77 protein-coding genes and 1 pseudogene (2 of these 78 only partly in view) are annotated in these 55,278 nt (G+C 40.4%); 67 read left to right on the plus strand and 11 right to left on the minus strand.

Annotation, left to right across the window (positions count from 1 at the left end; translation table 11 throughout):
• From C509_RS0104810 to C509_RS0104820, 3 genes are all read right to left on the minus strand, one after another.
• Positions 1-181, minus strand: the beginning of a protein-coding gene (locus C509_RS0104810) for a hypothetical protein (RefSeq protein ID WP_018705780.1). Its footprint begins 182 nt before the window's first position; the window shows 181 of its 363 coding nt (coding positions 1-181); it begins with the start codon at positions 179-181; its stop codon lies off the left edge, out of view.
• A gap of 133 nt (positions 182-314) precedes the next feature.
• Positions 315-899, minus strand: a complete 585-nt coding sequence (locus tag C509_RS0104815) for an ImmA/IrrE family metallo-endopeptidase (protein WP_018705781.1) — start codon at positions 897-899, stop codon at positions 315-317.
• A 162-nt stretch (positions 900-1,061) separates the two neighbouring features.
• On the minus strand, positions 1,062-1,493 hold the full coding sequence (locus C509_RS0104820; protein ID WP_018705782.1) for a helix-turn-helix domain-containing protein: 432 nt from the start codon (positions 1,491-1,493) through the stop codon (positions 1,062-1,064).
• A 166-nt stretch (positions 1,494-1,659) separates the two neighbouring features.
• Here C509_RS0104820 and C509_RS0104825 point away from each other — a divergent pair, with 166 nt between their 5' ends.
• The 14 genes from C509_RS0104825 to C509_RS23375 all read left to right on the plus strand — a co-directional run bounded on the left by C509_RS0104825 (position 1,660) and on the right by C509_RS23375 (position 8,084).
• Positions 1,660-1,887 (plus strand): helix-turn-helix transcriptional regulator, encoded by a 228-nt coding sequence (locus C509_RS0104825; RefSeq protein ID WP_018705783.1) that lies wholly within the window; start codon positions 1,660-1,662, stop codon positions 1,885-1,887.
• An 11-nt stretch (positions 1,888-1,898) separates the two neighbouring features.
• Entirely contained in the window at positions 1,899-2,051 is a 153-nt protein-coding gene (locus C509_RS25980) for a hypothetical protein (RefSeq protein ID WP_018705784.1), read from the plus strand.
• An 11-nt stretch (positions 2,052-2,062) separates the two neighbouring features.
• The gene (locus C509_RS0104835; RefSeq protein WP_033369740.1) at positions 2,063-2,764 is read left to right on the plus strand and encodes an ORF6N domain-containing protein; all 702 of its coding nucleotides are present in this window, start codon (positions 2,063-2,065) and stop codon (positions 2,762-2,764) included.
• The gene (locus C509_RS27170; RefSeq protein ID WP_018705786.1) at positions 2,765-2,896 is read left to right on the plus strand and encodes a hypothetical protein; all 132 of its coding nucleotides are present in this window, start codon (positions 2,765-2,767) and stop codon (positions 2,894-2,896) included.
• A gap of 92 nt (positions 2,897-2,988) precedes the next feature.
• Positions 2,989-3,261 carry a helix-turn-helix domain-containing protein gene (locus C509_RS0104845; protein ID WP_026319684.1) on the plus strand — a complete coding sequence of 91 codons (273 nt, stop codon included), beginning with the start codon at positions 2,989-2,991 and terminating at the stop codon, positions 3,259-3,261.
• Positions 3,252-3,524 carry a hypothetical protein gene (locus C509_RS0104850; protein ID WP_018705788.1) on the plus strand — a complete coding sequence of 91 codons (273 nt, stop codon included), beginning with the start codon at positions 3,252-3,254 and terminating at the stop codon, positions 3,522-3,524. Before C509_RS0104845 ends, C509_RS0104850 begins: the two co-directional genes overlap by 10 nt.
• Before the next feature lie 95 nt (positions 3,525-3,619).
• The gene (locus C509_RS23370) at positions 3,620-3,826 is read left to right on the plus strand and encodes a YqaI family protein (RefSeq protein ID WP_018705789.1); all 207 of its coding nucleotides are present in this window, start codon (positions 3,620-3,622) and stop codon (positions 3,824-3,826) included.
• Between the two features lie 98 nt (positions 3,827-3,924).
• A complete protein-coding gene (locus C509_RS0104860) occupies positions 3,925-4,857 on the plus strand; it encodes a YqaJ viral recombinase family nuclease (RefSeq protein ID WP_018705790.1) in 933 nt (310 codons plus the stop codon).
• Between the two features lie 11 nt (positions 4,858-4,868).
• Entirely contained in the window at positions 4,869-5,678 is an 810-nt protein-coding gene (recT, locus tag C509_RS0104865; protein ID WP_018705791.1) for a recombination protein RecT, read from the plus strand.
• 34 nt (positions 5,679-5,712) lie between these two features.
• A complete protein-coding gene (locus C509_RS0104870) occupies positions 5,713-6,591 on the plus strand; it encodes a DeoR/GlpR family DNA-binding transcription regulator (RefSeq protein ID WP_018705792.1) in 879 nt (292 codons plus the stop codon).
• Complete coding sequence (locus C509_RS0104875; protein WP_033369741.1) at positions 6,488-7,291, plus strand: ATP-binding protein; 804 nt, start codon at positions 6,488-6,490, stop codon at positions 7,289-7,291. The genes C509_RS0104870 and C509_RS0104875 overlap by 104 nt, the downstream gene beginning before the upstream one ends.
• A 3-nt stretch (positions 7,292-7,294) precedes the next feature.
• Entirely contained in the window at positions 7,295-7,471 is a 177-nt protein-coding gene (locus C509_RS25985) for a hypothetical protein (RefSeq protein ID WP_018705794.1), read from the plus strand.
• A complete protein-coding gene (locus C509_RS0104885; RefSeq protein WP_018705795.1) occupies positions 7,472-7,663 on the plus strand; it encodes a hypothetical protein in 192 nt (63 codons plus the stop codon).
• A gap of 10 nt (positions 7,664-7,673) precedes the next feature.
• Positions 7,674-8,084, plus strand: a complete 411-nt coding sequence (locus C509_RS23375; protein ID WP_018705796.1) for a DUF1064 domain-containing protein — start codon at positions 7,674-7,676, stop codon at positions 8,082-8,084.
• Between the two features lie 65 nt (positions 8,085-8,149).
• Here the strand turns inward: C509_RS23375 and C509_RS26400 are convergent, their stop codons facing one another.
• Together C509_RS26400 and C509_RS0104900 are read right to left on the minus strand one after the other, a co-directional pair.
• Entirely contained in the window at positions 8,150-8,296 is a 147-nt protein-coding gene (locus tag C509_RS26400; protein ID WP_018705797.1) for a hypothetical protein, read from the minus strand.
• Positions 8,297-8,395: 99 nt separating this feature from the next.
• Positions 8,396-9,073 (minus strand): SOS response-associated peptidase, encoded by a 678-nt coding sequence (locus C509_RS0104900; protein ID WP_018705798.1) that lies wholly within the window; start codon positions 9,071-9,073, stop codon positions 8,396-8,398.
• A gap of 76 nt (positions 9,074-9,149) precedes the next feature.
• Between C509_RS0104900 and C509_RS0104905 the strand changes: the two genes are divergently transcribed.
• The 39 genes from C509_RS0104905 to C509_RS0105115 all read left to right on the plus strand — a co-directional run bounded on the left by C509_RS0104905 (position 9,150) and on the right by C509_RS0105115 (position 40,879).
• Positions 9,150-9,329 (plus strand): DUF6877 family protein, encoded by a 180-nt coding sequence (locus C509_RS0104905; protein ID WP_018705799.1) that lies wholly within the window; start codon positions 9,150-9,152, stop codon positions 9,327-9,329.
• Positions 9,326-9,871 (plus strand): hypothetical protein, encoded by a 546-nt coding sequence (locus C509_RS0104910; RefSeq protein ID WP_154654335.1) that lies wholly within the window; start codon positions 9,326-9,328, stop codon positions 9,869-9,871. The genes C509_RS0104905 and C509_RS0104910 overlap by 4 nt, the downstream gene beginning before the upstream one ends.
• Before the next feature lie 67 nt (positions 9,872-9,938).
• The gene (locus C509_RS0104915; protein WP_018705801.1) at positions 9,939-10,136 is read left to right on the plus strand and encodes an XtrA/YqaO family protein; all 198 of its coding nucleotides are present in this window, start codon (positions 9,939-9,941) and stop codon (positions 10,134-10,136) included.
• Entirely contained in the window at positions 10,133-10,516 is a 384-nt protein-coding gene (locus tag C509_RS0104920; protein ID WP_018705802.1) for a hypothetical protein, read from the plus strand. The genes C509_RS0104915 and C509_RS0104920 overlap by 4 nt, the downstream gene beginning before the upstream one ends.
• 571 nt (positions 10,517-11,087) lie before the next feature.
• Entirely contained in the window at positions 11,088-11,378 is a 291-nt protein-coding gene (locus C509_RS0104930) for a hypothetical protein (RefSeq protein ID WP_018705804.1), read from the plus strand.
• Between the two features lie 297 nt (positions 11,379-11,675).
• Positions 11,676-12,167 (plus strand): sigma factor-like helix-turn-helix DNA-binding protein, encoded by a 492-nt coding sequence (locus C509_RS0104935; protein ID WP_018705805.1) that lies wholly within the window; start codon positions 11,676-11,678, stop codon positions 12,165-12,167.
• A 154-nt stretch (positions 12,168-12,321) separates the two neighbouring features.
• Positions 12,322-13,026 (plus strand): hypothetical protein, encoded by a 705-nt coding sequence (locus C509_RS0104940; protein WP_018705806.1) that lies wholly within the window; start codon positions 12,322-12,324, stop codon positions 13,024-13,026.
• A gap of 96 nt (positions 13,027-13,122) precedes the next feature.
• Positions 13,123-13,425, plus strand: coding sequence for a hypothetical protein (locus C509_RS0104945; RefSeq protein ID WP_018705807.1), 303 nt, complete (start codon positions 13,123-13,125; stop codon positions 13,423-13,425).
• Between the two features lie 155 nt (positions 13,426-13,580).
• Positions 13,581-13,850: a hypothetical protein gene (locus tag C509_RS0104950; protein ID WP_018705808.1), complete on the plus strand. Its 270-nt coding sequence runs from the start codon at positions 13,581-13,583 to the stop codon at positions 13,848-13,850.
• Positions 13,851-14,205: 355 nt separating this feature from the next.
• The gene (locus C509_RS0104960; protein WP_018705810.1) at positions 14,206-15,486 is read left to right on the plus strand and encodes a site-specific DNA-methyltransferase; all 1,281 of its coding nucleotides are present in this window, start codon (positions 14,206-14,208) and stop codon (positions 15,484-15,486) included.
• Between the two features lie 139 nt (positions 15,487-15,625).
• Positions 15,626-15,850 carry a hypothetical protein gene (locus C509_RS0104965; protein WP_018705811.1) on the plus strand — a complete coding sequence of 75 codons (225 nt, stop codon included), beginning with the start codon at positions 15,626-15,628 and terminating at the stop codon, positions 15,848-15,850.
• A gap of 48 nt (positions 15,851-15,898) precedes the next feature.
• Positions 15,899-16,801, plus strand: coding sequence for a phage terminase small subunit (gene terS / locus C509_RS0104970; RefSeq protein WP_018705812.1), 903 nt, complete (start codon positions 15,899-15,901; stop codon positions 16,799-16,801).
• The gene (locus C509_RS0104975) at positions 16,791-18,218 is read left to right on the plus strand and encodes an AAA family ATPase (protein ID WP_018705813.1); all 1,428 of its coding nucleotides are present in this window, start codon (positions 16,791-16,793) and stop codon (positions 18,216-18,218) included. Before terS ends, C509_RS0104975 begins: the two co-directional genes overlap by 11 nt.
• Positions 18,211-19,719: a phage portal protein gene (locus C509_RS0104980; protein WP_018705814.1), complete on the plus strand. Its 1,509-nt coding sequence runs from the start codon at positions 18,211-18,213 to the stop codon at positions 19,717-19,719. Before C509_RS0104975 ends, C509_RS0104980 begins: the two co-directional genes overlap by 8 nt.
• 4 nt (positions 19,720-19,723) lie before the next feature.
• On the plus strand, positions 19,724-21,232 hold the full coding sequence (locus C509_RS25020) for a hypothetical protein (RefSeq protein WP_018705815.1): 1,509 nt from the start codon (positions 19,724-19,726) through the stop codon (positions 21,230-21,232).
• A 3-nt stretch (positions 21,233-21,235) separates the two neighbouring features.
• Positions 21,236-21,451 carry a hypothetical protein gene (locus C509_RS0104990; RefSeq protein ID WP_018705816.1) on the plus strand — a complete coding sequence of 72 codons (216 nt, stop codon included), beginning with the start codon at positions 21,236-21,238 and terminating at the stop codon, positions 21,449-21,451.
• Between the two features lie 40 nt (positions 21,452-21,491).
• Positions 21,492-22,679 (plus strand): hypothetical protein, encoded by a 1,188-nt coding sequence (locus tag C509_RS0104995; protein ID WP_018705817.1) that lies wholly within the window; start codon positions 21,492-21,494, stop codon positions 22,677-22,679.
• 13 nt (positions 22,680-22,692) lie between these two features.
• Positions 22,693-23,088 carry a DUF2190 family protein gene (locus C509_RS0105000; protein ID WP_018705818.1) on the plus strand — a complete coding sequence of 132 codons (396 nt, stop codon included), beginning with the start codon at positions 22,693-22,695 and terminating at the stop codon, positions 23,086-23,088.
• A gap of 14 nt (positions 23,089-23,102) precedes the next feature.
• Entirely contained in the window at positions 23,103-24,158 is a 1,056-nt protein-coding gene (locus C509_RS0105005) for a phage major capsid protein (RefSeq protein WP_018705819.1), read from the plus strand.
• A 14-nt stretch (positions 24,159-24,172) separates the two neighbouring features.
• A complete protein-coding gene (locus tag C509_RS23385; protein WP_018705820.1) occupies positions 24,173-24,532 on the plus strand; it encodes a hypothetical protein in 360 nt (119 codons plus the stop codon).
• Between the two features lies 1 nt (position 24,533).
• Complete coding sequence (locus tag C509_RS0105015; RefSeq protein ID WP_018705821.1) at positions 24,534-24,914, plus strand: hypothetical protein; 381 nt, start codon at positions 24,534-24,536, stop codon at positions 24,912-24,914.
• Positions 24,915-25,334 (plus strand): hypothetical protein, encoded by a 420-nt coding sequence (locus C509_RS0105020; RefSeq protein WP_018705822.1) that lies wholly within the window; start codon positions 24,915-24,917, stop codon positions 25,332-25,334.
• A complete protein-coding gene (locus C509_RS23390) occupies positions 25,334-26,170 on the plus strand; it encodes a hypothetical protein (protein WP_018705823.1) in 837 nt (278 codons plus the stop codon). Before C509_RS0105020 ends, C509_RS23390 begins: the two co-directional genes overlap by 1 nt.
• Positions 26,163-26,363, plus strand: a complete 201-nt coding sequence (locus tag C509_RS0105030; protein ID WP_018705824.1) for a YqzN/YkzM domain-containing protein — start codon at positions 26,163-26,165, stop codon at positions 26,361-26,363. The genes C509_RS23390 and C509_RS0105030 overlap by 8 nt, the downstream gene beginning before the upstream one ends.
• Before the next feature lie 3 nt (positions 26,364-26,366).
• Complete coding sequence (locus C509_RS0105035; RefSeq protein ID WP_018705825.1) at positions 26,367-27,758, plus strand: phage tail sheath subtilisin-like domain-containing protein; 1,392 nt, start codon at positions 26,367-26,369, stop codon at positions 27,756-27,758.
• A 14-nt stretch (positions 27,759-27,772) separates the two neighbouring features.
• On the plus strand, positions 27,773-28,210 hold the full coding sequence (locus C509_RS0105040) for a phage tail tube protein (RefSeq protein WP_018705826.1): 438 nt from the start codon (positions 27,773-27,775) through the stop codon (positions 28,208-28,210).
• 14 nt (positions 28,211-28,224) lie between these two features.
• On the plus strand, positions 28,225-28,716 hold the full coding sequence (locus tag C509_RS0105045) for a phage tail assembly chaperone (protein ID WP_018705827.1): 492 nt from the start codon (positions 28,225-28,227) through the stop codon (positions 28,714-28,716).
• 164 nt (positions 28,717-28,880) lie between these two features.
• Entirely contained in the window at positions 28,881-32,492 is a 3,612-nt protein-coding gene (locus tag C509_RS25025; RefSeq protein WP_018705829.1) for a tape measure protein, read from the plus strand.
• Positions 32,493-32,506: 14 nt separating this feature from the next.
• Positions 32,507-33,130 (plus strand): LysM peptidoglycan-binding domain-containing protein, encoded by a 624-nt coding sequence (locus C509_RS0105060; protein ID WP_018705830.1) that lies wholly within the window; start codon positions 32,507-32,509, stop codon positions 33,128-33,130.
• Between the two features lie 3 nt (positions 33,131-33,133).
• The gene (locus C509_RS0105065; RefSeq protein WP_018705831.1) at positions 33,134-34,144 is read left to right on the plus strand and encodes an XkdQ/YqbQ family protein; all 1,011 of its coding nucleotides are present in this window, start codon (positions 33,134-33,136) and stop codon (positions 34,142-34,144) included.
• 8 nt (positions 34,145-34,152) lie between these two features.
• The gene (locus C509_RS0105070) at positions 34,153-34,410 is read left to right on the plus strand and encodes a hypothetical protein (RefSeq protein WP_018705832.1); all 258 of its coding nucleotides are present in this window, start codon (positions 34,153-34,155) and stop codon (positions 34,408-34,410) included.
• Between the two features lies 1 nt (position 34,411).
• On the plus strand, positions 34,412-34,891 hold the full coding sequence (locus tag C509_RS25030) for a DUF2634 domain-containing protein (RefSeq protein WP_018705833.1): 480 nt from the start codon (positions 34,412-34,414) through the stop codon (positions 34,889-34,891).
• The gene (locus tag C509_RS0105080; RefSeq protein ID WP_018705834.1) at positions 34,863-35,972 is read left to right on the plus strand and encodes a baseplate J/gp47 family protein; all 1,110 of its coding nucleotides are present in this window, start codon (positions 34,863-34,865) and stop codon (positions 35,970-35,972) included. The genes C509_RS25030 and C509_RS0105080 overlap by 29 nt, the downstream gene beginning before the upstream one ends.
• Positions 35,969-36,568 carry a putative phage tail protein gene (locus C509_RS25035; RefSeq protein ID WP_018705835.1) on the plus strand — a complete coding sequence of 200 codons (600 nt, stop codon included), beginning with the start codon at positions 35,969-35,971 and terminating at the stop codon, positions 36,566-36,568. The genes C509_RS0105080 and C509_RS25035 overlap by 4 nt, the downstream gene beginning before the upstream one ends.
• 252 nt (positions 36,569-36,820) lie before the next feature.
• Positions 36,821-38,854 carry a tail fiber protein gene (locus C509_RS26705; protein WP_211214248.1) on the plus strand — a complete coding sequence of 678 codons (2,034 nt, stop codon included), beginning with the start codon at positions 36,821-36,823 and terminating at the stop codon, positions 38,852-38,854.
• Positions 38,855-38,869: 15 nt separating this feature from the next.
• Positions 38,870-39,361 (plus strand): hypothetical protein, encoded by a 492-nt coding sequence (locus C509_RS0105100; protein ID WP_018705838.1) that lies wholly within the window; start codon positions 38,870-38,872, stop codon positions 39,359-39,361.
• Positions 39,361-39,498 (plus strand): XkdX family protein, encoded by a 138-nt coding sequence (locus C509_RS25390; RefSeq protein WP_018705839.1) that lies wholly within the window; start codon positions 39,361-39,363, stop codon positions 39,496-39,498. The genes C509_RS0105100 and C509_RS25390 overlap by 1 nt, the downstream gene beginning before the upstream one ends.
• Positions 39,499-39,530: 32 nt before the next feature.
• Positions 39,531-39,923, plus strand: a complete 393-nt coding sequence (locus C509_RS0105110; protein WP_018705840.1) for a phage holin family protein — start codon at positions 39,531-39,533, stop codon at positions 39,921-39,923.
• A gap of 38 nt (positions 39,924-39,961) precedes the next feature.
• The gene (locus C509_RS0105115; protein WP_018705841.1) at positions 39,962-40,879 is read left to right on the plus strand and encodes an N-acetylmuramoyl-L-alanine amidase; all 918 of its coding nucleotides are present in this window, start codon (positions 39,962-39,964) and stop codon (positions 40,877-40,879) included.
• A 41-nt stretch (positions 40,880-40,920) separates the two neighbouring features.
• Here the strand turns inward: C509_RS0105115 and C509_RS0105120 are convergent, their stop codons facing one another.
• Positions 40,921-41,346: a DUF1801 domain-containing protein gene (locus tag C509_RS0105120; RefSeq protein ID WP_018705842.1), complete on the minus strand. Its 426-nt coding sequence runs from the start codon at positions 41,344-41,346 to the stop codon at positions 40,921-40,923.
• Between the two features lie 427 nt (positions 41,347-41,773).
• Entirely contained in the window at positions 41,774-42,058 is a 285-nt protein-coding gene (locus tag C509_RS0105125) for a hypothetical protein (protein WP_169509177.1), read from the minus strand.
• 995 nt (positions 42,059-43,053) lie between these two features.
• On the opposite strand from C509_RS0105125, the gene C509_RS0105135 reads away from it, so the two are divergent.
• Positions 43,054-43,506, plus strand: coding sequence for a JAB domain-containing protein (locus C509_RS0105135; RefSeq protein ID WP_018705845.1), 453 nt, complete (start codon positions 43,054-43,056; stop codon positions 43,504-43,506).
• 400 nt (positions 43,507-43,906) lie between these two features.
• On the opposite strand, the gene C509_RS0105140 is transcribed toward C509_RS0105135, so the two are convergent.
• Positions 43,907-44,485 (minus strand): hypothetical protein, encoded by a 579-nt coding sequence (locus C509_RS0105140; RefSeq protein WP_018705846.1) that lies wholly within the window; start codon positions 44,483-44,485, stop codon positions 43,907-43,909.
• Positions 44,486-44,498: 13 nt separating this feature from the next.
• Positions 44,499-45,254, minus strand: coding sequence for a hypothetical protein (locus tag C509_RS0105145; RefSeq protein ID WP_018705847.1), 756 nt, complete (start codon positions 45,252-45,254; stop codon positions 44,499-44,501).
• A 657-nt stretch (positions 45,255-45,911) separates the two neighbouring features.
• Between C509_RS0105145 and C509_RS0105150 the strand changes: the two genes are divergently transcribed.
• The 4 genes and pseudogenes from C509_RS0105150 to C509_RS25990 all read left to right on the plus strand — a co-directional run bounded on the left by C509_RS0105150 (position 45,912) and on the right by C509_RS25990 (position 48,426).
• Positions 45,912-46,160: a YolD-like family protein gene (locus tag C509_RS0105150; protein ID WP_026319691.1), complete on the plus strand. Its 249-nt coding sequence runs from the start codon at positions 45,912-45,914 to the stop codon at positions 46,158-46,160.
• Between the two features lie 173 nt (positions 46,161-46,333).
• Positions 46,334-47,833 (plus strand): recombinase family protein, encoded by a 1,500-nt coding sequence (locus tag C509_RS0105155; RefSeq protein ID WP_018705848.1) that lies wholly within the window; start codon positions 46,334-46,336, stop codon positions 47,831-47,833.
• A gap of 25 nt (positions 47,834-47,858) precedes the next feature.
• A pseudogene (locus C509_RS23415) lies at positions 47,859-48,248 on the plus strand (sigma-70 family RNA polymerase sigma factor); the annotation flags it as partial.
• Positions 48,249-48,279: 31 nt separating this feature from the next.
• On the plus strand, positions 48,280-48,426 hold the full coding sequence (locus tag C509_RS25990) for a hypothetical protein (protein WP_169509178.1): 147 nt from the start codon (positions 48,280-48,282) through the stop codon (positions 48,424-48,426).
• A gap of 44 nt (positions 48,427-48,470) precedes the next feature.
• Here C509_RS25990 and pssA read toward each other — a convergent pair whose 3' ends face one another.
• Positions 48,471-49,010 (minus strand): CDP-diacylglycerol--serine O-phosphatidyltransferase, encoded by a 540-nt coding sequence (pssA, locus tag C509_RS0105170; protein WP_018705851.1) that lies wholly within the window; start codon positions 49,008-49,010, stop codon positions 48,471-48,473.
• A 110-nt stretch (positions 49,011-49,120) separates the two neighbouring features.
• On the opposite strand from pssA, the gene C509_RS0105175 reads away from it, so the two are divergent.
• Positions 49,121-49,915 carry a phosphatidylserine decarboxylase gene (locus C509_RS0105175; RefSeq protein ID WP_018705852.1) on the plus strand — a complete coding sequence of 265 codons (795 nt, stop codon included), beginning with the start codon at positions 49,121-49,123 and terminating at the stop codon, positions 49,913-49,915.
• A 37-nt stretch (positions 49,916-49,952) separates the two neighbouring features.
• Here the strand turns inward: C509_RS0105175 and sda are convergent, their stop codons facing one another.
• Positions 49,953-50,093 (minus strand): sporulation histidine kinase inhibitor Sda, encoded by a 141-nt coding sequence (gene sda / locus C509_RS0105180; protein WP_018705853.1) that lies wholly within the window; start codon positions 50,091-50,093, stop codon positions 49,953-49,955.
• Positions 50,094-50,432: 339 nt separating this feature from the next.
• Here sda and C509_RS0105185 point away from each other — a divergent pair, with 339 nt between their 5' ends.
• The 8 genes in view from C509_RS0105185 to C509_RS0105220 are tightly spaced (at most 24 nt apart) and all read left to right on the plus strand, a layout consistent with a single transcriptional unit that may run on beyond the window.
• Positions 50,433-50,948, plus strand: a complete 516-nt coding sequence (locus C509_RS0105185; RefSeq protein ID WP_018705854.1) for a YqeG family HAD IIIA-type phosphatase — start codon at positions 50,433-50,435, stop codon at positions 50,946-50,948.
• Complete coding sequence (gene yqeH / locus C509_RS0105190) at positions 50,936-52,051, plus strand: ribosome biogenesis GTPase YqeH (RefSeq protein WP_154654337.1); 1,116 nt, start codon at positions 50,936-50,938, stop codon at positions 52,049-52,051. Before C509_RS0105185 ends, yqeH begins: the two co-directional genes overlap by 13 nt.
• Before the next feature lie 24 nt (positions 52,052-52,075).
• On the plus strand, positions 52,076-52,918 hold the full coding sequence (aroE, locus tag C509_RS0105195; RefSeq protein ID WP_018705856.1) for a shikimate dehydrogenase: 843 nt from the start codon (positions 52,076-52,078) through the stop codon (positions 52,916-52,918).
• Positions 52,912-53,211 carry a ribosome assembly RNA-binding protein YhbY gene (yhbY, locus tag C509_RS0105200; protein ID WP_018705857.1) on the plus strand — a complete coding sequence of 100 codons (300 nt, stop codon included), beginning with the start codon at positions 52,912-52,914 and terminating at the stop codon, positions 53,209-53,211. The genes aroE and yhbY overlap by 7 nt, the downstream gene beginning before the upstream one ends.
• Before the next feature lie 7 nt (positions 53,212-53,218).
• Positions 53,219-53,791, plus strand: a complete 573-nt coding sequence (locus C509_RS0105205) for a nicotinate-nucleotide adenylyltransferase (protein WP_018705858.1) — start codon at positions 53,219-53,221, stop codon at positions 53,789-53,791.
• The gene (gene yqeK, locus C509_RS0105210) at positions 53,781-54,338 is read left to right on the plus strand and encodes a bis(5'-nucleosyl)-tetraphosphatase (symmetrical) YqeK (RefSeq protein WP_018705859.1); all 558 of its coding nucleotides are present in this window, start codon (positions 53,781-53,783) and stop codon (positions 54,336-54,338) included. The genes C509_RS0105205 and yqeK overlap by 11 nt, the downstream gene beginning before the upstream one ends.
• A 14-nt stretch (positions 54,339-54,352) precedes the next feature.
• Positions 54,353-54,709 (plus strand): ribosome silencing factor, encoded by a 357-nt coding sequence (gene rsfS / locus C509_RS0105215; protein ID WP_018705860.1) that lies wholly within the window; start codon positions 54,353-54,355, stop codon positions 54,707-54,709.
• A protein-coding gene (locus tag C509_RS0105220; protein ID WP_018705861.1) for a class I SAM-dependent DNA methyltransferase crosses the window boundary here: on the plus strand, positions 54,706-55,278 show its 5' portion. The gene runs 174 nt beyond the window's last position; only the first 573 of its 747 coding nucleotides appear in the window; its start codon is at positions 54,706-54,708; its stop codon lies off the right edge, out of view. The genes rsfS and C509_RS0105220 overlap by 4 nt, the downstream gene beginning before the upstream one ends.

Below are 55,278 nucleotides of genomic sequence, written 5' to 3' on the forward strand. Positions count from 1 at the left end.
GTTTTCTAACCCTAAGCATAAATATCATGCCTAAAAGTATTCCTCCAAACACCCACCATGAACTGGAGGCAAGACCTAAAAATACAGACAGCAATAGAATTTCACCAAACAACCAGTTGGATGCAGTTTCATTAAATTCTGCCTGAGTGTAGCCTCTCCTAACGTTCTTCATAGATATCATATATTCCCTCCCTCTTTATCCTCTTTCGTGGCATAGTTCCAACGTTAATATTAACAAAAATTTTAAGCTTTTATAGATATACCAATTCCAAACGGGGACCTAAGATTCAAGCTATCTCAAAAGAAAATCGATTTTAATCTATCCACTCAAAAGTCCCTAATTTTCCATTTGCGTATAGCAAAGCATCCATTTTTTTATTGTAGGTCAGGTTCATTCTATATTGTACAAATTCCTCAGTCACAACAAAAAAATCGGCAATGTCAGAAATGAGTACAGCCTCTTCAATGGCTACATTAAAAACTGTTTTTAAAAAATGTTCTGGCATAAGAAGATATGCCGCCATACGCTTGGCTTGATTTTCAGTTTTGGCAATCTGATAAGGGTCCTCGGATAGTTGTGATTGGCAATGACTATAAAGGTGACAAAACTCTTCAGCAAGGATCAGTTTCTTTTCAATAGGTCTTAGGCCTGGTTTAAGGTATATAGTTCCTCGGCGCCCTTTATTTTTGGGAATGGACAATGCCTTTAAATGACTAATAGATTCATATGCTACAGATTCATCCATAAAGGGCAGTTCCAGCGGTTTTATTTGGATACCATACCGCCAACATATATCATACATGTCAATTTCATCGGGATATGTATAGTTAAAATGGGAGAGAACCCTATAGGCTCGTTCTTCCCAGTAATCGAAATTATATTTTTTATCCAGCTGCATGTTATCACTTCCAGTAAACAAACCACGTATATATCAAATGTAATGGTTAAATATTCCTGTTGCTTTTATAAAAATAAACACGACCTATTTGATCGTGAGTGCGCTTTCTTTAATGTCTAAATTAGTAAAGCAAATGTAAAACAATAATTTATTTTGTTTTTATCAGTCCTCTAATTCTCCAAATCCATCGGCTTCTTCTTGATCATCTTCAAGGAGTATCTTTTTCATTTTATAGAGTTTGATTAGTTCTTTTATCTTTTGTTCTGGATTTGAGGCTAAGTCATGGAAGAGAACCGGGTTCTTCTTAAGTTCTTCAAAAAGTTTTAACTCTTCTGGAGAAAGGGTAATTTTTTGACCAGCAACAGTGACTTCATTATTTATTTCGTTATTAACAGTTCTTCCAAGAAGATAATCAGTAGTTACATCAAATAGTTCTGCGAGTTTTTTCACTGAAGCAAGATCAGGCTCTCTTTTACTCGTTTCGCTCTCGTAATAACCATACGCTTGCCGTGTGATTCCCAACAAATTTGCGACATCCTGTTGTGTTAGTTTTTTATTTAACCTTAATTTTTTAAGTCGTTTTTGAAAACTCATTTTTTTCTCCTCGCAAATCATCAATTAAGTAATAGTATACAGCAACAAATAGTTGCGTAAATAAATAGAAACAAAAAATTGCGTTAAAGTGTTGACAGAAACAAATTGTTGCGTATAATGTTAATTAATAAAGCAACAAAACGTTTCGTTTGGAGGTGAACATTAGATGAGAGATTGGCTTGCAACAGCAAGAAAAACAAAAAATTTTACTCATCAAGAAGTTGCAGACAAAGCCGGTATTAAACGACAATACTATGGCATGATAGAAAGCGGAGATCGTACACCAAGCGTTACCATTGCAAAGAATATTTCCTCAGTTCTTGATGTTGATTGGACTCTTTTTTTTGAAAATCAAAGCAACAAAATGTTGCTAAATGAAAAAGAAGTCAGTTAGGAGGTGACACCTTGAACTCCAATCAAAAACAAATGGTCACTGACCAATTAATCAAAGTTCTAGCAAACAACAACGTCACATTTTCCGAAGTACCTGAAGTGATAAAAAAACTGGAAGTTGAGCTTGACCTTCTATGCAAGCAGCAAGTTATTCAAAATCCATAAAGGAGGTAACTATGAATCATTTACAGCCAATCACTCAAAACGGACAACGTGTATTAACAACCGCGCAACTCGCTGAATCTTTTGGAGCGGATACTAAGATCATCAATAGAAATTTTCAGCGTAACTCTGAAAGGTACACCCAAGGGAAGCATTATTTTTCCTTAACCGGAGAAGAGTTAAGGGAATTTAAAGGGTCACGTCAATTTGACGACAGCCTGAAATTTACATCCGTTTTATATCTTTGGACTGAAAAAGGAGCTTGGCTACATGCAAAATCCCTGAATACCGATCGAGCTTGGGATGCCTATGAAATGTTAGTCGATGAATACTACCGTATTAAAGAAAAAATCGTGCCATTGTCAAAGGACCAAGCATTAGTAACAGTTCTCAGAACGACGGCAGACCTTGTGGAGAGCCGTGATTCGATTATTAAAGAACAACATGAACTTCGAAAGCTAGTTTCACAAGTTGATCAAAAAGTAGATGAGCAAATCACCTTAGACCATGGTGAACAGCGACGACTACAAAAGGCAGTTGCAGCTAAAGTATACGAACTTTGCAACGATCCAGAAGAAAGGCCGAAATTGTTCCGTGAAATTTACCGGGAAATCAAAGATAGGTTTGCAGTAGCTTCCTACAAAGATGTGAAACGCAGAGAACTACAGTCGGCCATTCGCTACGTTGAAAACTGGATTCCAAGGAGAGTGAGCTGATTGAAAAGAAAAATCACAATTATTGAAGGTGAGCACTCACAGAAGGTTAAGAAGGCCGCTCAAAAGCGACTGATAGAGATTGCCAGGAAGTATGTCAAGAAGGGGAAAAATCCCCTGAAAACTACATCTTAATACTAGTTTACTAGCCTTTGAAACAAATGTCTGTTCAACCTCGGAACATGTTCAGAATTTGAACATTCGAAGGAGGTGAAAAATTGAAGGAGATGAAATTCGGTCCTCTATTAAGGAGTTGGAGGAAAGGGGCAGGTCTTACGCAAGAAGATATGGCAATTAAACTTAAAATATCGCGTCCAAACATATCGAAACTCGAAAGAGATCAAATTGAGTTAAAGGCCGCCGACTTAATCGGATGGTTTCAAGCTACTAATGCACCGGAAATTGCGGCGGCCATGTTATGTGGAGCAGACCTAACGGCGCTCACTGAAATCCTAACAAGAGTATCAACACTAATAGGAGGGTTCATTTTATGGATGTAAAAAGTTTTTTGACTGAGGATTACCACGCTGCATTTAAAGAAACAACCTGCATTATGGATTGTATTTATGTTATGCGGAACGAACTGGTTGAGGGAGATTTTGAGAGAGCTATCATCGCTACAGAGAACGCTCTGAGGTCCTTCAAAGAATTAAGAAAAATGCAGTTGGAAAAGGAAAAAATCAATGAATTGCAATTGATATTGCAAGAAGCAGAGAAGTCAGGAATGGGGATTGTCGTCATACAGGGGTTACTCAATGGATAACTGGTGGACAGCCTTAATAATGTGGGGGATACCGTTCATCATTCTATCACTCTACTGTATTACAACTTTCATCATCAACGAAAGGAGATCAGAAAGTGGAACTAAGACAAGAAATTGAAAATTCGATGGTGGTTGATAGTCATTGGAATGATCATGAAAAGCATTGGGGCACAGATGCCATGGGTGATGAAATTCTTGAAGGGGACTCAATTATTGAAATTGATGATGATGTGATATTGGAAGAAAACCTGGAGGACTTTCTCATTGAACATCTTGGAGCAAGGTTCACTTTGGCAAAATAAAAGACCCCTGTTGCAGCAGAGGTCCCAAGCAATCTTTATAACATTGTTGACACTGGCATTATATCACACAGGTGTAATGGCGGTAAAGGAGGATAAAAATGCAAGCGGAAATTCTGATGATGACAAATGATATGTCTCGTAAGGAATGGCTTAAAGCGAGAAAGAAAGGCGTTGGCGGTTCAGATGCAGCTGCCATAGTTGGTTTGAATAAATGGAAGTCACCTGTAGCTGTTTATCTTGAAAAAGTGGGACAGGCCCCGGAGGACGAAGCAGGGGAGGCAGCCTATTGGGGAAACGTCATGGAGGATATTGTAGCCCAAGAATTTGCGAAAAGAACCGGTATGAAGGTCCGAAAAAGGAACGCCATACTAAAACACTCGGAGCATTCCTTTATGCTTGCCAACGTTGACAGGTTGATTGTGGGGGAAAGAGAAGGGCTGGAATGTAAGACAGCATCCGAATACTTGAAAGACAGTTGGATGGATGATGAAGTCCCTGCAGCTTACTTGATTCAATGTCAGCACTATATGGCAGTCACAGGTTATGAAGCTTGGTGGATTGCGGTATTGGTTGGTGGTAACAAATTTATCTATAAGAAGGTGGATCGGGACGAGGAATTGATCCAGTACCTTATCGATATTGAAAAGAATTTTTGGGAAGAACATGTTCTCAAAGAAAACCCGCCAGCCTTTGACGGTTCGGATGCTTCGACTGAATTACTTAAAACTTTATATCCAGAGGCTATCCCGGAATCAGAAATTACATTGCCACCTGATACTGAGAAACTTATTGATGCTCTAGATCAAGTAAATACCGAGTTGAAAGAACTGCAAATGCAGAAAAAAGAGTACGAGAACAAGGTCAAAGCCCTTATGGGAGAAAACGAAAAGGCGGTTGCTGGAGGTCGTATTGTCACATGGAAATCAATTACATCAAACAAATTTGATAGCAAACGCTTTTCAAAAGAATATCCGGAGCTTTATAACAAATTCACTAAACAATCAATCTACCGTAGATTTGCGGTCAAATAGGAGGATATTGAATGGCAACTAACCAGGACATTAAAAATCAACTAGCAAACAAGGCTAACGGAAATAAACCGGCATCACCAGCTAATACAATTGCTGCTTACTTAAAGAAAATGGGGCCTGAAATTGAAAAGGCCCTTCCAAAACACATGGATGCTGACAGGCTTGCAAGAATTGCCCTCACAACAATTCGAACAACACCAAAGCTATTGGAGTGCAACATTTCATCTCTTATGGGAGCAGTAATGCAGTCGGCTCAATTAGGATTAGAGCCCGGATTAATCGGTCATTGCTACATCATCCCATACGGAAAAGAAGCCACTTTTATCATCGGTTACAAGGGCATGATTGATTTAGCCCGTAGGTCCGGACAAATTCAAAACATTTATGCTCATGCGGTATTTGAAAATGACGAATTCGATTATGCATTAGGGTTGCACCCCAAGTTAGAACATAAGCCAGCAGGATCAAACAGAGGGGAAATCATCGGAGCATATGCGGTGGCGCACTTTAAAGATGGTGGCTACCAATTTGAATACATGGCAAAAGAGGATATCGAAAAACGTAAAAGTCGGTCAGCTGCCGCAAGGTCCAAACATAGTCCTTGGGCAACAGATTACGAGGAAATGGCTAAGAAAACAGTAATCCGGCACATGTGGAAGTATTTGCCGATCAGTGTAGAGATCCAGCAACAGGCTATACAAGATGAAGTTGTACGGAAAGATGTTACTTCGGAGCCGGAGTTCATCGATATGGAAGATATGCCGGAGGTTGAGGAAGGTCAGAGTGAAGAATCAGAACAAGTAGAAGCTCCGTTTGATTGAAAAAGGCATCTCATTTTAAAAGGCAGGTGATTCGGTGCCTCACAGTTATCCATTTTACACTTACTCAGGATTGCTTACACCAAAGCATTATAAAAAGATCGGAAATGCTATTTGGTTGTTTTTATGGTGTATCAGTTCAACGACATCGGAAAAAGAGAAGGATGGCATTGTGTGGGGCATCGTAAAAGGGAACCAGCCCCACAAACTCTCGGATTTATCGGAGATATTCGGAGTTAATGAGAAGACCGTCAGAAGGTGGCTCGATGTACTAGAGCAGCATGGATACTTACGTATCACTCGGGCCCCTTATGGGTTGGTTTTAACTGTCAGAAATTCAAAAAGAGGACATTTAAAGAGATTGGACAATAATGTCCAATCTGAAAATAGAGATCGGACAAAAATGTCCAATCAGTCGGAGAGAGTGGACAAAAATGTCCATTCCAGATCGGACAAAAGTGTCCAATCTAATAAAGATATTATAAATACTACTATTACTACTACTAATAAAGATATTGACCCTGTCGATGCCATTGCTGAAAAATTCATCGACTTACGAACAATACAAGAAGGTCGTCCGGTTTATCCAAATGCAAAAGACTATGAAGCAATCGCCCGGATTGTCGCCCGTGGTATGCCGTTGCCACAAACAATCAAATTGCTTGAGCAGTGTTTTAGCGAATATGCCGAACGTGAGCCGAACGGATCCATAAAGGCATTCAGCTATTGCGAAAAATATATTGACGACCATTACGAAAAATTAAAAGCCAGGGATGATGCCCGACGGCTGGCAAAGAGGAGGATATCTGAGCATGGCAAGCCAGAACATAGCCGAGGTCCTGGAAAAACTCCGCCTAAGGACGAATCAATCACAGGAGGTCAAGTTGGACGAATCCGAAGAAGAAAAACAGTATGACTGCCCAAAATGTCAAGACCAACTTGGTTACATTCAGGGTGAATGGCCCAATGAAGTATGGATCAGGTGCAGCTGCATCGAATGGCGCCGGGCGCAACGCTTGATGAAATCGAGTGAAATTACGGAGGAATTTAAAAAACTAGGATTCAAAAACTTCAACACTAAGGGCAAACCACAAGTGATACAGGATGCCTACGATTGTGCCCTTGAATATTTCCAGGAGTTTGATGCAATCAAGTGCCAACGGCAAAACAGTATTGCTTTACTCGGACAACCTGGGGCCGGCAAGACTCATTTACTTACTGCGGTTGCAAACAACTTGATTAATAGATTACATGTACCGGTTCTCTACTTCCCATATGTTGAGGGCTTCAACGATTTGAAAGACGACTTCGACAAACTGGAAGAAAAGGTGGAACGCATGAAAAAAGTGGATGTTCTGTTCATTGACGACCTATTCAAGCCGACCGGTAGGGAACGGAAACCGAGAGCCACCGAATGGCAGATAGAGCAAATGTACGCGGTCGTTAACAACCGGTATTTAAATCACATGCCAATCATGGTGTCATCAGAACTGACGGTGGACGAGCTTTGCAATGTTGATGAAGCACTCGGGACTAGGATTTATCAAATGTGCAAGGACTTTACTGTAGTTATTAAAGGAGATCGAAAAATATTAAACCATCGATTGGAGGATTAACGCATGTGTAACTTTTGTAACGGAACTCACGTGATGAAGGATGATAACGGACCATTGGCTTTTTTTGTAACCTGCCCGGTATGCGGACCAAAATCGGCGGAGGTCCTGGAAGCAGATCGAAAGGAACGATTAAGACGATTGGAAGAGGCTAGGGCGAAGTTTAAGAAGGAGGCGGTATAAATGGCTAAATTTCAAGTTTCAGAGAATGCTAAACGCAAATTTTATATTGATCAGCTGCTTGAAAAGGGATGGACTCATACAAAGGATGGTGTACCAGTCCATGACCTTCCATATGAGGAGCTCAGGGCAGAGGCGGTACTGATGTCATTTAGGGAAATTGATACGGAGTGTGAAGCAAATCAGTTCTTTTAGGAGGGTTAGCATGGGACAGAGGATGTCCGTAGCGGAGTACCGGAAGATCAAACGGAAACCGCGATCCAAGTATAAAAACCGAAAAAGAGAAATTGACGGAATCGTGTTCGATTCGGTCGCTGAAAGCAAATATTATGAGCAGCTGAAGTGGCTGGAGGCTAACAAGCAGATTCTCTTCTTCCGGATCCAACCTCGGTATCTTTTGCAGGAAGCGTTTGAGAAAGATGGAAAGACTCACAGAAAGATAGATTACATTGCGGACTTTGAAATACACCATAAGGACGGAACTATTGAAGTGGTGGACGTAAAGGGAGTTAAGACGGACGTTTTCCGGATTAAGGAGAAGATGTTTCATAAAAGGTATCCGCATAAGCTGTCGATAGTTAAATACGAGAAGGGAAGATTTGAGGAAGTGAACTAATGCCACTGACGGGATTCGAACCCGCACTCGTTTCCTAAGCATAGGCTAGGGGAGAACACGCTTCCCTACGGAATTTCACCGGCAGGAATTGCACCTGCCTCAGCTGTTTTTGCTTTTCGGTGCTTCTGAAACCCTTGCCTTGCGACCCGGGTGCACAATTGTTTTCCGGCGCTCTTCCCTTCTGGAGCTACAGTGGCAATCTTAAAGTTCATTTATTATATCAAAAGTCGTTGTGGCTGGAATAGTGAATTTTTCACGGGGTGAAAAAAACAGTTCGACAAATGATGCATTTGAAAGGGGAGCAACCTCCCCTAACAGATTTTCTGTATTAAATTAGGGCTGTTATTTTTGGGAGAATTGACCAAGCTTGATACCTTATAAGCTTCCATCAGGTCTTCGGGCAATGGAGCCAATAGGTCATTAAGCTGGTCCGTATTAGTGATGGACTTATCAAGCCAAACAGACTCGTTCTCGGGTTTGAGGATAACCGGCATTCTATCATGTATATCCTTTACAAGCTCGTTGGGCCTAGTGGTGATAACCGTACACGAATGAATTGATTCGCCTTCCGGGGATTTCCATGTTTCCCACAATCCGGCCATAGCAAAGAGGTCCTCGGATTTAAGTTTGATACGCATGGGAGTTTTGGATTTATCTTCATGGCGTTTCCATTCATAAAAAGAGTCAGCAAGGATTAAGCAGCGTCTTTTCTTGTATGCATTACGGTAGCTGGGCTTTTCAGCTAAAGTTTCAGCTCGAGCGTTAATCATCTTATAGCCAATTTTAGGATCATTGGCCCAGTAAGGTATTAACCCCCAACGCAGATAGCCAAGTCGATTGTATGTACCGTCATTGATTACAGCAAGGACATTTTGAGATGGGGCGACATTGTAATTGGGTGAGTACAAATCTTCGTCAAAGAGATTTTGGATTTCGAACCGGTCAATAATTTCAGGGAATGTAGCAGTAAGGGTAAAACGGCCACACATATGATCACCTCGAAAATGATTTGGTTCATTGTATCAAATTCAAGCTGCAAAATAAATGGAAATCGGAGGGATGCAGTTGAGTCCATTACAAGAAATTATTTTATTATCAAACAAATTACCGGCATTAGTCCTAAAGAATATAAATCAACGAATAGGGGATTGGTTGGCATCAGGGGGAAAAGAGAATGATCCATACATCGAGCAGCAGCTGAGATTCGCAAGACGTTTTATTGATCAAGACAAGAGGTGCGATTGATGAAAGCCGTATGTATAGATGCTAATCTAATAACTGTATTGCAGGAGGGGAAAGAATATTTTGTCTTTCCTAATGGCCCTAGTAGTTTCTTTGTTTCAAATTTTAACTCAGTAAGGTCACACATGGGAGCATTTCAAAGGTCAAGGTTCAAGCTGAACTATATGAACGAAAAACTGGATAAAAGTAACGGACCTCTCATTGAAAATAACAAATATCAAGGAAATAGTAACGATTCTGCAGCTAAAGTGAACGTCTTAGAACAAATGGATATATTCGATTTTCTATCTGAGGACCACGAGAACGTACCGCCGATAGGCATCGAAATCATTATTCCGCATGATGTGATTAGTCCACTCGAATGTACCAAGGGTGTGAAGACGAAAGAATTTCGGATTGTGCAAAAAAGGTGGAAAAACTACGTGGATGCGCTGAATGAGCAAGAGGGCGGTTCCTGGTTAGAGGCAAGAGAAAAATTGATAAGGCACCGAGACAATAAAGAACCGTTATTAGTGGCATGGGACCCACAAAAAACAGAAAAATAAGCCAGGATCCCTCCCGGCTAAATCAATTCAGCAAGTTGATTATACCATATTTGGGAGGGATCTTTTTATGAGATTACAAGATATTGAACTGACTAGTTCAAATAGACTACAATTAGATTTAATGGATATTCCATCCAGCTGTGTAATCGTCATCTGTGATGGAAAAGCTAAGTTGAGAGAGCTTCCTCCTCACGGAGAGTACAAGATTGTTACTCATCAAGGGAAAGTGAAGAGGATGCGGAAGGAAGAGGGGGAAGAGTTTTGAGTGCTGAAGTCGTAAAAATACCTTTTGATGTTGCATGGGACATATGGACACCTTTTATTATCGCATCATTATTATATTTTTTAGCTTCTATTATTATTAAAAGTGATGCATTTGCTAATTACCAATATTTACTAAAGGTTGTATTTTTAGCTATTGCTATCTATTTGATAGTCTATTTCAATTTTGATTTTGATTCAGGAACGTTATCTTTGGAAAAACCTCAAGAAATAACTCTAATTCAAGTTGTTTTGGTTCCGTTATTATTTTTTGATCTATTAATTAGTTTAAGAGAAGTACTAAAGATTTTTGGAGTTGGAATTAAAAAGGCTAATACCGGCATCTCGAGCACACTGAATAACAACAATCGAATGCGGAGGTAGGAGTTTTGATTTTTAGGAGATATTTAACCCAAGTATTAATATTTCTATTCGAATTGCTTATCATAGTTTGTTTGGGAAGCTATTTCTTCGAAGGTAGTTTCTTTAGTTTGATTAAGAATATTAGGAACATCGAGATGTTCGAGAAAATTACAGTGATTCTGGTTATATACGAAATTATTGTTTTCGCATTCCTGTCACTATATGATTCATCGAGAAAAGATGCATTGTTATCAAAAATAACCATGATAAATTATGGAATTTCAAGCATAGATCATGATGAACCGTTTGAATATTTAACTCGGGTTTACGAAAAATTTACGAAGGATGATAGCATCTTTTTTAATACACAAGATCTCTTGGATATTACAGACATTAAAGCGATGTATGACTCTTATTGTAATAATGAAATTAGTAAGAACGAATATAGATACTTTTTGAATGTTAAATTAACACAACTCCATCATGTTTATGAATACTATGATCTAACTTGGAGGATGTCACTTTTGTTAAGGTTATTTAAATAAGTCCGCTAGCCTACTGGAGGACACTGAATGAAAGGGGTAGAAGACATTTGAGAGGTGTAGATGTAAGGTTTTATTTGAATGACGAAAGTCTAATAGAAAAAGCAAGAGTAAAGAGGTACATTGATCAAGAAAAAATATCGGAATTTACTTTTAAAATAGGAAGTGAATTGGTGATTAAGCCACTCAATAAGCAAAAAAAGAAGAATCGTGATCGGAGGGTTCAAATCTTAGGATTTGATAAACGTAACGAAAAAGACCTGGAAAGAGTAAAAGTTAAATATCTAGATACGAACAGAAACGGCTTTGTTGAGATAGATGACTTAGATGTCTTGGACTAGATTTTTCCTATCATAGTTTATGGTCCCCCTGGCCAACCAGAGGACACTGAATGACGCAATATGCGTTGTTTGGTGTCCTTTTTTATTTGTTGAAAGGAGTAAAACTGTGAATCGAAGCTTGAAAGAGCAACTGAAGGATTGGAAATGGCACCATCGAGAAGTTAAGCAACACAGGAAGCCGCAGAAACGTCGTACAGAGCGATTAACGGAATTCGAACTCAAAAGCCTTATGGATGTAAACAGACCGACATACAGGAGACACAGAGGTTCATTTAGGCAGCGTTAGGAGGTATTTTTATGCCAAATTGGGCGGACAAATTGATTCAAGAATACTCAGATGGAAAAAGACAATTATTAAAAGCCAGCAAAAATTTGGATAAAAAGAATCCTGTCGAAAGTGAGTATAAGACTATGATTAATAGCATGGCAGAGGATATGGATTTTGTTATTAAATGGCTAGAAACAGGAAGACAGCCAGGCACATATCGGGGCGTTGATAAAAAATCGGTTTATCAAATTCGTTCTCTTGAAAGCATGGACTTGATCCCGGATATTACGGAGCAGTTGGATGATGTGAATGAAAAGAAATTAATGATGACCAGAGAGGAAAAAGTGATTTTGGCAGATATTCTTTCATCATTTTCACTTCGAGAGAGGCAATGCTATATTTTGCATACTGCACATGGATTGAGTATGCAGAGGATTGCGAATGAACTCAGTTTAAGCAAAGCAACGGTGCAAATGTACATCTCAAGAGCGAGAAAAAAAGTGGAAAAAAGAGTGGGTTAAATTATTTTTGTCATACGCTTGTCATACGAAGTCTGTATAAGTGAAAAGTGTTTTTGTATCTGTCGGCGCTGTCCTCGGAAAAGGATGGCGCTATTCCTTTTAAGAAGGTTAAATCCCTCCTTATGTTGAATTACTTAGATAAGGAGGAATGGATATGGATCTAGATATATTTAAAAAGCTTAAAGAAAGTTTCGATAATATTATTAACCTTCAGGAGATGTTTAAAACTAACGTTCAACTTAAAGAAGCATTCAAATTAGAATTTGATCTCAATGATTCTGAATCACTTATTGATGCTTTAAATTTAAAAAACCTTTCAATGTGGAGCACTCAATTTCCACATATTTCAATGAAACAATATTTTCAGCAGATAGATGCTCTTAAAACTTTAAGAAAAAATCCAAAGCTTTTTTCACAATCACTCACCTATTCAGGATTTTTGAATTCTGTATCAAAAAACATCAATGATGGTTTGATAGATAATTTAGAAGAAGAGATTGAAAATGTGGAAGAGATTAAAACCGAAACCGAATATGGAATAGAGACAGCATTAGATGAAATAAATTTAAAACACCCGGCTTTATTAAATATTGCTTTTAAAATAAATATTATTATATCCTCGACTGATAACGAGCTAGAACAAAAAGAGATAAATGATGAGGAGTTAAATAATTGGAAAAGAGTCACAAGACCAATACTTTTGATAATCAGTCAATTGTTTCTAGCTTGGGCTTTCAGTAGCACTTCAATAAAAGAGATGAATATTTATAAATCAATCGAAGGGATTTTTAATCAATTAGAAACTATAGAAATTGATAATGATGAGGATTTTATAATCGCTAGTAAGAAAGAAAAGTGAATTGTAATCTAATAAATTTGTCACTTATTGTCGAACGATTACAGTAGGTGAATAGTCCCTTTTGTCGAATAGGTTCGATGGGAGGGGGGGGAAGTATTGGCATATTTTTTATTATCTATTAACTACCAAGAAGATCACAAGTCTTGGGATTTTAAGGAAAGTGGACAAGGGTATAAATTATATGAAGAAGTTAAGAGACGTTTTGAGAACTATGAATATAAAAGTAAACAAGAGGCTTTTAAGGTTAAGGATATAGTGCAGATGACAATTATTCCTGTCAAAGAAAAGACAGATAATTATAGCGCTGCTAGTATTTGCCCGGAGACGTTCTTTAAAGCTGAGAAATTTCAAGAAATAGTGGATTTCGTAGAAAAAGAATACCAGGTAATCAATAAATAAAATGCACCTATTGAGGTGCTTTTCCTTATGACTAAAACACTTTAGAGTTGATGCGGATGGCAAATTAGAGAATTTTGGTGATTATTGTCGATTGATTAAAGTAGGTAAATAGTCCTCCTGTGTAGAAGTGAGTAGTCAAAAAGGAGGGGTTGTAAGTGGGATACAAATTGCAAAAATTATTTGATGATCCGAACTTTGCTGTCGGCTCAATCGGTTGTGACACAGGCCTGATGATAAATCCTCAAAACGATGTGGTTGATTACATGATTATAGAATATCCTGGGAGATTTGAGGTTTATTTGAATCTCTTCGATTATGAAGATCCATCTATCCCGAATGTTTTAGTGAAAGGCAAATCGAAAAGCCTGGAAGTGGCGAAAAGTATTGCCGTTAGAAAACTAAACAAAGAAGCGTATGGTATTTAGGTAAATAGTTGCAGGAAAATATCTCCTTTTGTCGAAGAACTTAAGGTAGACAAAAGAGAGGTGAGATATAAGTTGGCTTATTTTAACGTTCGATTTAAGTTGATAAACGGAGAAGAAAAGCTATATGTACAATATAAGGCAAAGGATTATGGTCATGTCGCTAATGAGGTTATGAACAGCAATGATGGTTGGTTTGGGGTCTATGGCGACTTAACTAACCTATCCAATGTACTTACGTGTAGTATTATTGAGGTCGATGAAGATGGGTATGAAATAGCATCGAAATAAGCAAAACAAACTAGGTGCCTAATAAGGCGCCTTTTCTTATGCCTAAAATTCGGAGGTGGCAGTTAAAATGCTGATAAGCAAAATTTCAATCAACGAGATAAATCCTGCACCTTATAATCCGAGAGTGGATTTAAAACCAGGTGATCCGGAATACGAAAAATTGAAACGATCAATTCAAGAATTCGGGTATGTTGAACCACTTGTTTGGAATAAGCAGACAGGTAATCTGGTTGGCGGTCATCAGCGTTTGAAGGTGCTGATCGATGAGGGTGTGACAGAGGTTCAAGTGTCAGTTATTGATATGGACCTCACAAAGGAAAAGGCGCTTAATATTGCTCTAAATAAAATAAGCGGTGAATGGGATGACGAAAAATTAGCGGAGTTGCTGCATGAATTATCCCAAAGTTCAATTGGAATAGATTTAACCGGATTCGAGGAAGAGGAGCTGGACGATCTCATTGCCATTTTACCTTCAGATACGGAAATAGATGATCCAGTCACAGAAGATGAATTCGATGTTCAAGCTGCACTTGAAAATATCAAAGAGCCTGAAACAAATTATGGTGACGTCTGGAAACTTGGGCGTCATCTTTTAGTTTGTGGTGATGCAACAAAGTCAGAAGACATTGCAAAGCTCATGGGAAACGACAAGGCAGATCTCGTAATTACGGATCCTCCTTACAATGTGGCCGTCACCAGTGAATCAAAGGAATTAAGTGAGTCCGGGAGAGATTCCATTCTAAATGATGATATGTCAGCAGAGGAATTTGATCAATTTTTAAGTGATGTATTCAAAGGGTATGCAGCTCTTATGAAAGATTCAGCAGCCATATATGTATTTCATGGTTCATCCTACCAACGTGTATTTGAAAACACCATGAATAAACATGGGATTATTGTTCGTTCTCAATGTATATGGGTGAAGAATTGTCCTTCCTTTGGATGGAGTCAATACAGATGGCAGCATGAACCAGTATTCTACGCTTTCAAAAAAGGGAAATCCCCAGAATGGTATGGTGACCGGAAACAATCAACCGTATGGCGTACTGGATTGCTTGAAGATGTTCCGGAGCCTTCTACTGTTTGGGAAGTAAGTAGAGGGGATATTTCCAAATATGTTCATCCTACACAAAAGCCGTTAGAATTGATTGCCATTCCATTGAAAAATAGCAGCAAGAGACATGATATTGTTGTGGATTTATTTGGTGGTAGTGGATCCACACTAATGACTTGTGAACAGACTGACAGGAAATGCAAAACGATGGAATTGGAACCTGTCTTTTGTGATGTTATCAAGCAACGGTTCTACGAGTTTACAGGTATTGAGCCAGTTTTGTTAAATCCATAAAAAATAAAAGAGGAAGGTGCTGGAACACCTCCCTCCCTTAGAGTGCCGAAACACCGGCAGAGATAGTGGAACGCTGTGGCCACAGATGACAATAGCCACTATCTCACCTCAATTATAGTTGAGAGGTCGGTGCTAGGCAATGAAAAATACAAACGAGTGTTCGATTGATGATCTGTTATTAGAGCATGAAGCTAAGACGGTGAGCGGCCTGCTTGAGTCAAAAGAGAAGTACCGGAAGATCATACAGGCGGGTATATCCAGATGGATAAAGGACTTTCAAGACGGACGCATTGAGATCAAAACGGTAGATGATTTGAAGAAACTCATTGAAATAGATTTGGAACTACAGAAAGATGATTTTTAAAAACGAACTCAAACATAACAGAGTGTCGGAGGTGGGTGGTGATGTAGGTTGGCTAGACCGCGTGACCCAAGACGGGATAAAGCGAAAAAGATATGGTTAGACAGTGGCAAACAAATGAAGCTTGTGGACATTGCGGAAAAGTTGGGTGTGTCTGCAAGTACGGTACGAAAATGGAAATCCCAGGACAAATGGGATACAGATTCAAAAGGGAGCGCTCCTATTTCGAAAGGGAGCGCTCCTAAACGTTCCGGTGCTCCAACTGGTAATCAGAATGCCAAGGGGAACAGGGGTGGAGGTGCTCCAAAGGGCAATCAAAATGCTAGGGGTAACCCCGGAGGTCGTCCGCCATCAGGCAATAAGAATGCAGTTACTACCGGAGAGTATGAAACGATAATGTGGGAATACCTTGATGACGATGAAAAGGAACTATTCGAAGCCATTGAAACGGACCCACTCTACCAGATCGATATTACAATCCGGGAGTTATCCATCCGGCAACGACGAATGATGAAACGGATTAAACAACGTGAAAATGGACTGACTGAAAAAGAAAGTCGCATCCTCAAAGAGATGCGAACCGTTAAAGAAATTATTGAGGTTCATGACGATAACACTGGAAATTCGAAGAAAGTTCCTATCCATAAAGACAAACTTGTCACTGTAGAAGTGGAAGAAACAGAGTTTAGGAAAATCGACGATATCCTCAACATCGAAGAGGCTTTGACGCGGATCACCAACCAGCTTGTCAAGGCGATTAAGCAAAAGCATGACATTGAAAAGTCGTATGGTGAGCAACCGTTGAAACTATCGTTAATACAGTCGAACATTGACAAACTGAATGCTGAAATTGCGAATATCAGTAATGACAATAGCAATAGCAGTGCAGATGACTGGGTAACGGCACTGAAAGAAGTTGCAGAAAAACGTAAGGTGAAGCGCAATGAGCAATAAACCATACAACGTGCTTGTGGACCTTCTTGATGTTTACTGGGATGATCCTGTGGCCTTTGCCGAAGACATATTACAGTTTTATCCCGATGAATGGCAAAGGAATGTCTTGAATGACCTTGCCGCTCATCCATTTGTCTCTGTTCGTTCCGGCCAAGGTGTAGGAAAAACTGGACTGGAAGCTGTATCAGCAATTTGGTACCTATGCTGCAGACCGAATCCGAAGGTAGTTTGTACCGCTCCTACTAGGCAACAGTTGAACGATGTACTATGGGCTGAAATTGCCAAGTGGCTTGAATCTTCAATGGTAAAGAATTTCCTCAAATGGACCAAGACGAAAGTCTATATGATCGGCAATGAAGAGCGCTGGTTTGCAACCGCTCGAACTGCAACTAAACCGGAAAACATGCAGGGCTTTCATGAAGATTACATGCTTTTTATCGTTGATGAGGCTTCCGGTGTGGCAGACGATATCATGGAAGCCATTCTCGGAACGTTATCCGGTGCTGAAAACAAATTGCTGATGTGTGGCAACCCTACTCGAACGAGCGGGGTTTTTTATGATTCTCATCATCGAGATCGGGCTGATTACAAGACACATAAGGTGAGCAGCTGGGATAGTTCCAGAGCATCTAAGGAAAATATTGAGCGTCTTATCCGAAAGTATGGTGAGGATAGCGACGTAGTTCGTGTCCGAGTTTACGGGGAGTTTCCGAAGTCGGAGCCTGATACCTTTATCCATTTGGAAAAGGTAGAAGCGGCGGCGATGCGAGAAGTTTATATGGATGAATCCGGAAATCGTATCATTCCAGAAGAAGCAGCGCTTGAGTTCGGTGTTGACGTGGCCCGCTACGGTGATGATGAAACTACCATCATTCCTCGTATTGGTAATCTCGTTCCATTTTTGAAGACATACAACAAACAGGACACAATGACCACAGCTGGGCATGTCATCAAACTTGCCAAAGAATTGATGCTCGAATACGGAAGACCTTCATGTGTTATCAAAATTGATGACGACGGTGTCGGCGGTGGTGTTACCGATAGACTTCGAGAAATTGTTTACGAAGAGGGGCTATACATCGATGTGATTGATTGTCACAACGGTGGAGCGGCATTAAATCCCGAACACTATTTCAACTGGGGTTCTGAGTCATGGGCAACCATTCGTGATTATCTCCATGATGGAGAAATACAGATACCAAATGATGAAGACTTGATTGGCCAGTTGTCCACTAGAAAGTATCGTGTGACATCGAAAGGGAAGATTCAATTGGAGAGCAAGGATGAAATGAAAAAGCGCGGATTGCGCTCACCAGACAGAGCAGACGCTCTTGTTTTGGCGTTTGCGAAAACTGGTCAAGAATCGATTGACAGTGAAACAGCTGCGCTACTGAGAGGGGTGAGAGTCTATGGCTAGATGGTACAACAAGGTTGTTGGGGAGATGTCGAAGCTTCGCAATAGTATTATGGCCCGATTTGGCATAGTGACTGGCACAATCGGTGCTACTTATAAGCTTGATAGCAGTCGGGTTGATTACAAAATGGCAAGAAGTCTCTACTATAACGAGGATGACAACTATAAATTAGGTGCCGGATTCGCTAAGCCCATCGTCAATATCAAATCAGCCTTTATCGGCGTTCCCGACTTTAACATTGGTGATAAGGAAGCCAAGGAGATATTGGACGCCTTCACTAAGGCAAATCGTTCCAAAATGCAGGATACACATAGAAATGCCCTGAGGGAAGGTGATTGCTTTGTTTGGATAACGCGGGAGGAAGAAAAGGATAAAAGTCTGTACCCAGAGTTGTCAACGGTTCTTAAATACAACATTCTGCCGCCGGAGATGGTGAAAAAGATTAATCGGGATCCATTGACCAATGAACCAATAGAATATGTCCTGGAATCCGAAACTGAGTGGGAAGATGATAAAGGTTACAAGAAGAAGGCAAAAATCATTCAAACAATTAGTCGAGGGCTAAGAGTCATTGAAGTTGATGGAGATGAGGTTCCGCCAGGTGTTGAACCTGGTAAGCATACGACACCTTGGGACTTCATTCCGATTATTCATTTCAAAAATGAAGATGACGAAACCGCGGCGTTTGGAAAAAGTGAGTTGGAACCTATTGAACCCTTTTTAAAGGCCTATCATGATGTGACTCTTCATGCAATTAAAGGTTCGAAAATGCATAGCACGCCAAGGTTGAAGTTGAAATTGAAGGATGTAAAAGCTTTTCTAGCCAACAACTTTGGTATTACCGATCCGGCCAAGTATTTCAAGGATGGGAACACCATCGATCTTGATGGTCAGGAGATGCTAATTCTAACTTCCGAAGATGATGCAGAATTTATTGAAGCTCGATCCGCTACTGGTGATGCAAAAGGCTTACTGCAATTGCTCTTTTACTGTATTGTCGATGCTTCGGAGATTCCTGAATTCATTTTCGGTGTTCATACACCATCAAGTCTTTCATCTGTCAAAGAGCAGATGCCAATCATGATGCGGAGCATCGAGCGGAAGAGGGATCAATTCACAAGCAGTTGGCAACAACTAGCCCGGATGGTACTGGCCATGACCGCTCAATCTGAAAATAAGTCATTTTCCACCTTTGCCAACGATCTTGTGTGGGAAAAAATTGATCCTAGAGATGGTAAGGAAATTGCTGAAGAGCTGAAAATCACTGTGGAAGCCCTCACAGTAGCGCTCAACAACAACATAATCAGTCATGAAGCAGCTGTTAGTTATCTGGCTAAATTGGTGGAAACCATGAACGAATATGAAACTGAAGATCCGGAAATCGAGGGAGAGAAGGATCGAATCGCTTTGACAAAACTTGAGAGATCAAGGCTTGGTGATGAAACCTTTCTCGAAAAGCAGTTGAGTAAAATCAAGCAGAGTTTGGATAAAAAGGCGGTGTAAGTAATTGGACCGTCTATCGTTGGAAGCTAGAAAGCAACTGATTGAGCTGCTTTTGAGGCAAAGCAAGGAAATAAAAGAGATATACATTGGTTCTGTTGACAGCATCGCAGATGAAATCAAAAAACGAGAACTCGAAGGAACAGCTTATCAGTATATCGAAATGATCGATGACCATTTGAGAAATGAAGCCTTAACCGTCGAGGACAAACTTATCAAACTATTTGATGAAGGTTTGAAGATTAGCGTTGAGGCAGGAATGCATCAGTCTAAGCAGGCAACGCTATCCTTTCTGAAAAAAGCACATATCGACTGGAAACCCATTGAACGAGCATACTTCCGTGCAAACACCGCAGTTGTTGAGAAGATGAAACAGCGGACAATCAAAGGTCTCAATCTGTCTGATCGCATTTGGGAAAAGAGCCAACAAGTAAGAATCTCGATTGGTCAGATTGTGCAGCAAGCAATAGCAGAGGGCGAGCACCCTGTCAAAGTAGCGGAACTGCTAGAACGGTACGTCAGAGATGGAGCCAATACTTTCGTTGTAGAATACCCCAACATGATGGAACGCATGCCGTTGAAGATGGATTTGAGTTATGAGTCGTTGCGGCTTGCGCGGACAGAAATGGCTGCTGCATTTGGAGAGGGTGTCAAAGAGGGGGCTGAATTAAATCCGTCAAATTTAGGGATTCAATGGGGCCTGTCAAATGCAGGGAACGCATGTGATGTCTGTAAGCAGAACGCAGCAAATGATGAAGATGGATTAGGTCCTGGTGTTTATAAAGTTGAAAACCTTCCAGACTATCCAGCGCACCCGAATTGTCTTTGCTATTTGTCGGAAGTATTAGAGGACACAGATGCATTTGTTGATCGGTTGATTGAGTGGAATAGGGATCCTTCTTCACAACCGGATATTGAGCAGTGGTATCAAAAAGAAATAAAGTCAACTAATCATATTTCCTATCAATCGATAAATTGGACACAAGAGTTATCAGTTTCTCAGACAACTTCTAATGAATTAAACTACCATCATCAACAATTGAACGAATTCATGAAGACAAATAAAAGAGAAAAAGCAGTTTTATTAAATGTAGATGATGGGAAGGTTTTGTTTGAGCAAGAAGGCCATTCAGAAGATCAAGTTATTTTAAATAAAGAGTTCATAAAGTTACTTAAAAATAGTCCACCTAAAAGCATTATATTTGCACATAATCATCCATCGACAACTACATTTTCAAGTTCAGATATTGATAAAATAATAAGATATCCATCTGTAAGGGCACTAACGCTTGAATGCATTGATGGTTCAAAATATCTGATAGATGGTAAAAATTATAGTCATTCATGGAAAGCATTCTTCTTCGGGAGTAAGTATGATAAGATTTATAACAATATTGCTAAGAAATATCCCCAACTAAACGATTCATCTATATATGATGTTTGGGATCAATTCGTGCACGAAGTAACCCAAGAAATTTCGAAAGAATACAATCTAATCTATAAGAAGGTGAATTAATCCATGCATGAAGAAGGATTGGACAATATACCAGATTGGCCAGAAATGATGAAACAAGGTATGTCCTTTGATGAGTATATGAAGTTTAGGAAACAGAAAAACATTGAAAGAATGGAATATATGTTAAAAGTAAATGAAATCAATCTTTCTGCAGAAGAAAAAGCAGCAGTAATAAAAGAAATTGAAAAAGAAAAAAGAGACCTGGAACAAAGCACTTAACAATGGTGCTTTTTTATTATGCATAAAAGGAGGTGAGAAAGTGGACAAAGTGCTAATTTGTGGTGAGATGGCGACCAATGACAGGAAAATCTTTCAATTGTTCGGCAATGTCGCTGGTGAGATGAGGCTGGATGATATCCCTCCTGCTCCAGGTGTTGATGTCAATGAGCTGAAAAAGGGTGATGAAGATCCGTTAGAGGTTGTCGTTGAAATCCCCGCTTCTAAATCGAAACGTGGATGGAACTATACCGCCAATTCGTTAAAAAATATCGTTGATGCTGTCAACAGCAAGACATTAAATGGTTTCCTTGGCCACCAGAAACCCGAGGATGTAAGCAATCAATTCCTGCCGCCTGTTACCCATTGGGTAGGGGCAAAGATGGTAGGAGAGATTGCTTATTTTCGTGGAGTGGTAGATGCGGCTGCCAAAGACTTGAAGAGATGGATTAAAGCGGGTCGCATTCGCCAGGTTTCAATCTTCGGAATTCCGAAGTTACAAAGGGCGGCGGGTGAAACGAATGTTGTCGGATATGAGCCAATGTCAATTGACTGGACGCCGTTGGACAGAGCAGGAATGAACACTCGCATTGTTGCCATGAGCGGTGAAATGTGGGACCTGGAAGGGCAAGGTCCCTCCGGTGAAATGGATAATCATGAAGGAGGTGCTGGCATGACGCCAGAGGAACTATTAAAAGCATTAAAGCAAATGCTCGGAAACAAGCAGATTACTGTCCCGATGATTGCGGGAGAAATGGGCTGGAAACCTGAAGAGGTAGCCGCTGATATTGATTCAAATTGGGTGAATAACCTTACATCTTCCGCTGACAAATTGAGAAAGGTCGAGGAAGCGCTCGGCATTTCTGGTGAAATGGATATTGTCGCAGCGGCTAAAAGTGCCGCTGAAGCACTGAAAGCCCAAGAAACAGCGGGGCTTGAAAGGATTATTGGTGAAATGATCGACACTAAGATTACATCTGACGCCATTAAAAAGGATATCAAGGACCCGAATACACCTATCGGCAAAATGTGGTCCTATCACGAAAAAGGATTTGCTCCCGATGCTACAAAAGAGCAGATTGCTGGTGAGATGGATTCTTTCTTGGCTGATGGAGTGGTTAAGGGAATTATCAGTTCTTATCATACAGATCAACCCGCTGGCGTTGGTTCTGGTGGTACCAATACAAACACAGCCCCTCAAGGGTTAAAAACAAAGCGTATTTCGCTATAAGGAGGTAATTTGAATGGCATATAAAGGACAACCAGTCCCAAGCACTGTGCATTATGCTTATCGAGCAAAGGTTTCTGACGGAAAAAGTGTAAAGGTAACGGTTCCTGAAAAAACAGAGATTGAGAGTGGCAAGTTCTATCAGTTGGATGGCTTTTTTGGTGCAGCATTCCACTCTGTTAAAACCGGTGATGGTGAAACAGGTGAGGTCAGTCTGAACATAGAGCAGGCAGAATATGAAACAGACCAAATTAGTACAACACAGGCTTTTGCTGTTGGTACTCCAATTTATTGGAATGAAGCGACTGGCAAGTTTACCGAAACGGAAACTGACAATCGCCTCGTTGGCCGTGTTACATCAGCCAAAGATAAAAATAACACCATCTGGTTCATTCTGGGGCCACAGGTTTAGAAGGGGGATAAATCATGAGAATTCATTCAATCGAATCACTGAAAGAAAAACGACGTAAAGGGACTATCGAAGCGGTGGTTCCTTTTTCTATTAACGGATCACAAGCTGAGGTTACGAAAAAAATCGTAAACGGCGAAATGGAGACATATGAGCTGTCGAAGCCAATCGGGGAAATGATGACTTCCGAAACATCTCGAAAAGAGCTACTTCAAAAGGTTGTACTTGACGTTGAACTTGGTCGTGAGGATGTACCAGTCCTTTATAAGCCAATCTATGAAACATTGCAGGATCCAAACTTCCCGCGTGAGTTCGAAGCGAAATGGGCTCAATATGGAACGGTTATCTTCTTTGAGCACCTAGAAGGCGAGGAAGTGAAGTTCGGTTCTTTACTCGCCGAACAGGGCCCGATTGCACGCATCAAAGGTTACTCTGCTGGATTCGAGTACACCAAGGAAATGCAAATATTCAACCAAACATTCAACTTTGAATTAATGAACAAAGCATTTGGTGAGGCTCATAATGCGTTGCTGAATCACCTACATCTTGCTCCAATCATTAATTACAAGTATAAATCCGATAATAAGACCGCTCCCGTTTATGTAAAACCTGATGGTACGAAGGGAACTGCAAGTGATGCTCATTACCTCTTGTCGTTACGTGCCACGCTTCGCCAAGCATTGAAGGATGCAAGAACAGCTAAGCGCCCAGGAACGGTATTGCTGGCTAATTCTGCAAATAAAGAGGATATCCAAGACGCGCTTGGCAGCATGACGCTCCAAGCTACGCCATACGGGGCTACAACAGGAATCAATGACATCATTTATTACGATGGTTGGGAAGCGCAGGTTTCTAAGAAACAGTATGTATATGACGGAGTTCCAGAGGGCAAGGCATTCTTGATTCGTCCAAAACGTGGATTCAAAGAACTTGTCAAACAAGGCTTGCAAATCAATGCAACCATGGGCGATCTAACTCGTTTAGTTGAATCACAGGTTGTTGGTGACTTCTGGCGTGGAGTTTTTGCTGCAGTCGAGGAGAATGTCCAAGAGATTACTTTACCTGGACAATAAGGCGGTGAAGCCTAATGGACGAAAAGATCATTAAAAAAATGAGGAGATTCCTCGATGAAGTAATTCCGGAGGGCGGGGGAGAGAGTGATACCCGCTTTTCGGATGATGATTTGTGGGAGATATATGAGGAATATCAAAATGTTTATAAAGCTGTGTCTGTAGGGTGGACAGAAAAGGCCGGGATGATTGCTGCAGAGCGTGGCAACTATGATGAATATCATGCCGGAAATGAGCGATACAAATATGTAAATTTAACCACTGCAATTAATGCTGCTTTAGCTATGGCCAAACAGTATGACGCTTTATATAAGCAAGAGCAGGAGCAAAATATAAGTGGTTTAATCTTGAAATTCAAAGCGCCGGATGTGATTTAAGATGAATCCCGTTGAACTACGCCGTAAGGATACGAAATGGAATATCGCACAAAATCCGACGACGATTACCATTAAGCGAACAGAAAAGATTAGGGCAGGCGGTGCAATTGATGAAGTCGAATTACCCGTAGGCCCTTTTACTGTTCGCATTTTTTCGTCCAAAACCGCCTTCCCTAAAACGGTGACTACCCTTGCAGGAGAAAAGCATGTGGATCAGCATTATGGCCTTCTTGCAGACTATGAAGCAGATATCCAAGCAGGGACAAATGTTAAAGACGAATTCGAAGTAAATGGCATGAAGTTCATTGTTATAGCTGTCCACCCGCAATCGATCAACGGTCAGATAGTCAGTTATCAATGTGAACTAGAGAAGGTGGGTTAAATGGGTCTTGGAGATCAGATTAAATCAGATATCGACAGAAAGATAGCAGGAATGTACTCACTCGGGAATCACCTTGGAAAAGATATGGAAAGACAAGCTAAGAACAATGCTCCTTGGACTGACAGAACAGGAAATACACGACGAACCATAAACGGTGGTGCCGATCAGAGTGCAAGGGGGGTCACTCTATTTCTTGCTCACGGTTCGATGGTGGGAACTTACCTAGAGACCGGTACACCATCTTATGTGATTAGGCCCAAAAGTAAGAAGGCATTACGCTTTGTTTCGGGAGGGGAAGAAATCTTTGCAAAAAGAGTTAATCATCCAGGTATCTCTCCCCATCCAATTGTCGAACCAACGGCCGATTCAAACTGGCCGAAGATCAAACAGCAAGTACGACGGTACTGGGAGAGTTCCTAATGAGGGATGAGCTTAGAGAAATATTAGTTGCAAATGTACTTACCGTCAAAGGGGAGGTCTGGGAACCGTCCGCAGCTGGTCCAGAATTACCCAAGCCACATTTAGTACTTAGGGAAGGAGTTCAAAACACAGGTGAGCCATATGCTGATTTCACCACTTTTTATGAGGTGTGGCCTTACGTCAAACGAACCTCATTCCGGAGAGTTGATGATCTTTCGCAAGAGGTCATTTCTGCTCTGCATCGCAAACGGTTTGATGTCAAAGCGGTACCTCACTACATCGAGTACATTGGCACAGCCAGTGAAGACATAGTGGATAAGGAATGGGATGCTTTGACTAGAGGCTTGCGTTTCCAAGTGTTTTCTCTTGCTTGGCTATTGCATAAAGCTGTGGAGCCGGATCCCGTTGATGGCATGAAAAAATGGACTGAGAGAATATTCCCTAACCTTCAAACCAATCCAGTTGCATGGTCACCTTCGGATGATACACCTGCTCTTTATTGGCGGCAGGCATCTTTGCAAGGTACTGAGCCGACCAATTGGGGTGCTTGGATCACTGCGCGGCTTCGGGGCCACATCATTGCTCCGGAAGTCGCTGTCCGCAAGGAGTGGACTGAATTAGTTACAAGAAAATTAGCTTTAGATGCCAAAACGTATCTTTCGGATAACTCAAAGATGCGTTTTTTGCATGTTTCCGCTGATAGTGGATATGACCCATTTCAACAGGGGCAAATCCAACTGGATGTCAGGTATGGCATTTTGAAAGAGAAAATACCTTACGAAAAGATTAATAGAGTCGAAGCAGACCCGGCTCATGGAGGTGTGATTATTGGCTAAGAAAAAAGCAAGTGAAAAAGTTGTGCAGATTCCTGAAACGACCTATTCACATGAGGAAATATTGCAGGCCGCTAAATCATTTGGAGAAACGCAAGAGGTTGTGGCCGGCGCTTTACGTATCGCAAATAAAGAAAATTTAAGCCGTTCGGAAGTGGAAAAGGCCATTCGAACTTTTAAAACGAGGAAGGTGTAACGAATGATTGGAGCTATGTTTAAACTAGGGGAACAGAAAGTTCGTCCTGGTGTTTACGTTCGTTGGTATAACGATGGAGGGACACCTCAAGCGGGTGGATCATCTGGTATTGCTGCAGCTGTTATTAAATCTAATTGGGGTCCGCTACAAAGAGTAATTGCAATTGATGATGCAAACAAAGTCGAGGAAGTGCTGGGAACGGGAAAAGGTGCCCAAGTAGCAGAACAGATTTTGCTTGGTGGAGCAACAGAGTTAATCGTTGTGCGTGCAGGTTTAGGTGGCACAGCATCGGAACTTTCGCTGAAAGATTCAACGGGTGTTGATCTATTAAAAATCAAAACGAAATACCCGACTTCCCGTGAATTTAACGTCACCATCAGAGAATCCCTCAATGTAGGTGAAAAAGAATTCATCGCCTATGAAGGTAATCATGCGATTGAAAGATTCTCATTCGCTCAAGGTAGCAATGAAGCTGAGACGTTAGCTAGTTTGATTAATACAACAAGTATATATTTTACAGCTGAAGCATTAGGAAATGACACATTTGCTCCAATTGTTAATGAAAGATTAACTGGCGGAGCGGATCCAGATATTGTCGCCAAAGACTATACAGATGCCTTTGGCATTTTGGAACGTAAGTTTTTTGACGGAATCACAGTTGATACCGAGGATACAGCTATTCATGCAAGCCTCAATGCTTACATTAATCGTAGCTTGCAGTTAGGCTCTCGAATCATTGGTGTTGTCGGGGAAAAGATCGATGTTCCATTTAATACTCGTATTCAAAATGCTCGTTCCTTTAATAACTTTTCAATGGTTTATGTTGGCAATGGTTATGCGGTGGGTGACACAGGATTAGATGGCGCCCTTGCTGCTGGTCGAGTGCTTGGTGAAATGGTGTCCGGGATTTATAAGGCGTCTCTGACCAAGAAAGAAATCCAAGGTTCTACTGGTGTTTATGGGGAGCTGACGCCATCTCAATATATTGAAGCTGCTAAAAACGGAATGTTGGTGTTCTCGGAAAGTGTCAACGGTGTGGCTCAAATTGATTATGGAATCAACACACTGGTCTCAACGGGTACTGATGAGGACGAGGGATGGAAGAAGATTCGACGCGTTCGTACCCGCTTTGAGCTAATCGATCGTATTGCCTTTACAATTGCCAATGCAATGAGTGCCGGTATTGACAATAACAACGATGGTCGCCAACATCTTATTACTTTAGCAAATGGCATCATCAATAATATGATCCAGGAAGGTGGATTAGAAAGTGGGGAAATGATCATTGATCCATCTACTCCACCACAAGGAGATTCTGTATGGTACAAGTTTGATAACCTTGTGGATCTTGACGGAATTGAGAAAGTTTACCTTGCATTCGGATTTAGATATTAAAGGAGGAATAACCCATGTCAGATGGACGTTACGTATTTAGAAACTGTATACCGGATGGCTCCATTGATGTAGTAAATGTCCAACCCGGAGAAATTATGAATCGTGAATGGAGTTTCCGCGTCAACATGCCCCCGGAGTTACAAGAAAAGCTTGATGCGGGTGAATTTGATCCACGGAACATTCTGCAAGGAAAAGACGGTGAGTTGTATGACGGAGACGGTAATTTCTTAGCTGAAGTGAATACGTTCCAAGCCCAAATGAACTTTAATACGACCGATTACCAACCTGCCGCCGGAATGGTAGTCTGGGGGATTACTACAGGATACACATTCACCCTTACTTTTACTGAAACGGTTGTAAGGGACAGATTGCTCGTAAAAATCTTGAACGCATTTAAGAAAGGGCAGAAAATGCCACAACTAAACTTCACTGGCGTTTTGCGCGCTAGTTAACGGGAGGATAAAACATGACTGAAGAAAAGATGAATCAAGAGGAATTACTGGCCGTTGAAGATGACGTACTTCGCGGCCTTCTTGGTGCTTTCGAAGACCAACAAGATGATACAGTGGCGATTGAAATAGCTAGGAATGGAAAAGTTTATTTCTCATTTGATATTCGAGGTCTAACCGAAAAGCAGTATCAAGACCTGCAGGATCAGGCCACAAAGTTCAAGAAAGCAAAAAACCTTGGTGGCGTTAAGATTGCAGAAGAAACGGATATCACTCGATTTCGTTCGCTGCTGATTTATCATGCAACTGCTGAAGAAGACCGGAAGAAGCTTTGGAATAACAAAGAAGCTTGGAGAGCACTGAATGTGGTAAATGGACCTGATCTCATTGATAAAGTGTTAAAGGCGGGAGAGAAAAAGGCCATTATCGACAAAATCGATGAAATTAGCGGCTATAACGACGAAACGGACGAAATCATAAAAAACTCATCGAAGCAGGAGGAAAGCTAACCCTCCTGCATGAGATTTTTCAACGGACGGGTAAATTGCCCGACGAAATCATGAGCAAACCGAAAAGCATACAAAAATTTGCATTTCTATCAATGCAAGAGCAACTAAAGCGAGAACAAGAAGAGCGTCAAGCAATAAAACGACAAACGAAGGGAGGGAAGTAGGTGGCCAAAGAGATATATCGGATTGAGATTCCAATTGAGACGAAGGACAATTATAGCAAGGGGCTAGACAAAGCAAAGAGAGATATTGAAAGCCTAGAGAAATCGGCAAAGCGTTCCGGAAAAGGGATGTCCGAACTGGGTAACAGTGCTCAGAATGCTGCAAAAGGCGTTGAAAAAATTGGCGGATCCGCAAGCAGATCTGAGGGACAAGTGTCCAGGTTCCAAAGTGTCGTACAGCGGACTAGAGACAGACTGAGGGATTTGTCTGGCCGGAAATGGGAATTAACTTTACGTGCAGTAGATAGAGCATCGCATATCATCAGGAGTGCAAGCTCGATGGCCAGTAGTTTCGCTGGTAAAACATACAGTATCACCTTGCGGGCCGTTGATATGGTAACCCGTCCTTTACGTGGAATCATGAGTGCCGCCTCTTCCACTCTCGGATTGGTAGGAGCTGCAGGAGGAATAGGTGCAGGTGTGGTCCTACCTCTTAAAATCAAGATGGACCGGCAGAGTGTTACTACTGCATTCGAAGTATTGTTAGGGAGTAAACAAAAGGCTGATCAACGGATAACCGAATTAACAGAATTTGCCGGAATGACACCGTATACCCGTGACGAAATCTATAAATCAAGTCGAATCCTTGAAGTATTTACAAAAGGAGCCCTGTCTACTGGAAAAGGATTGACAATGGTTGGGGACATTGCAGCTGGTACACAAAATGATTTTGAAAATACAGCTCTATGGATGGGCCGTATGTACGATGGTATGGCATCCGGACGAAAAATCGGTGAAGCGGCTGCTCGTTTGCAAGAATTGGGTGCCATTGATGGTGCAGCTAGGCAGAGGCTTGAGGACTTGGCTGAAGCCCCAATGTCTATTGCGAAAAAATGGAAATTAGCTGAAAAAGAGTTCCAACGCTTTGACGGAATGATGGAAAAGATGTCCGGAAACCTTCAAAACCTGTTGCTTGGAGCCAAAGTGTTTTTCCTAAATAATATGGTCGCTCGATGGGGTGATGGCCTTTCAAAAGCTTTAACTCCTGCCCTTAAAAAGTTCCGTGAATGGAGAAGTGAAAATTCTGAAGGTATCAAAGAGATGGGAAATGCTTTTGAAAAATATGGGGAGAAAGTCGCTGGATTTGCTATCGAAAAGGGAAGTAGCGCCATAGGTTTTTTGCGTAAAGTATTTTTCCCTTCGAAAGAGGAACTAAACAAATTTGCAGATGTTAACAAGTATTTACCGGAAGATCTTGCAGAGAAGTTACCTAAAGCTAAAGAAATTTCGTTTTCGACAAAAGTTGCGTTTGTAATCGAGACAGCTAACAACGTGTTTTCGGAATGGTGGGAGGAAAAAGGTCGTAAACAAATCACCGGTCTTTCTGAGAAAATAGGGACAGAGTTTGGAGAGATTATCAACCGTGCCATTCTTGGAATGCTTGGAGTTGATTCGAAAGAAGGCGGTAACTCTTTTGTTTCTGCTGGCTTTGAAGCAGGGTCCAGTTTTGTTAAAGGCTTTCTCGATGGACTAGATGCAGGAGACTTAGCTTTGCAAATCGCTAAAAAAATCGGAGAAATTAACTTGAAGGGTGCAACGGATCCATTCAAAGGTAATGGGTTCGGAAGTACAGCAGGAGCATTTCTAGTAGATGCTTTAGTTCTTGGGGCACTATCAAAGATACTCAGCCCGTTTAAGTTATTGACAACTCCTATAAAGTGGATTAAATCTATGATGCCAGGTGGCGGAAAAGGAGGAAGTGGGGGTGGAGGTACTGTTGCAACAAATACCAAAACTACTAGTACTGATACTTCAAAACCATCCCAGCCTAAAGGACCTGTAATCGTTGATCAACATGGACGTTCTATATCAACTTCAAAACAATCACAATCATCACAACCTAAAGGTCCAGTTATAGTTGATCAACATGGAAGGCCATTTTCTCCATCTTCATCAACACCTAAGACCTCACCAGTTCCCAAGACAGCATCATCGACCCCATCAATCCCTAAAGCGGCTGCAGGAGGGAAAGGGTTATTCCCTTGGTTAGGCAAGGTGCTCGGGCCAATGGGAACTTTTATGACATATAAGTCAATTGACACGAGTTTTGGTGACTGGCTTTTCGGCCACAAACCAGGTGATGTAAAAGATAAGGGGCTACTTTCTAATCCGTTTAGAAATCCGATGAAACAGGAGTTTCATGATGACTATAGGCAAGGTTGGATTTACAAAATGCTCGGTATAGATGGGCCGGGCAGTAAGAAATCAGCTGTTGCAGCTGAATTGGAGAACGAGGAAAGATTACCTCCTGGAATGAAGTTAAATACTACCAGCAATCACCCATCAGCATCTAAGTATGTTCCTGATTTAAAAGCCATGGGTTTCTCAGGGACAACCGGCCCGATGGATGCCCAAATGCAAGGAGTTATTCATAACATTGAAACGTTGAAGATGCACCTAGGAAATGCATCTGGCTGGGTGGTTGGAGCCTTTCAACCATTAGAAGGTGCAGGGGCTGGATTGAGTCATAATATATCTACCTTATCCGAGTATTTAGGACAAGCATCTGGTTGGGTAGTGGAGGGTCTGATGCCATTGCAGGAGGGTGCAGCATCAATTGGACACAATATGAGTACTCTTTCGGAATACTTGGCCCAAGCATCTGGATGGGTGATTGAAGGACTCTATCCGTTACAAGAGGTGTCTGCGAATATCGGTCACAATATGTCAACCCTGTCTGATTATCTAGCCCAAGCATCTGGGTGGATAGTAGAGGGATTATATCCTCTATCCGAAGGTTCGGCTAATGTAAGTCATAACATGAACACGTTATCTGAATATCTTGGTCAAGCGTCCGGCTGGGTTGTTGAAGGTCTATATCCTATGCAAGAGCATGGGGCAGCTGTTAACCATAATCTGTCCACTTTGACAACCTATTTAGGTGAAGCATCTGGATGGGTGGTTGGCGCATTTCAGCCAATTCCTGAAAATGCAGGTCCCATCCATCACAACATGAGCACACTTGCCAGTTATCTGGGCCAAGCTTCTGGCTGGGTAGCGTCAATCAACGGGATCCAAGGTGGAGCAGCAGCAGTTAAATCGGCTCTTAATAACTTGGCATCCAGAATAAACAACGTTCCAACGCCAAGAATATCTGTACCGAGCTTGCCAAGTTTCAATCCATTGAGGTTGTTCAGAAGGTATGCAACTGGTACTGATTTCCATCCCGGTGGCCCTGCAATCGTTGGTGACGGTGGCGGCTCTGAGTTGATAAGATACCCAGACGGCAAAATGGCATTATCTCCTGCTACAGACACACTTGTCAATTTACCGCGCGGAACAAAAGTCATGCCTCATCATAAGACAGCAAAATTGATGGATGTCCCGGCATATGCTGATGGCATAGGATTTGATGATGTTAATCCTGCTCAATCAGGACAAGTTGTTGGCGGGAACAACACATCAATAGAAATTGGTGATACACACGTCACCGTAGTTGTCCAAGGTGGAGAACAAGATGATCCTGATGATTTAGCGACAAGGATTGCGGATAAAGTAGCGGGTATCATTGCTGACAAGGTTGAACGAATCGCACCAAATATGCCAGCAACATAAAAGAAGGTGATGCAATGAGATTCTCTTTAATAGACCCTTCGAATAAAAAAACATTGATATTCCCGGTTACTCCTGAGGGACTGGATGTATCAATGGGGGCAAAAACGATTCACTATTCCCATGTAAAGATTGGGGATAGTGAAATCCCCCGAGGGTCCAATCCAATTACTCTATCATTTAAGGGTATACTGCCAAGTAGTTTAATCCACGTACCGAAAAAAGAGAGTAAGACAAGTGCAAATAGCCTTATCAAGCAGATCAAGTCATGGCAAAAAGCAGACCGAAAAAAGTTGAAGCTTATTATTACCGGGACCCCTTGGAATATTGATGTTTTTATCGAGGAATTTAGCCCAAGTTACAACGGCCCTACAATCACATATACCATTACTTTAAAAGAGTATAGAAGCATGGTAGTGCGCCAGACAAAACAAAAGGTGAAAAAGCGTCCTGCTAGTAAGCCTAAACCCCGAGTATATACAGTCAAAAAGGGAGATAACCTTTGGAACATTTCTAAGCGATACACTGGTAAAGGTATACGCTGGAAGGAAATGTGGGCAATCAATAAATCAAAGAGTAGAAGTAAGAATCCTCATTTAATCTATCCGGGTGAAAAATTCACCTTGCCAAGCGGGTGGTAATATATGGATCTAGCAAAAGTTGAATACAGGATCAGAGTAAAAACCCCAAACGGCAATATATTTACACTTGACCAAGCACTCACTGATTCTTGCAATCTGGAAGAAAACGACGGGGAGGTTGCTGCTAGGCTGTCTTTTACAGTGAAAAACGAAAAAGTTGGAAATGCTTGGCTTCACAAACAGTTGTATGTTGGGAACTTTGTCTATGTGCATGCCAAAGCAGGTGGTGCGTGGCAAGAGGTTTTTCGTGGTCGGATTTACGATTGGATTACTTCTGCAGCTAAAATGAATGTGACGATTATCGCTTTTGACATGAATTATCGTTATCAAGTGTCTGAGGTAAACATCTACCGCAGGAAGAATGAGACTGGAGCCAGTTTAGCGAAGCGTTTAATAGCAAGGTGGCGGAATCGAGTAATTAAAAAGCTAGACGGCCCTCACAAAAAGCTTCCTGCCAAGGCATATGATAATAAGTTAACAGTAACTGAAATCATTCAAGACACCATAACCGAAAGCAAGAAGAAAGGCGATGATGATTATGTGATCCGTTGTATCGAAGGTGAAATAGCTGTCATTAGAGCTGGTACAAATACTACGGTCTATATTTTAAGTGAAAAAGACTATCTTGAGGAACTCGAGGATCACCACAGTATTAGGAAACTTGTGACACGTGTCCGAATCTATCGGACCAACGATAAAGATAAAAATGCCAAAGCTAAGTTGACTGAAACCCTTGATGGAAAAACTGAATACGGCGTCCTGCAAAGGCTAGTTTATACGGATGGAAAGAACCTTTCTGAAGCAAGAAAAGAAGCCAAGCAGATATTAAAAGATGAGGGCAAGGTTGAGAAGACTCGTGAATTAAACCATCCTGATGTTCCGTTCATTAAAAAAGGGGACCTTGTAATGGTGCATGGCGGAACCGTTGGAAGTGCTAAAAATCCGGCAAAGTTAATCGTCAAAAGTATCAATCACGACATCAAAAACCTTTCAATGAAGATTGTGTTTAAGTAGGTGATTTAATGGCCCATGAAAATGAAGGAGTCGTAAAGCTAGTTAAAGCGATGCGTTCACAGTCTCAAAAAGTTTTCAGTGTGAACAGTCAAAATAATATGCTTGGGACAATGACCGGCAGCGGCATTTATATAGACTCAATCGAAGATGAAATCCCTCAGGGGGATTTTTTAGTTTTGCAGACTGGACAACCGATCACAACAGGAGATCGTGTTGTTTGCATACCATGTGGTGACTATTTCGTTGTTTTAGGAAAGGTGGAATAGGATGGCTGATGAATTTGCAGGGTTTGATACGACTGGAATAGACATCGAGGATGATGTAGAAGATCTTGAAATTGATACAGTTGCCCCTAAGTATGACCCTGAACAAGCTTGTCTTGCTGTTAATGCAATAGGGAAAGTTGAAATCGGAACTGAGAGAGATGCTTACCATTTTTGGGTGACAAAATGTCTATTAACAGAACGGTATAAGTACCTTGGGTATAGCACGGATTTTGGAGTGGAGATTGAAGACATCATGCGATCAGACTATCCGAGGGACATTGCCGAAAGCGAGATGCAACGAACGATTACCGAAGCATTGTCCATCGATTCCCGAACTTTATCGGTTGATAATTTTGAGTTTGATTGGAGCGGTGATGGGGTTGTTATCACCTTTGAAATTGAATCGATATTTGATACCGAAATTTATCAGCTAGCGAAAGGCGGTGAAGACGTTGGCGGAGTTGCCATTAGTGCTGCCTGAATTTTTGAATGAAAGTGAAGAGGAAATACACGAAAGAATGTTAAAGCAGGCTCCTTCGAATTTTGATGTATCGGAGGGGTCTTTATTTTGGGATATTACTAAACCAACGGCAATGGAAAAGGCAAAGATTCTCGAATTTACCCTACCGTTGTTGATCATGCATATGCTTCCTCAATTTGCTGAGGGAATATTTTTGGATTATCACGGAGAACGCGAGGGAATATCAAGACGGGCAGCGACCTACTCAACAGGCACAATTGAGGTTACCGGCGTAAGTGGGACATTTATTCCGGCGGGCACTACATTAACCACAGATGAAGTAGACGGTGTATCCATTGAATATAGAACGATAGCGGATGCGACGATTGATGAATCAGGTGTTGTTAAAATCCAAATCGAAGCACTTGAATCCGGCACAAGAGGGAACGTTCCTTCAAACTCCATTAAAAATTTGCTCGAGCCAGTCTCCGGTGTGCATTCCATTACAAATGTCGAAAGCACTATTGGCGGGTATGACGAAGAGAATGACGAAGAGTTTAGAGAGCGGATATTACAGACAAGCCGTACTAGATCCTTTACAGGTACGAAAGAAGATTATATTCGATGGGCCAAAGAAATTCCTGGTGTAGGAGAAGTCCTTGTTGTACCGGAGTGGGATGGTCCTGGAACTGTCAAAGTATTGATTGCGAGTAGCTCTGGTTCGGTTGCTGCGCCTGAATTGATTAAACAGGTACAGACCCATATTGCACCCGATGGTAGAGACGGTGGAGGATTGGCTCCGATTGGGGCACTGGTAACCGTAACAGGGATAAACGGTAAATCTATCAATCTCTCGTTTGCAATAACGTTAGCAGAGGGCTACACAACAGAAAACGTAAGAAAAAGCATCGAATCGTCATTATCAGGTTATTTCGGGGAACTAGAGCAAGGCGGACTTGTCCGTTACATGAAAATTGGTGCCATCATTATGACGACTCCAGGAGTAGTCGATTACGATAACCTGCTTGTTAATGGCGGATCCGCCAATATCCAACTTGCTCCTGATGAGGTCGCTGTCATCGGCGAGGTGCTGATCGCATGAATTTAAAAGACAAAATCATTACTTCTCCCAAAGCAATTGAAATGATGAACTATATCTTACCTTTTTATGATAATGATGAGTATTTGCTCCACGCGTTCCAAGCAATAGGTAAGGAGTTCGATAGTCTTTTTGAAATGATAGATTCTTTTGATACACAGCCTTACCCGCAACGTGCTACTTGGTCATTGCCTTATTGGGAGCAGCTTTTTGGATTAATTGCCGGTGCAGGAGAGTCCATTGAGGAACGAAGACGAAGAGTTATTGCTTTCCTTGGTTCTGGGCAACCCGTAAACCGAAAAAGGGTTGAGAACATTTTAACGAGTGCTGCCGGTGTCAAAGTGGACATCTTTGAAAATATTTCCCCCTATACTTTACGGGTAATATTGAACAACTATGATAAGGCTGACTTTATCCATATGATGAAGGTGCTCGAGGATGTTAAACCTGCTCATTTATCCTATACAATTTCCTCGAGAACAGTTGAGAAAATGAAGTTTAAAGAAAAAGTTTATGTCAATTTACGTCGTTATCATACTGTGAGGGAATTTCGGGTAGGTAACCCAGCGATGAGAGAGCAAAATGAGGTGGCACTATGAGTTTATCAGATTACTATTTGAAAAGAGCAGTAACGGATTTGGAAGGTAGAGTTAGCAAAGTGCTGCTAAACAATGAGGAAGTGCCAATTATAAGCATTACCAATAAGGGGCGGCAATTAATCGTGAATACTGACAGGGTTGATAACATCCGTAGGATTAACTCAGTCAAACTCTTAGACGAGTTGAATAATGTAATACTCGAACGGAGTCCTAACAGGAATACAGAGGGAAGTCGCTCCTTAGAATTCCGTTTTGAAATTGAGGTGGAATAGAATGGCCTTTGATGCAAAAACAAATTGGAAATATGATGATCCTGTCATGGAAGATGATTTTAACCGGTGGGAAAAAGGAATAAAAGATGCTCATAACTTAGTCGATGCAATTGGTACGGATCTGACCACTTTTAAGAAACGTCGAGACAACCCTCATGCGGTTACAAAAGCTCAGGTGGGATTGGGTAATGTAGATAATGTCAAACAGGCAAGCAAGGATGAGTTCGATACTCATGACACCGATAATATCAGGCATGTCACAGCAACGGAGCGAACGAAATGGAATGCTGCAGAAGAAAACGCATTAGATTGGGTAAAATCTTTTGGGATTGGGACAGACAGAGCAATTTATTTGAGAGATGATGATCTTAATGTTGTTAGAGAGGGTGGCTTATATTACGTCGGTGCTAATACAGTCAACAAGCCAGTAACAGACAACGGATACTTATTAGTATTACCATATACATCAACATACACCGCCCAAATCTATTTAACCAACGGTAAAGGGAATATGTATACCAGGGTCAGTACTAACGTGGGATCAACTTGGGAAGCTTGGAAAACTCTGGAGACAACAGCTGGTGCTCAAGCGAAGGTTAATGCTCATGCTAATTTAAAGAATAATCCTCATGAGGTGACAAGTGAGCAGGTTAGCCTTACATCTTATAGACCTGCTACAGATAGTGGTGACTTGTACCCAATCGGTTTTACTATGTTTTTCATAGGTGCAGATGATACCGGGTATCCAACTACTCACGGTATAGTTGTAAACATGAAATACAACAGTACAAGGTTTACTCAATGGTATTTCAGTCACGGTGGAGGAGGACATGCAACAGTCGGTAATGCACAATTTAGGCACTGGTACACTGGAGTAGGTTGGTCTCAGTGGTATAGGGTGGAGACTACGGAAGGAGCACAGGATAAGGCTGATAAAGCTTTAATGGATGCAAAAACTTATGCAGACGGAAAATCCTCTTTGTTTACGTCAGACACAAGAGATGTGAATGATCCTCCTAGTAAATATTCTAGGCAATTATTCTTTGAGTTCAAAAGATTAACTGCTATAGGGCTCTCAGCTGCAGGAACTTACTGTACAGTTATAACTGACGGTCGGTGGACAGGGTCTTCCGGGGGACGTAAAAATCAAATTGCCTTAACTGACAATGGTAAAATGTTTATGAGACTAGGAAGTGCAGACGAATCCTCTTGGGGATCCTGGGTAGAGATGGAAACAACTGCAGGAGCCCAAACAAAGGCGAATAAAGCTTTGTCTGATGCACAGGCCTATTCAATGAATCAAGTGGCTGTTGGTTCTACAGCAGACCCCAACACGACACAGGAAGCCTACATCCTGACAAACCACGCCAACTCACCGGGAGGCGGTATCTACTGGCACATCCATACGTTCTTCTACTCTTCGAAAACGGGGAACAGGTCACAAACAGCAGTTTCATATAGTGGAAGCACTCCCCGCATGATGATTAGGCATATGTATGGTGGCACATGGTCTCCATGGGAAGAATTATCTAAAGAAGGGCATAAACACGTGTGGGCCGACATTACGGACGTAGGGAACGCATCTACATCTACGAGAGGTATTGTCCAACTATCGACAGCCACAAACAGCACATCCACTACTTTGGCGGCCACACCTAGTGCTGTTAAGTCGGCATACGACTTAGCAGCAGGAAGAGAAACCCTTTCAGGAGCTCAAGCAAAAGCAAATGCAGCTGAAGCAAACGCAAAGTCTTATATTAACAGTAAAATTCAGTCAGGAATGGGTACTCAAAAAGTTCCTCCTAATACGGTAGGTACTGGTAAAATAGTCTTTCCAAAAGCCTTTGCAAAAACTCCGAATGTAGTAGTGTCATTGGTTTCCGGAAGACCCGATACACGCTCAATTACATTATGGGACAGTGATTTAAATACTACTGGGTGTACCGTATATCTTTGGAACGGTAGTAATTCGGAACTGGATTTTAGATACTACTGGGTAGCTCATGAACAATAGAGTAGGGGTGAAGTTATGATCATTGAAGAAATTTATGGATCCAAAGATACCACTTTACATGACTTTTCTATTCTTATAGAGGGGAATAATCTAATAGTCAGTCCGGGGACATTATGGGTGAATAACGAAATAGTGTTCCAATCAATGTCTGATCAAATATTTGAGATAGGCACAAATCCTTGGTCTTTACGTGTAGAAGAAGGTGGTATTAATTTAAGAGCCGCTAATATCCCTCCTGAGGATAGTGAGATTCCAAATTGTAAAATCGAGTTAGCATGGATGGAAGAGGGAAATATATATTTCAGAAAAATTGTGGATGAAGAACCCTTAGAAAGTCCGGGGATAGAAAATCCGGTACTTAACTTCGCTGAGAAAGAGCAGGTTGACTTATTAGGAAAAATGTTAGTAGAAAAAGAGATACAATTAATGCAATTACAGGCTATAAACAAGCAGCTGGGCGAAGTACTTGTTATGCACGATATAAGGCTTATGGGAGGAGGGTTGTAATGACTGATTTTGATCGTGTAAAGTTATTTTTCGTTAACGGTTGGGCGACAAAGGATCAGGTTGCCATTTATGTACAATATAATAAAATCACTCCAACACAATATGAGGAGATCACAGAGGAGCCATACGAAGCGTAGGCTTTTTTATTTTGCAGAAAAGGAGAGAGGGTATGGAAACTATATTTAAATCAGTTGTCGCTGTCATCGGGGCGATCATTACATTCTTATTGGGGGGGTGGTCGCCTTTGTTACAGGTGCTAGTTATTTTTATTGTCATGGATTATGTATTGGGATTTTTGGTTGCAGCAACACATGGGGAATTAAGTAGTTCAATCGGATTCAAAGGGATTGCCAAAAAGGTAATCATTCTGTCATTGGTAGCAGTAGCGTATGCAATTGATACGATCATGGGAGATGGCACATTTATAAGGGACGCGGTCATCTTCTTTTATTTGGCGAATGAACTGTTGAGTATTTTGGAGACGGTGGGCAAAACAAACTTGCCAGTACCGGATGTGCTTAAAAAAGCAGTCGAAAAATTAAGCGATAAGAGTGACGCATAAGCGTTGCTCTTTTTTATATTGAAAAGGAGGAATTAATGATGTCTGTTAAAATCAAACAACAATTAGTATCCCAAAATGTAATTAAGAAGCGCTCATACGGTTATGGAAATCCCTGTCGATATATCACAATTCACGAAACAGCTAACGAAAATACTGGAGCCGGTGCTCAAACACACGCTAATTTACAATCTAACCTAAACCCGAGACAGGCAAGCTGGCAATATCAAGTTGACGATAAAGGTGTAATTCAGTCGTTTCCCGATACAGTTATGTGCTGGGCAGGTGGCGACGGTAATGGTCCTGGTAACAGGCAATCCATCCACATTGAGCTTTGCGTGAATAATGACAGCAGCTTTAAAAAGACAGTGCAAAATGCAGCTGCTTTGGTAAAACATTTGATGGCAAAGCACAGAATCCCGATCAGCAACGTTGTCCAGCATAACAGATGGAGTGGAAAAGATTGTCCACATTATTTACGTAATGGAGAAAAAGGAATCAATTGGTTTAATTTTATCAGCATGGTAAAAGGAAATGAGGTAAAAGTTGAGGCTCCTAAAACTCAGGTTGGATCAGCAAAAGAAGGTCCTAAAAAGCCGACTGGCGGTTATACAGGTGATTCCATTGTCGATTACCTTAACAGTATCAAGGTTGATTCAAGTTTTGCCAATCGTACAAAACTGGCAGCGCAACATGGGATCAGTAATTACAGGGGTACAGCAGCTCAAAACCTTCAATTACTCAATAAATTGAGGGCCAGCGGTAAAACGTCTGCAACTGCAAAATCCGCGGCTAAAAAAGGCAACAAAGAAACTGACAGCATTGTAGATTATCTCAAATCGATTGACGTTAATTCTTCCTTTGCCAATCGGAAAAAGCTTGCGGCCAAACATGGTATTAAAAATTATACTGGTACGGCTGCCCAAAATACGCAGCTGCTTAAAAAGTTGCGAGGATAATAAGAAAATGCCCGGCGTTGACCGGGCTTGTTTCTACTCTGTCAAGTCGTCGCGCGAATCCATTTTTCTACCACTTCTCGAAGGTCATTTTCCTTGGCTTTTACATCATCCATATTGGAAAATTTCACAATTGCTCTGTCACCCGTTACCCACTCCAATATCTCGCTACTATCCACAAATAGAGGTTCATTGTTCGGAATTTCTTTTACTTTTGCCCCGCAATGAAAAATGAGCCGAAAAAATCCTTTTCCATTAAGATTAAACGTTATCCTATCATGATCATCAACACAGTAACTAGGTGCATTCCATTTGATTTTTTCAGTAATTTTGCTGTTTGTTCCTAAAATGATTTTTCTAACTTCTGTTATTTCCTCTTTAAGTGGATGTTCAAGGTTGTTCATAAACTCTGCTACTTGTTCAGGCCCAGACAAGGACTCTTTCGAATTAGTTCTTTTGTTTGATGGCATACCTTTCACCCCTTTATACTCCAGTATTCTTCACAAAAATATTTTGACAACAACTAGAAAAACCCCTTCTTGAATACCGAAATTTTTTGCTACTCTTGACCACGATATTTATCTTCTTAACCGCTTTCGATAGAACTGAACATATTTCTATATCTAATATTGAAGTTACAGTTATTAAATCCGAAAATATTCTCCGTTATGACTTTAAATTATAGAACAACGGTACAAAACCATTCAATAGCGAGTATGATTATCCTGGTCAGTATTTCTATGGACTTGAGGTAGTTGTTCGAACGAATAAAAAATTGGCATCTAAGATGGAATTAATTAAAAATAGCAAATTTATCAAAATGGTTTCTATGTGTGGAAGCGGAACAGGTTCCATCGAACCTGGGGCTGTAGGTTCTTTTCATATGAATTATAAGATTTAAAGAGGGGGTAAACCGCCCTCTACGTTTACAAATCGTAGCATTCCTTTTCCAACGGATATAACATCTTCCTGATTAAAAATAATACAGGCTGTTCCTCCAACATACTTCTCACATTCAAACTCACCAAGAACTGTCACATATCCTTTTTCAAAAGAATAAACCCGTTGTTTATCGTTGTCCTCAGAATCAAAAGCTACTAATTCATTATGCAAGTATGCTTTTATTGGTTTTTCATATAATTTCATGTTTATCCCTTTCTTTTTACAAACAATAACTCTCACCATGAAAAAGGCCCGGCATTGACCGGGCTTAGTTTTTTCATGGCATACACATTAATTCTCAGGGTTTCTTCACAATCGCTTCCCTTTTTGGAAGAAGATTCGTTAAAATATTATGTTCTAATTCTCTTTCAAAAATTTCTCATATGCTCTTGAAGTGATTAAAGGTATAATACAAAGACCTGCAAATGAAGCAATCCCTACAACAAGTAGGTAAATTGCTGTATTTGGCTTAGGGTTATCTACAACAAAAATAGCAATGGTCGAAAAAAGCAGTGAAATTCCAATCGCCTTTAATACTATATTTTTTCTAATTCTTTGTATACTACACACCCCCTTCGTTATGTTTCGAGTTATTAGTCAACTTACATCCATTGTAACACTTTTTATCCCACAATCTTGCCCTTTAATGGAATAACAAGTTTGCAGTTTTAAACGACTATATCTGTAATAAAACATACAGCAAAAGCCCCTGGAATTTTGGTCGGTAAGGGACCCCAAGGGCTTTTCAGTTGGTATATAAAAATTAATGAAAAGAGTTATATTAAGTATAGATTATTAAATATCATTAACAATCCTTTTTCGCTCGACATTAATCGACAGTCCAGCATTGACAGACTTAAATAATGGCTATTCAAAAAGCAAAAAAGGAAATTCCGATCAATAATGTAAATCCTTTAACAATGCCAGTTGGACACCGTCAACTAATAATTTAAATAATAATTCTAATTCAATGTACTCACTAGCACCAATATCCACCTGTATCTTTATAGTCTTTCATTTTCATTCTGATCAAAGAAGAGTAAAGGCTTATAACTCCACACAAAATTATTAATAATCCTATAATCATATCCATTCCACCCACTCCTCCTTTTACGATGCGAACCAACGATTCCCATTATGTACCCGCTACCAGTCTTACCCTTATGTTAGAGGTATCTATCTTATTCTATACAATGTTGTTTATTTCAATTATCTAAATTAAAGGAGCAAATCAGATGAAAAAAGTTTATGAGATATTAAGAATTAAACAAGTTGCAGTTGAAATGGAATTAGATAATGAAATGGTGATCGGTTCACCCGAAGAAGCAGCCAAAGTAGCTGCATCTTTTATTTGTGATGAAGACCGAGAAATTTTCCTAGTTTTGTGTCTCAATACTAAAAAGAAAGTCGTTGCGATCCATCGATGTCATGTTGGATCGCTAAATGCTTCAATCGTCCATCCAAGAGAGGTTTTTAAGGCGGCGATCATGAACAATGCAGCATCAATAATCGCAGCACATCAGCATCCAAGCGGAGATGTAACGCCATCCTTGGAAGATATGAAAGTAACCATGCGATTAGATGAAGCAGGCAAAATATTAGGAATCGAGCTGCTCGACCACGTAATAGTTAATGCAACTGGTGAATATAGCAGTATAAAGGATATTATTAGTAAAACTGTAATATGATGTAAAAATTATAATATAAAGGAGTAGTTTAATATAAAAACAATAATTAAGCGGGTATGAATTGAAGTAGGGGGAGAGGTGGTATTGCTACTCAAAATAAGCAAGCTCCTGAAGAGGTTAATGAGTTAAATTAAAAAGGCCCGGCACTGACCCGGCTATTGCTGTTCTTTTAGTAAAACACCTTTAATAATTCGTTCGATTGAATTATTAAACGGGTAAAAAAGGGAGATATCTAAACTGTATAAGCTGGAAAGTTTAGAAATCCAAGTAACAGCCAATCCAATGTTTTTTATTAAACAGTAATATTGTACGGATTAGGTACTTGATTTTTTCTAATGAAGAATCGACCATAAACAAAAACAGGTAATACAGCATCGGCTCATTACCTGTTTACTAAAAGCTAGTTCATATTTTTTATTTCACACTTCAATTCTTTCAATAGTCGTTTTGCCTCAATTAAATTATGAGACCTAGTATCCTCGTCCCTAAAAAAAATATATTTTTCACCGGCAATTATAACTGCGTTTAGAAAAGCTATTTCATCGCAGCTTACTCGCGTCTCTTGAGAAACAGGAAGATCTGATCTTAAATCAAATAAAGCACTATTTCTAAAAACCCTAAATAGAACTAAATCTTTTGGGGAGGATTTAATTTTCTTTATGGACCATTCTAGTGGATTTGTGAACAGTTGAGTCTCACTGTATTTTCCATCATCCACATACTCGCGTACCATGGTTAATAAAGCAGTCCACATTAAATCTACATCATCCCAATCAATAAAAGTGGATACATCTACACCATTTATTTGGATGCAAACGACTCCAAATAAATCAATCCCTTTATTTTTTGTTAACATACGATTCAAAGTTTCTTTAGCTCCGAAATCTTCTATATTTATAAAAAAGTTTTTTGGGTTAGACAATTCTTCAAAATAAGTATCTAGGTCCTTTGTACCGAGATACGTCTGAATATTGATCATTTAATCCACAACCTTATTTAAGAGGATAGAATGTAGTGACTCGGTAATTTTTAACCACAAGTCTGTATTTCTGACCATCTATTTTGACATTAATTGTACCATAGCCATTCTTTATTTGAGATTTATTTTTATTCAAAATTTGAATAATTTGAGCTCTAATTTTACCACTAGAGATATTTGGATTAAATAACGTTTTGTCAATAGCCCCTGTCCAATATTTAGGATGATGCATATGTAAAATATGATTCATACTACTTCGTTGTAATACTACTGTTTTATTTTTTCCGAGGTTCACTTTTGCCGCTTTAAAGTTTTTCGTGTGATTGACAGCTTTACTTTTAGGTTGTTTTTTGAAAATTTTAGAACCAAATTTTACTACATGTTTTCCGCCGGACATGACAACTCGAGCAATTAGACCCCAAACGTACGGTTGAAATTCGGGCTCCTTGAAACTTGGATCATCTTCATTAATGATAATGAAGTCATATTCTGATTCGTAATCTTCTCCATCTGCTAGGTCTATGTATTCATATTCCTGTTCTTCGAGATCATCGTCTTCAAATTCCACAAATTCATCATTATTATACTCTACATCAATTTCTTCCCATTCTACATTGCTCCAGTCAAAGTCTTCTCCGTGAATAGCGTCATCGATTAGTTGCTCATCATCATTATACATTTCTTTAGCCAATACTATATTGCTACCAACTGAACTGAAAAATAATAAAAATGCTAGAAAACCACTTATTAAAACAGTAAATTTTTTCATAAAAATCCCTCCTATTGTATTTTAAATATAAATGTTACACAATGTTGCAAATGTTACATATATATATATATATATCGTATTCTATTTTTAGGAATAAAACTACCAAATTAGTGAAAATTAGGAATAAAGGTTTAGTGTAGTACTAGTTACACTTGGTGAAATTCCTTAGAGGCCTATGATTTCTTGGACTAGCTGTTTTTATACTTGTAAACAAACAATCTAACTATTTAGAACTATGCTTCCAACTTAAGTACCGATCCTATAATCTATAAGCAAACTTTTCCACTTGAATAGCGAACAAATGTTCTGTTATAATAGTAAACAATTGTTCGGGGTGATGATATGAAAAGCTTGTTAATGCGTGCAGTAGAGTCCAAGCAAAGTCTTGAATTAATTTACATAAACAGGGATAACCAATTATCTCAGCGCATCATAAAAGTAATAGCTGTTACTGATTCAGCAGTCAAAGCCTACTGTTACCAAAAACGACAATTTCGCACTTTTAACCTGAATTACATATTGTCGGTTGACTCTGTAAGGCAAAGGAGAAAAGGAGCATAATGAAGCAAAATAAGCTTACTCAAGGAAGTAACATGCGATGGGAATCAAGCAGAATGACATTGCCGGAACATGTAGAAGAAATTTTATTGTGGAGAAATGAACGAGACAAGGTTCAGAAGCCACAACTGGACGCAACTAGAAGAAATAAATGATATTCTGTACATTGCAATTGAATATAATAAGCCTGTCATCTTTACCTTATGGAAAGAAGGGGAGTTCCAGAAAATTACCGGTAATCTTCATTTTATTGATGAAATCAATAAGCGGGTTCATGTAGTGGATATGAAAGAACAAGTACATAAATTAAAATTTGATGCAATTATAAAGGTGAAATATGCTGAATGAAACTCTTCCTAAACTGGAAGGGTTTTTTAATATGGACAAACTGTAGGTGCATATCCTTCATTAAGGAGGGGATGCACCCATGCATATCAGTATTGTAACCCAAAATCCTAATGACAAAACGAAAAAAGCTTGCTATGCTTATTTATACAAGATTATCAAGGAGAGAAAGCTCTATGAAAGCTATTTACGTGCGCGTAAGCACAGACGAGCAAGCGGAAAAAGGATACAGCATCGACAACCAGATTGATCTATGTAGAGAAAAAGCTGGCACGGATGAATTCCTTAAGTATGTAGATGATGGATATTCAGGTGAGTTTCTTGATCGGCCGGCCTTGTCAAAGTTACGGGATGATTTAAAAAACGGATTAATTGATGAGGTTATTGTTTATGATCCTGATAGACTTTCAAGAAAACTCATGAATCAATTAATTATATCCGAGGAAATTGAAAAGCGAGCAAACCTCATATTTGTCAATCATGATTATCAAAAGACACCAGAGGGGATGCTCTTTTACCAAATGCGTGGAGCAATCGCTGAGTTTGAGAAAGCGAAAATCAATGAGCGGATGAGTGGCGGCAGAAAGAGAAAAGCACTTGATGGGAAAGTTGTAAAAAACCCAAATATGTATGGCTATGATTATGATAAAGAAAACTCGCAATTGGTGATCAACGAAAAAGAAGCTGAAATTGTACGATTGATTTTTGATCTGTTTACAAAACCTAACAACAATATTCAAGGAATTAACGGAATCGCACTCTATTTGACAAATCAGAACATCCCTACAAAAAAGGGAAAGAGTGTATGGCATCGTCAGGTAGTTAGACAAATATTAATGAATGAAGCATATACAGGTAGGTTTTATCATAATCGATGGAATACAGAAGGGATGCTTGGGAATAAATACAGGCCGAAAGACGAAAGAAAGCCGATGACAGAAAGGCCCAGGGAGGAATGGATTGAAATCTCTTGCCCCGCCATTATAGATGATGATGTTTTTGAACACGCCCAAAGGCTATTAGCGGAATCTCGCCGGAGATGGGCTAAGAAAAGCAATAACCAATACTTATTAAGTGGTTTATTGCGTTGCGGGCACTGCGGAAATACAATGACCGGTAGGCGGCAAAAAAATTGGGGCAATTACGTCCTGGAGTATTCAGACATTAAAAATACGGCTGGTGCAAAAAACAAAGGTTGCGGAATGAGAGTAAAGGCCGAAACCCTAGAAAAAGAAGTTTGGGAGCAAATCAAGTCTTATATTCATGATCCGGCTGAACTCGAAAAGGCCGCTAATGAGCCAAATGAGGATAATAATTTTGAACAAATGGAAATAGAACGTTTGGAAAATAAAATAAACAGCGCTAAAGAAGGCAGGAAACGGTTGCTGTCTCTTTTAGCGAAAGGAATGGACATATCTGACGAGGAAATCAGGGAACAGCTTGCAGACCTAAAAGAACAAGAAAAACAAGCAGAAAGAAAGCTAGCCGAACTGATATCAAAGAAAAAAGAATCACAATCCAGCGAGTACAGCAAACGTTTATTTTCAGAAGTTGCAGACTATTTATTGAGCATAGACGATACGGAACTTACATTTGAAGATAAGCAGACGATCATTCGGCAAATAGTGAAAGAAATAATTATATATAAGGAAAGTATTGATATTCACGTCTTTTGATTGCTACACTACTGACTTTAGGATTGAGATTCTCATGCATTTAAGGGCTCTCAAAAAGACACGGAAGGATGTTTCACTTCATGATCCCATTGGCCAGGATAAGGAAGGCAACGAAATTTCCTTGATCGATGTATTGAAATCTGATGCGGAAGATATTTTTGATACGATTCAATTGAACATGGAGTTGGAAAAGATCAAGGAATATATAGACGTATTGGATGACAGGGAAAAAGAAGTGATCATCGGCAGATTCGGGCTGAATCTTGAAAAGGAACGGACTCAGCGGGAAATAGCCAAAGAACTCGGGATATCAAGAAGTTATGTTTCGCGGATTGAAAAAAGGGCCTTGATGAAAATGTTCCACGAATTTTACAGAGCGGAAAAAGACAAGATGAAAAATCTAAAGGACGGTTAAAAAGGGGGCTTGCAAAAAAAATAGGGGAGGCATGAGATATTTGCCGGGGAATAATGACGGAAGTGTTCAATATGAACTGGAAGTCCAGCGGATGATCGATGAAGGGGGAGCCGTTTTCCAGGAGTACCTTGCAAAAGAAAAGACGGAAACAAAAAAAGACATGAAAGCAAAGGAATAATATGAAAAGCCAGTTTCGTGACAAAGAGCGAAACTGGCTTTTTACTATACTTTCTTCAATGTAAATGTGCTGATCATGAGAAGTGATAGAACGAGAGTGATGAACAAGAAAGAAAATGGTGGGAGGTAAGGTATTGCCAAATAACTCAGAGTAAGCAGGCAGCCGGCAGCAGTAATGGGAAGGCCGGTAAAAAAACCATGATTCTCCGAGATATTAAACCTTGCAAGACGGAAGGCACTACATCCTATATAAAAGATTGTAAAAAAGACGCCCGGAAAACCAAACAAATTCAGAATTCCTTGGTATAATAACAAAGCAGGTGCTACACCGAAAGAGATGATATCACTCATGGAATCAAGCTGTTTTCCCAGCTCTGATTCGATTTGCAGTTTTCTTGCAGCCATTCCGTCGAAACGATCTGCCATTGCAGCTATGAAAATGAGCAGGAGACTTAAATGCAGCTGGCCTTGTATCCCTGCGATGATGGCAAATCCGCCCAATCCAAGGTTAGTAAAAGTAAGGACATTCGCCGTTTGGGCCTTAAGCTTTTTTATGGTATGATCGACGACTTCGGACAGAAACATAACACTCCTCCTTTTCTGGTATGATTAATATTTCATGTCATTATTTAATTATATGACTTCTTATTCATAAAGTTAAGTATAAATTTCAGTTGGGTTTGGGGGCAATCAGATTGAAAGCGGCTCTATATCGCGTTTTTATTGAACTTACGAATGGGCCTTTAACATCGGCGGCAATAAGGGGATTTGCAAATTCCCGGATGAGCAGGTTGTTTATTAAATCCTATGCTGCTTTTTATAAAATAAATCAGGAAGAGATGGCAAAGGACATTCAATCATTTCCTACTTTACATTCTTTTTTTACAAGGCATCTGAAAGAAGGCGCAAGGAAAGTCGATCATAATCCGGACAGTGTCGCGAGCCCTGTTGACGGCATAATAGAAGATACAGGAACCATTACATCCGAAAAGGAAATAATAGCAAAGGGAAAATCATATTCCATCGCCGAGATGCTTGGCGGCAAGGCACAGGCTGAAAAGTATGAAGGCGGCACGTATATCATTATATACTTGAGCCCTTCCCATTATCACAGAATTCACAGTCCTGTAAGTGGAAAAGTAATCAATTGCTATTCTTTGGGGAAAAGGTCGTTCCCAGTTAATCGACTGGGATTAAAATTCGGACGATCGGTCTTGGCAAAAAACCATCGGGTGATTACTGAAATTGCTTCTGAGAAAACGACAGTTGCCCTTGTAAAAGTAGGAGCCATGTTCATTAATTCTGTCATAGTTACGAACAGGAACCATGAGTGGGAAAAAGGGGAGGAAGCTGCTTTTTTTTCCTTTGGATCCACAGTTCTTCTTCTATTCCAAAAAGGGGCCTTTGTTCCAGGTGATATTATGAAATCATCCGTAGAAGTTAGGATGGGGGACCCACTGGGACGATTAACTGGTGAAAAGAAACACTAAAAAAGCACCTGGAACAGGTGCTTTATTTCCGTTATTTTCAACAGGGCAATTTCGATCGACGAGCCAATGAGCGGCGTTCTATTTCAGATTCCATAAGACTGATGAATTCAGGGCTCAAATTTAATCTCTTTGCTTTAAAATAAGTTTCAATCAATAATTCATCGGATAACTTTTTCATCAGCTTCACCTCCATGAATATTCACGTTCTAGCTCAGGGGCATATTGAATAAAATGATAGGTTCTTTTATTTGTAACTTACTTTAGCAAAGAAATCTTTGTGGAACAAGCGTTCCTTTATCCACAACTCTTGGTGGATAACCTGTGGTCAATTTGTTTATAACAAGGTTGAAGCCGTTCGTTGATGCACTTGGATTGTTCATAAAGTTACCCACAATTCGAGGTGGTGTAGGAATTTGTCGAAAAGTTTAGGTAATATATTTTTTCTTGTAATATTTTGAAACTCATTGGCAGATTTATTAAGATTGAAATATGATGAAGAGATAATGGGGTGCACAAGTTGTTGAAACAATTTTTACCAGATGAATATGTTAAAAGTATTTATTCAATAGATCCTACTGTTTTAAAAGAAAAGGGGATTAAAGGCATTATTACCGACTTGGATAACACGCTTGTCGAATGGGATCGCCCTTATGCCACTACTGAACTCATTGATTGGCTGGAAGAGTTGAAGAACCATGACATGAAAGTGACGATTGTGTCGAATAATAATGAAAAAAGAGTAGGAGACTTTTCTAATCCATTGAATATCCCGTTTATTTACAAAGCCAAAAAGCCTTCCAGAAAAGCTTTTAATCGGGCCATAAAAGAGATGGGATTATCACGAGAGGAGACCGTGATTATCGGAGATCAGCTGTTGACGGACGTATTCGGGGGAAACCGGGCAGGATTTTATACGATTTTGGTTGTCCCAGTTGCCCAGTCAGACGGCTTTTTCACGCGATTTAACCGGATGGTGGAAAGAAGGATCATGGCTTCGTTCAAACGCAAAGGTTTAATTAAATGGGAGGAATAAATGTGAAAAACGAACATTGCATCGGCTGCGGTGTTGCCATTCAGATCGAAAGGCCGGGTGAACTCGGATTTACGCCGAGTTCCGCATTGGAAAAAGAAGAAATCATCTGCCAAAGATGCTTTCGGTTGCGACATTATAATGAAGTTCAGGATGTGGAGCTGTCGGACCAAAGCTTTCTTGATATCTTGCATGCGGTTGGCAATACCAAAAGCCTTATCGTTAAAATCATTGATATATTTGATTTCAATGGGAGCTGGATTCCCGGCATCCAAAGGTTTGTCGGTAAAAATCCTGTCCTTTTAATCGGTAATAAAGTGGATCTGCTGCCAAAATCAACAAACAAAAATAAATTGGTGAACTGGATGAAAAAGCAGTCAAAAGAAATGGGACTCAGCCCTTTGGATGTATTGCTTGTCAGTGCAGAAAAAGGCCATGGCATCCAGGAGGCGCTTGTTGAAATCGATAATCTTCGCCAGGGGCAAGATGTATATGTAGTCGGCTGTACAAATGTAGGAAAGTCCACGTTCATCAACCGCGTGATTAAGGCTGCCGCGGGTGGAAATGATGTCATTACTACCTCACATGTGCCAGGGACAACATTGGATATGATCGAAATTCCGCTTGATGACGGAAAAAGTCTAGTTGATACGCCAGGTATCATTAACCATCATCAGATGGCTCATTATGTAAGCAAGAAAGATTTGAAGATGATCACGCCCAAAAAAGAAATCAAACCGCGTGTCTATCAATTGAATGAAAGCCAGACACTATTCTTTGGAGGTCTTGCCAGACTTGATTACATAAACGGTGGCAGACGATCTGTTGTTTGTTACCTGGCCAACAGTATCGATATTCACCGGACCAAGCTTGAAAAGGCGGATGAACTGTATGAAAAACATGCCGGCGAAATGCTGAAACCTCCGGGAAAAGGGGAACTTGAGGCTTTTCCGAAGCTTGTAAGGCATGAATTCAAATTAAAGGATAATAAAATGGATATCGTCTTTTCGGGATTGGGTTGGGTCACGCTGAAAGAACAGGGTGCACATGTTGCGGCATATGCCCCAAAAGGAGTTTCGGTATTATTGCGGCCTTCGCTTATTTAATATATATAAGACAGGATGATTGGATTGAAAAAACTTTATGGTGTCATCGGAGATCCGATAGCCCACTCATTATCACCAGCCATGCAAAATAAAGAGCTTAAGGAGCTTGGAATTGATGCATACTACCATCCTTTCAGAATTGAGGGAAAGGATTTGAAGACCGCTGTAGAGGGAATGAAAGTAATAGGGGTTGAAGGTTTCAATGTGACCATCCCTCATAAAACAGCCATCATACCTTTTTTGGATAAGATAGATCCTCTTGCAAAGGCAATCGGCGCAGTCAACACGGTTGTCCGGGAAGGAGACCATTTTGTCGGCTATAATACTGACGGTGTTGGATTTGTAGAATCTCTCAGGGAAGATTGGAAAAAAGATCTGAACGGTGAGCGGGTTCTAATCATCGGGGCCGGCGGTGCGGCAAAAGCGATCTATTATACGCTCTTATCAATCGGGGTCAAAAGGGTAGATATATGTAATAGGACGCTCTATAAAGCGGAAGAATTAATTGCAGCACAGCCTTATGAAGCCGATTCAAAAGCAATACCATTGGATGTGGCTGAAACAAATATCGATAAATATTCCCTGGTTATACAGACGACATCCATTGGGATGGCCCCCGAAATAGATAAAAGCCCTATTTCATTAAGGGGAATCAGGCCATCTGCCTTTGTTTCAGATATTATATATAATCCGGATCAAACATTATTCCTTAATCAGGCAGCTCAAAAAGGAGCCAAAACGCAAAATGGTCTTGGGATGCTTGTTTATCAAGGGGCACTGGCTTTTGAAAAATGGACTAATGTAAAACCGGATGTCACGCGCATGAAAAGGACTTTGACTAACATCTTGGGAGGATCACCATGCTGACTGGAAAGCAAAAAAGATTTTTACGATCAAAAGCACATCATCTCCAGCCTATTTTTCAAGTTGGAAAAGGCGGGGTAAATGAAAATATGATCAAACAGATCAAGGATGCATTGGAGGCGAGGGAGTTGCTCAAAATAAGCGTCCTCCAAAATTGTGAAGAAGACAAGGAAGTTGTGGCTGAGGAAATTGTCCGCGGTACTGATAGTCAACTTGTACAAATTATCGGACGGATCATCGTTCTTTATAAGGAATCCCGTGAAAACAAACAAATAGAGCTTCCGTCGAAGGGCTGATATCCGAATGAAAAGAAAAATAGGCATTTTGGGAGGGACATTTGATCCTCCACATCTGGGGCATCTGATCATAGCAAATGAGGTAATGGAACAATTGAAGCTTGATGAAGTGAGATTCATGCCTAATCATGAGCCTCCTCATAAAGAGCGACACAGTGGCACAACGGTGGAAAATCGACTGTCCATGCTTGAAAAATCCATCGAAGGGAACCCGTCATTCTCGATAGAAACAATCGAATTGAATCGGGATGGACGGTCCTACACATATGATACGATGAAGGAACTAAGCGAGAAAAATACAGAAAATGATTATTATTTTATTATAGGGGGCGACATGGTGGAATATTTGCCCCATTGGTATAAGATTGAAGAGTTGCTCAAGCTTGTTCAGTTTGTAGGCACAAATCGCCCGAATTGTAACTTGGAAAGTCAGTATCCCATCACTTTTGTCAAAGTTCCCATGATTGAAATTTCCTCCTCCATGATCAGAGACCGGGTGAAAAACGGGGCATCCATTAAGTATTTACTCCCGGAGAATGTCATCTGTTATATAGAGGAGAATCATTTATATGAAACGTGAACAAGCTTTTACTATAGTCAATGAAAAAATAGCAGGACCAAGGTATGAACATACAAAAAGAGTCGCGGAAACGGCAGAAAAGCTTGCAGTCAAATATGGGGAGGATGTTGAAAAAACAGTATTGGCTGCTATTTTTCACGATTATGCCAAACTCCTTCCTATAAATGAGTTGAAAAAAATCATTGCTGATTACAAGCTTGATTCCCGCTTATTGGACTACCATCCCGAACTGTGGCATGGTCCAGCAGGAGCTATACTAGTCCGTGAAGAATTGGGAATAGAAGATGAAGACATTTTCAATGCGATTCGTTACCATACTACTGGGAGGGCAGGTATGACCCTTCTTGAAAAAATCATTTATATTGCGGATTATATCGAACCTGGAAGGCAATTTGATGGCCTTGACGAAGTCAGAATGCTTGCAGAGACAGATTTGGATAAAGCTTTGAAAAAGTCAATTGGAAATACGATCAAATTTTTAATCGACAAATCTGTTGCTGTTTTTCCTGATACATTTGAAGCATATAACGATATGGTAAAAAAATAAGGAGGAGATAAAATTTGGATTCTAAAGCACTTTTAAAAACGATCGTAAAGGCTGCCGATGACAAAAAAGCAGAAGACATTGTTGTTCTCAACATGCAGGGGATTTCACTCATTACAGATTATTTTCTTATTTGCCAAGGGACATCGGAAAAACAGGTTCAGGCGATAGCGAGGGAAGTGAAGTCGGCTGCAGAGAAAACCGGCCTTGATATCAAGAAAATAGAAGGTTTCGAGGAAGCAAGATGGGTTTTAATTGACATGGGCGATGTGATTGCTCATGTATTCCATAAAGATGAAAGAAATTATTATAATCTCGAAAGACTTTGGGGAGATGCCCCAATTGAAAATATCCAAAAGGAATTGGCTCCGTGAGTTATGAACAGCTTGCTTATGTATATGACCACTTGATGGCAGATGCGCCGTATGACGACTGGCTCCGGTATTTAACGAAGGTAACGGAGAGTTATCAGGCACCCGGGAACAGGGTGCTTGATTTAGGCTGTGGTACGGGGGAGTTGTCAATCCGCCTACTTAAACAGGGATTCGATGTGACAGGGGTGGATGTGTCAGAGGATATGTTGGCTGTCTCTGCCGAAAAAGCGGATAAAGAAGGGGTGGCTCTTCCCTTGTTCCAGCAAGATATGAGCAAGTTGGAGGGATTGCCGGAATTCGATATCGCCACAGTTTTTTGCGACTCTCTTAATTATCTGTCAACGCCGGAAGAAGTGCAGAATACCTTCCGTCATGTTCACCGGCATCTCGCTCCTAACGGGCTGTTTTTATTTGATGTTCATTCTACTTATCAGATGGAAAGTGTATTTTTAAATCAGACATTCACGTGGAATGAGGAAGAGGTTGCCTATATATGGAGCTCTTTCCCAGGAGAAGAGCCTCATTCTATTGAACATGATCTGACCTTCTTTTTATTGGACGGAGAGTCA

Source organism: Siminovitchia fordii DSM 16014 = CIP 108821 (assembly GCF_000374565.1).
GTDB lineage: Bacteria > Bacillota > Bacilli > Bacillales > Bacillaceae_C > Siminovitchia > Siminovitchia fordii.

What these genes read in the sequence shown, in the direction of transcription:
- C509_RS0105015 (WP_018705821.1), top strand. Translation starts at nt 24,534, where the DNA reads ATGAATCCCGTTGAACTACGCCGTAAGGATACGAAATGGAATATCGCA.
- C509_RS0105135 (WP_018705845.1), top strand. Translation starts at nt 43,054, where the DNA reads ATGAAAAAAGTTTATGAGATATTAAGAATTAAACAAGTTGCAGTTGAA.
- C509_RS0105040 (WP_018705826.1), top strand. Translation starts at nt 27,773, where the DNA reads ATGTCAGATGGACGTTACGTATTTAGAAACTGTATACCGGATGGCTCC.
- C509_RS0105205 (WP_018705858.1), top strand. Translation starts at nt 53,219, where the DNA reads ATGAAAAGAAAAATAGGCATTTTGGGAGGGACATTTGATCCTCCACAT.
- C509_RS0105000 (WP_018705818.1), top strand. Translation starts at nt 22,693, where the DNA reads ATGGCATATAAAGGACAACCAGTCCCAAGCACTGTGCATTATGCTTAT.
- sda (WP_018705853.1), bottom strand. Translation starts at nt 50,093, where the DNA reads ATGAAAAAGTTATCCGATGAATTATTGATTGAAACTTATTTTAAAGCA.
- C509_RS0104940 (WP_018705806.1), top strand. Translation starts at nt 12,322, where the DNA reads ATGGATCTAGATATATTTAAAAAGCTTAAAGAAAGTTTCGATAATATT.
- C509_RS0104835 (WP_033369740.1), top strand. Translation starts at nt 2,063, where the DNA reads ATGAATCATTTACAGCCAATCACTCAAAACGGACAACGTGTATTAACA.
- C509_RS0104915 (WP_018705801.1), top strand. Translation starts at nt 9,939, where the DNA reads ATGAGATTACAAGATATTGAACTGACTAGTTCAAATAGACTACAATTA.
- C509_RS25990 (WP_169509178.1), top strand. Translation starts at nt 48,280, where the DNA reads ATGAGATATTTGCCGGGGAATAATGACGGAAGTGTTCAATATGAACTG.
- C509_RS0105020 (WP_018705822.1), top strand. Translation starts at nt 24,915, where the DNA reads ATGGGTCTTGGAGATCAGATTAAATCAGATATCGACAGAAAGATAGCA.
- C509_RS0105035 (WP_018705825.1), top strand. Translation starts at nt 26,367, where the DNA reads ATGATTGGAGCTATGTTTAAACTAGGGGAACAGAAAGTTCGTCCTGGT.
- C509_RS0105070 (WP_018705832.1), top strand. Translation starts at nt 34,153, where the DNA reads ATGGCCCATGAAAATGAAGGAGTCGTAAAGCTAGTTAAAGCGATGCGT.
- pssA (WP_018705851.1), bottom strand. Translation starts at nt 49,010, where the DNA reads ATGTTTCTGTCCGAAGTCGTCGATCATACCATAAAAAAGCTTAAGGCC.
- yqeK (WP_018705859.1), top strand. Translation starts at nt 53,781, where the DNA reads ATGAAACGTGAACAAGCTTTTACTATAGTCAATGAAAAAATAGCAGGA.
- C509_RS0104825 (WP_018705783.1), top strand. Translation starts at nt 1,660, where the DNA reads ATGAGAGATTGGCTTGCAACAGCAAGAAAAACAAAAAATTTTACTCAT.
- C509_RS0104960 (WP_018705810.1), top strand. Translation starts at nt 14,206, where the DNA reads ATGCTGATAAGCAAAATTTCAATCAACGAGATAAATCCTGCACCTTAT.
- C509_RS0105155 (WP_018705848.1), top strand. Translation starts at nt 46,334, where the DNA reads ATGAAAGCTATTTACGTGCGCGTAAGCACAGACGAGCAAGCGGAAAAA.
- C509_RS0105045 (WP_018705827.1), top strand. Translation starts at nt 28,225, where the DNA reads ATGACTGAAGAAAAGATGAATCAAGAGGAATTACTGGCCGTTGAAGAT.
- C509_RS0105145 (WP_018705847.1), bottom strand. Translation starts at nt 45,254, where the DNA reads ATGAAAAAATTTACTGTTTTAATAAGTGGTTTTCTAGCATTTTTATTA.
- C509_RS23375 (WP_018705796.1), top strand. Translation starts at nt 7,674, where the DNA reads ATGGGACAGAGGATGTCCGTAGCGGAGTACCGGAAGATCAAACGGAAA.
- C509_RS0105065 (WP_018705831.1), top strand. Translation starts at nt 33,134, where the DNA reads ATGGATCTAGCAAAAGTTGAATACAGGATCAGAGTAAAAACCCCAAAC.
- C509_RS0105115 (WP_018705841.1), top strand. Translation starts at nt 39,962, where the DNA reads ATGTCTGTTAAAATCAAACAACAATTAGTATCCCAAAATGTAATTAAG.
- C509_RS0105005 (WP_018705819.1), top strand. Translation starts at nt 23,103, where the DNA reads ATGAGAATTCATTCAATCGAATCACTGAAAGAAAAACGACGTAAAGGG.
- C509_RS0104860 (WP_018705790.1), top strand. Translation starts at nt 3,925, where the DNA reads ATGCAAGCGGAAATTCTGATGATGACAAATGATATGTCTCGTAAGGAA.
- C509_RS23385 (WP_018705820.1), top strand. Translation starts at nt 24,173, where the DNA reads ATGGACGAAAAGATCATTAAAAAAATGAGGAGATTCCTCGATGAAGTA.
- C509_RS0105150 (WP_026319691.1), top strand. Translation starts at nt 45,912, where the DNA reads ATGAACGAGACAAGGTTCAGAAGCCACAACTGGACGCAACTAGAAGAA.
- C509_RS0104820 (WP_018705782.1), bottom strand. Translation starts at nt 1,493, where the DNA reads ATGAGTTTTCAAAAACGACTTAAAAAATTAAGGTTAAATAAAAAACTA.
- yhbY (WP_018705857.1), top strand. Translation starts at nt 52,912, where the DNA reads ATGCTGACTGGAAAGCAAAAAAGATTTTTACGATCAAAAGCACATCAT.
- C509_RS0104875 (WP_033369741.1), top strand. Translation starts at nt 6,488, where the DNA reads ATGGCAAGCCAGAACATAGCCGAGGTCCTGGAAAAACTCCGCCTAAGG.
- C509_RS0105120 (WP_018705842.1), bottom strand. Translation starts at nt 41,346, where the DNA reads ATGCCATCAAACAAAAGAACTAATTCGAAAGAGTCCTTGTCTGGGCCT.
- C509_RS25035 (WP_018705835.1), top strand. Translation starts at nt 35,969, where the DNA reads ATGAATTTAAAAGACAAAATCATTACTTCTCCCAAAGCAATTGAAATG.
- C509_RS0105110 (WP_018705840.1), top strand. Translation starts at nt 39,531, where the DNA reads ATGGAAACTATATTTAAATCAGTTGTCGCTGTCATCGGGGCGATCATT.
- C509_RS0104845 (WP_026319684.1), top strand. Translation starts at nt 2,989, where the DNA reads ATGAAATTCGGTCCTCTATTAAGGAGTTGGAGGAAAGGGGCAGGTCTT.
- C509_RS0105140 (WP_018705846.1), bottom strand. Translation starts at nt 44,485, where the DNA reads ATGATCAATATTCAGACGTATCTCGGTACAAAGGACCTAGATACTTAT.
- C509_RS0104980 (WP_018705814.1), top strand. Translation starts at nt 18,211, where the DNA reads ATGGCTAGATGGTACAACAAGGTTGTTGGGGAGATGTCGAAGCTTCGC.
- C509_RS0104935 (WP_018705805.1), top strand. Translation starts at nt 11,676, where the DNA reads ATGCCAAATTGGGCGGACAAATTGATTCAAGAATACTCAGATGGAAAA.
- C509_RS0104975 (WP_018705813.1), top strand. Translation starts at nt 16,791, where the DNA reads ATGAGCAATAAACCATACAACGTGCTTGTGGACCTTCTTGATGTTTAC.
- C509_RS23390 (WP_018705823.1), top strand. Translation starts at nt 25,334, where the DNA reads ATGAGGGATGAGCTTAGAGAAATATTAGTTGCAAATGTACTTACCGTC.
- C509_RS0104965 (WP_018705811.1), top strand. Translation starts at nt 15,626, where the DNA reads ATGAAAAATACAAACGAGTGTTCGATTGATGATCTGTTATTAGAGCAT.
- recT (WP_018705791.1), top strand. Translation starts at nt 4,869, where the DNA reads ATGGCAACTAACCAGGACATTAAAAATCAACTAGCAAACAAGGCTAAC.
- C509_RS25030 (WP_018705833.1), top strand. Translation starts at nt 34,412, where the DNA reads ATGGCTGATGAATTTGCAGGGTTTGATACGACTGGAATAGACATCGAG.
- C509_RS0104990 (WP_018705816.1), top strand. Translation starts at nt 21,236, where the DNA reads ATGCATGAAGAAGGATTGGACAATATACCAGATTGGCCAGAAATGATG.
- C509_RS25390 (WP_018705839.1), top strand. Translation starts at nt 39,361, where the DNA reads ATGACTGATTTTGATCGTGTAAAGTTATTTTTCGTTAACGGTTGGGCG.
- yqeH (WP_154654337.1), top strand. Translation starts at nt 50,936, where the DNA reads ATGGGAGGAATAAATGTGAAAAACGAACATTGCATCGGCTGCGGTGTT.
- C509_RS0104815 (WP_018705781.1), bottom strand. Translation starts at nt 899, where the DNA reads ATGCAGCTGGATAAAAAATATAATTTCGATTACTGGGAAGAACGAGCC.
- C509_RS0105060 (WP_018705830.1), top strand. Translation starts at nt 32,507, where the DNA reads ATGAGATTCTCTTTAATAGACCCTTCGAATAAAAAAACATTGATATTC.
- C509_RS26400 (WP_018705797.1), bottom strand. Translation starts at nt 8,296, where the DNA reads ATGAACTTTAAGATTGCCACTGTAGCTCCAGAAGGGAAGAGCGCCGGA.
- C509_RS25985 (WP_018705794.1), top strand. Translation starts at nt 7,295, where the DNA reads ATGTGTAACTTTTGTAACGGAACTCACGTGATGAAGGATGATAACGGA.
- C509_RS0104850 (WP_018705788.1), top strand. Translation starts at nt 3,252, where the DNA reads ATGGATGTAAAAAGTTTTTTGACTGAGGATTACCACGCTGCATTTAAA.
- C509_RS0105100 (WP_018705838.1), top strand. Translation starts at nt 38,870, where the DNA reads ATGATCATTGAAGAAATTTATGGATCCAAAGATACCACTTTACATGAC.
- C509_RS0104900 (WP_018705798.1), bottom strand. Translation starts at nt 9,073, where the DNA reads ATGTGTGGCCGTTTTACCCTTACTGCTACATTCCCTGAAATTATTGAC.
- C509_RS0104885 (WP_018705795.1), top strand. Translation starts at nt 7,472, where the DNA reads ATGGCTAAATTTCAAGTTTCAGAGAATGCTAAACGCAAATTTTATATT.